This window comes from Pantoea sp. Ap-967 (assembly GCF_011752565.1).
In the GTDB taxonomy this organism is placed as follows: domain Bacteria; phylum Pseudomonadota; class Gammaproteobacteria; order Pseudomonadales; family Pseudomonadaceae; genus Aquipseudomonas.
Window position 1 is genome coordinate 1 of record NZ_VWXK01000032.1, and the last position, 57,671, is coordinate 57,671.

The window sequence follows — 57,671 nt, forward strand, 5'->3', positions numbered from 1 at the left end:
GACTCTTGGTTCCAGGGCATGATCAGATACCTCCTGATCATGCGTATTAGCCTGTAAACCATGTCCCCGGTTTGGAATGTAAACGATGTCTCCGGTTTGTACCCGGGGCAAGCCCGCTCCTACAAGGGCGCCGCGTTTTTTGTAGGAGCGGGCTTGCCCCGCGAAGAGGCCGGCCCAGGTTTCAACTAACGATCAGGCAGCGCCGTAACGCTTGCGCGCCTCAATGGCCAACCCGCTACCAATGCTGCCGAAGATATTCCCTTCCACATGCCGCGCATTGGGCAGCATCGCCGACACGCTGTTGCGCAGCGCTGGAATCCCGCTGGAACCGCCGGTGAAGAACACCGTATCGACCTGGTCGGCGTTCACTCCAGCCTTGGCCAGCAACTCGGTGACGCTGCCACGCACCCGCTCCAGCAAGCCTTCGATGGCTTCTTCGAACAGCACGCGGGTCAGGTCCACCGCAAGGTCACGCTCCACCCGGCCCAGGTCGACACGGCGGCTGGCCTGCTCGGTCAGCTCGATCTTGCTGGCTTCCACTTCCATCGCCAGCCAGTGCCCGGCACGCTCCTCGATCAACTTGAACAGGCGATCGATGCCCAGGGTGTCCTCGATGTCATAGCGCATGCTGCCCAGCGCCAGTTGCGACTTCTGCGAGTACAGGGCGTTGATGGTGTGCCAGGTGGCCAGGTTCAGGTGGTAGCTGGTGGGCATCAGCGCGCCGCTTTTCATCCGGCTGCCGTAGCCGAACAGCGGCATCACGCCCTGCAGGCTCAATTGCTTGTCGAAGTCGGTGCCGCCGATGTGCACGCCGCCGGTGGCGAGGATGTCGCTTTGCCGTTCGGCCACCTGGTGGCGCTCCGGCGACAGGCGGATCAGGGTGAAGTCCGAGGTACCGCCGCCGATGTCGACGATCAGCACCAGCTCTTCACGGCTGATGCCCGACTCGTAGTCGAATGCCGCGGCAATCGGCTCGTACTGGAACGACACGTCCTTGAAGCCGATCTTGCGCGCCACCTCGGCCAGGGTGTCTTCGGCCTCCTGGTCGGCGGCTGGATCTTCGTCGACGAAGAACACCGGGCGGCCCAGGACCACCTGGTCGAATTCACGGCCGGCGGCGGCCTCGCCGCGCTTTTTCAGCTCGCCGATGAACATGCCCAGCAAGTCCTTGAACGGCAGGGCGCTGCCCAGCACGCTGGTGTCGTGCTTGATCAGCTTGGAGCCCAGCAGGCTCTTGAGCGAGCGCATCAGGCGGCCTTCGTAGCCTTCCAGGTACTCGTGCAGCGCCAGGCGGCCATACACCGGGCGACGTTCCTCGATGTTGAAGAACACCACCGACGGCAGGGTGATCTTGCCGTCTTCCAGGGCAATCAGCGACTCGACCCCCGGGCGGTGCCAGCCGACCGTGGAGTTGGAGGTGCCGAAGTCGATGCCCAGGGCGCGGGCCGGCGATACGTCAGACATGGGAAAAGGCTTCCGGAGGCAAAACGGCCGCGCAGTTTATGCCAGTTGGCTACAGAATCAAGACCGATCGTCTGCCTCGGGGCAACCCCAAGCGAACCTTGAAAGGCTATGCTTGACCCTTATCTTCACAAGCAACGCGAAAATTCACACTGGTGATCCATCAATGGACTTCAAAGACTACTACAAGATACTCGGCGTAGAGCCCACGGCGGACGACAAGGCGATCAAGGCCGCGTACCGCAAGCTGGCGCGCAAGTATCACCCTGACGTCAGCAAGGAGCGCGACGCCGAGGACAAATTCAAAGAGGCCAACGAGGCCTACGAAGTGCTGGGCGATGCGCAGAAGCGCGCCGAGTTCGACGAAATCCGCAAGTATGGCGGCCAGCATGGCCGGCCATTCCAGGCCCCGCCGGGTTGGCAGAGCCGCGCCGGCGCAGGCGGGGCGGGCGGCGGTTTCGAAGGCGGCGACTTCTCCGACTTCTTCAGCTCGATTTTCGGCGCCCGTGGCGGCAACCCGTTCGGCGGTGCCCGGCAACAACAACGCAGCGCCGGCAGGCGAGGGCAGGACGTGGAACTGGAACTGGCGATCTTCCTGGAAGAAACCCTGAGCAAGGAATCCAAGCAGATCAGCTTCCAGGTGCCGCAAACCAACGCCGCTGGCCAGCGCACCGGGTTCACCACCAAAACCCTGAACGTGAAGATCCCGGCCGGCGTCACCGACGGCGAGCGCATTCGCCTCAAGGGCCAAGGCGCGCCGGGCGTGGGCGGTGGGGCCAATGGCGACCTGTTCCTGACCGTGCGCATGGCGCCGCACCCGTTGTTCGATGTGGAAGGCCATGACCTGATCATCACCGTGCCGCTGGCGCCGTGGGAGGCTGCCCTGGGCACCAAGGTGGCGGTGCCGACCCTGGACGGCAAGATCAACCTGACCATCCGCCCCGACAGCCAGAGCGGCCAGCGCCTGCGCGTGCCGGGCCGGGGCCTGGCCAACAAGAACGGCGAGCGCGGCAATTTGTATGCGCAGCTCAAAGTGGTGATGCCGACGGCATCCGATGCTGCCACCCGTGAACTGTGGACCCAGCTTTCCGAGAAAGCCGCGTTCGACCCGAGGACACACTGGAGCAAGTGACCATGAGCAGCACCCTGATCGTTCAACTGGACATGCGTACCCTGTGTCAGGAGGCCGATGTGTCGGCCGACTGCGTGATCGAAATTGTCGAGCACGGCATTGTCGAACCTTCCGGGCGAACGCCGGAAGACTGGTTGTTCGACGATCAGGCGCCGCTGGTGACCAAGCGTGCGGCGAAGCTGCACCAGGAATTGGAACTGGAGTGGGAAGGGGTGGCGCTGGCGCTGGAGCTGTTGCAGGAAGTGCAGCAGTTGCGCAGTGAGAACAGTATGTTGCGCCAGCGGTTGGGTAGGTTTACCCAGATGTGAGGGTTGCAGGCCCGGCCTCTTCGCGGGGCAAGCCCGCTCCTACAGGTGTGGGAGCGGGCTTGCCCGCGAAGAATCCAACACAAGACTCAGGTTGGTTCGGCACCCGGATTGAGCACCAATTGCATGAAGGTCAAATCCAGCCAACGCCCGAACTTCACCCCCACCTGCGGCATCTGCCCGGTCACCACGAACCCCAGCCGCTCATGAATGCGCACCGAGGCGGCATTGCCACTTTCGATGGCCGCGACCATCACATGCTTGCCACTCGCCCGGGCACGCTCGATCAGCGCCGCCATCAGCACCGGCCCCAGGCCCTTGCCGCGCTGGTCACCGCGCACATACACCGAGTGCTCCACGGTCAGCCGGAAGCCTTCGAACGGCCGCCAGTCGCCAAACGATGCATAGCCCAGCACCCCCGTTTCATCCACCGCCACCAGAATCGGGTAGCCCTGCTGCGCGCGGGCTTCGAACCACGCCTGGCGGTTGCCCAGGTCCACCGGGGTTTCGTTCCAGATCGCCGTGGTGTTGCGCACGGCGTCGTTGTAGATGTCGAGGATGCCCGGCACGTCGGTGGGCAGGGCGTCGCGGATTTCGTAACTCATGACAGCGTCTCGCAGGGTCGTTGGTTGCAGGTTAAATGGTTACCAGGCCGCGCACACCTTCGGCCTGCATGTTTTCACCACGGCCACGCTGAACGATCTCGCCGCGAGCCATCACCAGGTACTGGTCGGCCAGTTCCTCGGCGAAGTCGTAGAACTGCTCGACCAGTAGAATCGCCATGTCGCCGCGTTCGGCCAGGCGGCGGATCACCGCGCCGATTTCCTTGATCACCGACGGTTGGATGCCCTCGGTGGGCTCGTCGAGAATCAGCAGCCGCGGGCGGCTGGCCAAGGCCCGGCCGATGGCCAGCTGTTGTTGCTGGCCGCCGGACAGGTCGCCGCCACGGCGCTGTTTCATCTGCTCCAGCACCGGGAACAGTTCGTAGATAAAGGCCGGCACTTGCCGGGCTTCGCGGGCGGGGAAGCGCGACAGGCCCATCAGCAGGTTTTCCTCGACGCTCAGGCGCGGGAAGATTTCGCGGCCCTGGGGCACGTAGGCGATGCCGGCGTGAACCCGTTGCTGGGGCTTGAGCGTGGTGATTGGCTTGCCCTCCCATTCGATGCTGCCTTCGCGGACTGGCACCAGGCCCATCAGGCAGCGCAGCAGGGTGGTCTTGCCCACGCCGTTGCGGCCCAGCAGGCAGGTGACTTCGCCGACCTTGGCTTCGAAGGACAGGCCGCGCAGGATGTGGCTGCCGCCGTAGAATTGGTGCAGGGTGTCTATTTTGAGCATGTGCGTGTTCCTGTAAGAGTTGCCTTGCCTGGGCCGGCCCTTTCGCGGGGCAAGCCCGCTCCTACAAGGGGTACGCGTTTTTTGTAGGAGCGGGCTTGCCCCGCGAAGAGGCCGGCACAGGTTTCCTTGCATCAGCGGCCCAGGTACACCTCGACCACCCGCTCATCGGCCTGCACCTGGGCAAGCGACCCCTCGGCCAGCACGCTGCCTTGGTGCAGCACGGTGACATGGTCGGCAATGCTGCCGACAAAGCCCATGTCATGCTCCACCACCATCAGCGAATGCTTGCCCGCCAGCCCCTTGAACAGTTCGGCGGTGAACTCGGTTTCGGCATCGGTCATGCCAGCCACCGGCTCGTCCAGCAACAGCAGCTGCGGCTCTTGCACCAGCAGCATGCCGATCTCCAGGAACTGCTTCTGCCCATGGGACAGCAGGCCGGCCTGGCGCTGGGCCAGCGGCAGCAGGCGCAGGGTGGTCAGCACTTGCTCGATGCGCTGGCGCTGCTCGCCACCCAGGCGTGCGGCCAGGCTGGCCCACACCCCCTTGTCCGCCTTCAAGGCCAGCTCCAGGTTTTCGAACACCGTCAGGGCCTCGAACACCGTGGGCTTCTGGAACTTGCGACCGATGCCGGCCTGGGCAATCTGGTATTCGCTCATGCGGGCCAGGTCCAGGGTGTCGCCAAAGAAGGCACTGCCGGTATCGGGGCGGGTCTTGCCGGTGATCACGTCCATCATCGTGGTCTTGCCAGCGCCGTTGGGGCCGATGATGCAGCGCAGCTCGCCAACGCCGATGTACAGGTTCAGGCCATTGAGCGCCTTGAAGCCGTCGAAGCTGACGCTGATGTCTTCCAGGCTCAGTACCGTGCCGTGGCGGGTGTCCAGCCCGGCCTTGCGGCGCGAGCCCAGGCCGATCGCATCGCGGCCACTGCCCAGTTGGTCGAACACCGGCTCCAGCATGAATTCCGGGTGCACCGGGGGGATGCCTCTCATGGCTGGCTCCTTTTTTTCAACAGGCCGACCACGCCCTTGGGCAGGTACAGGGTGACCAGAATGAACAGCGCGCCAAGGAAGAACAGCCAGAACTCCGGGAAGGCCACGGTGAACCAGCTCTTCATGCCATTGACCAGGCCTGCGCCAAGCAGCGGGCCAATCAACGTGCCGCGCCCGCCCAACGCCACCCATACCGCCGCCTCGATGGAGTTGGTCGGCGACATTTCGCTGGGGTTGATGATGCCCACCTGCGGCACGTACAGCGCCCCGGCCAGGCCGCACAGCACGGCGCTGAGCACCCACACCAGCAGCTTGAAGCCACGTGGGTCGTAGCCGCAGAACATCAGCCGGTTCTCGGCGTCACGCACGGCGGTGAGCAGGCGGCCGAACTTGCTTTGGGTGAGGCGCCAACACAAGTACAGGCTGGCCAGCAGCAGGCCGACGGTGAGCAGGAACAGCACCGCACGGGTGCCCTGGGCTGCGATGTCGAAGCCCAGCAGGGTACGGAAGCTGGTGAAACCGTTGTTGCCGCCAAAACCGGTCTCGTTGCGAAAGAACAGCAGCATGCCGGCGAAGGTCAGGGCCTGGGTCATGATCGAGAAGTACACGCCCTTGATCCGCGAACGGAAGGCGAACCAGCCAAACACCAGCGCCAGCAGCCCGGGCGCCAGCACCACCAGGCACAGGGCCCAGGCGAAGTGCTGGGTGCCGGCCCAGTACCAGGGCAGCTCGGTCCACGACAGGAACGTCATGAACCCCGGCAGGCCGTCGCCGGCCGCCTGGCGCATCAGGTACATGCCCATGGCGTAGCCGCCCAGGGCGAAGAACAGGCCGTGGCCCAGCGACAGCAGCCCGGCATAACCCCAGACCAGGTCCAGGGCGAGGGCGACGATGGCGTAGCACAGCACCTTGCCCACCAGGGTAAGGGTGTAGGCCGACACCTGCAGGGCGTGGCCTGCCGGCAACAGCGAGAGCAGCGCCAGGGCGACCAGCAGCAGGACGACAAGGGTGCCGATGGCCAGCGACAGGCGTGGTCCGGCCTTTTGCGCAGCGGTGACAAGCAGTGGCTGGTTCATCAGTCGATTACCCGTCCCTTGAGGGCGAACAGGCCTTGCGGGCGCTTCTGGATGAACAGAATGACCAACGCAAGGATGAGGATCTTGCCGAGCACGGCGCCGATCTGTGGCTCCAGCAGCTTGTTGGCGATACCAAGGCCAAAGGCCGCCCAGAGGCTGCCGGCCAGTTGCCCGACGCCGCCGAGCACCACCACCAGGAATGAGTCGATGATGTAGCTCTGGCCCAGGTCCGGCCCCACGTTGCCGACCTGGCTCAAGGCCACGCCACCGAGCCCGGCGATGCCCGAGCCGAGGCCGAAGGCAAGCATGTCGACGCGCCCGGTGGAAACCCCGCAGCACGCCGCCATGTTGCGGTTCTGGGTGACGGCACGCACGTTCAGGCCCAGCCGCGTGCGGTTGAGCAGCAGCCAGGTGAGCAGTACCACGGCCAGGGCGAAGCCGATGATCACCAGGCGGTTGTACGGCAGCACCAGGTTGGGCAGCAGCTGGATGCCGCCAGACAACCAGGCCGGGTTGCTGACCTCGACGTTCTGCGCGCCGAACAGCAGGCGGATGGCCTGGATCAGGATCAGGCTGATGCCCCAGGTGGCCAGCAGGGTTTCCAGCGGGCGGCCGTAGAGGTGGCGGATCACCGTGCGCTCCAGCACCATGCCTACCCCGGCGCTGACGGCGAAGGCCACCGGCAGGGCGATCAGCGGGTAGAACTCGATGGCGCCGGGGGCATGGCGCTGCACCAGAACCTGAACCATGTAGGTGCTGTAGGCGCCGAGCATGAGCATTTCGCCGTGGGCCATGTTGATTACCCCGAGCAGGCCGAAGGTGATCGCCAGGCCCAGCGCCGCCAGCAGCAGGATCGAACCCAGCGACAGGCCGCTGAAGGCCTGGCCGAGCAGCTCGCCCACCAGCAGCTTGCGCTTGACCTGGGCCAGGCTGGTTTCGGCGGCGGTGCGCACCCCCGGGTCGCTTTCCGCGCCCGGTTGCAGCAGGGCTTCCAGGCGGGTGCGGGCCAGTGGGTCGCCGGTTTCACCGAGCAGGCGCACGGCGGCCAGGCGTACTGCCGGCTCGCTGGCGCCCAGTTGCAGGTTGGCCAGGGCCAGCGCCAGGGCGGCGTGCACGGCGGCATCCGGTTCGCTGGCGAAGCGCCGGTCGAGGAACGCCATTTGCGCCGGTTGCGCGCTTTTTTGCAGTTGCTGGGCAGCGGCCAGACGCGTGGCGCTGTCGTCGCTGAGCAGCTGGTGGCTGGCCAGGGCGTTGTCGATCAGGCCGCGCAGGCGGTTGTTCAGGCGCACCTTGCGCGTGTCATCGGCGGCGATGCGGCCCTGGCTCAGATTGTTCAGCAGTGGCAGGCGCGCGGCATCGGGTTGCGCCGCCCAGCGTTCGAGCAGTTGGGCTTGCTCGGCGGGCTTGGCGCTGAGGAAGAATTCGCCCTCGCTGCCCTGGGTTGCCAGGGGGATCAGCAGAAGCAGGGTGAGCAGGAATCTGAGCATGCGAGTAATCCTGAAAATCGGCGGTGGATTCATCGCGAGCAAGGCTCGCTCCTACGGGTATCGTGCAGGCCTGTAGGAGCGAGCCTTGCTCGCGATTGGGCCGCACAGCGGCCCCATGCACTCAGTTACCTTTCACTGCATAGTCCGGGCGCTTGTCATTGCCCGGAATGAACGGGCTCCAAGGCTGCGCCCGCAGCGGCTGCTCGGTTTCCCAGACCACGCTGAACTGCCCGTCGTCCTGGATTTCACCGATCATCACCGGCTTGTGCAGGTGGTGGTTGGTCTTGTCCATGGTCAGGGTAAAGCCCGACGGTGCCTTGAAACTCTGCCCGGCCAAGGCCTCGCGAACCTTGTCGACATCGGTGGACTTGGCCTTTTCGGCGGCCTGGGCCCACAGGTGGATGCCCACGTAGGTGGCCTCCATCGGGTCGTTGGTCACCGCCTTGTCGGCGCCCGGCAGGCCCTTGGCCTTGGCGTAGGCTTTCCAGTCGGCGACGAACTTCTGGTTGACCGGGTTATCCACCGACTCGAAATAGTTCCAGGCGGCCAGGTGGCCCACCAGCGGCTTGGTGTCGATGCCGCGCAGTTCCTCTTCACCCACCGAGAAGGCCACCACCGGCACCTCGGTGGCCTTCAGGCCCTGGTTGGCCAGTTCCTTGTAGAACGGCACGTTGGAGTCGCCGTTGACGGTGGAGATCACCGCCGTCTTGCCACCGGCGGAGAACTTCTTGATGTTGGCGACGATGGTCTGGTAGTCGGCATGGCCGAACGGGGTGTACACCTCTTCGATGTCTTTGTCGGCCACGCCCTTGCTGTGCAGGAAAGCGCGCAGGATCTTGTTGGTGGTGCGTGGGTACACGTAGTCGGTGCCCAGCAGGAAGAAGCGCTTGGCGCTGCCGCCGTCTTCGCTCATCAGGTATTCAACGGCGGGGATGGCTTGCTGGTTGGGCGCGGCGCCGGTGTAGAACACGTTCGGCGACATCTCTTCACCTTCGTACTGCACCGGGTAGAACAGCAGGCCGTTCAACTCCTCGAACACCGGCAGCACCGACTTGCGCGACACCGACGTCCAGCAGCCGAACACCACGGCGACCTTGTCCTGGGTCAGCAGCTGGCGGCTTTTTTCGGCGAACAGCGGCCAGTTGGAGGCGGGGTCGACCACCACCGGTTCGAGCATCTTGCCGTTCACACCGCCCTTGGCGTTGATCTCGTCAATGGTCATCAGCGCCATGTCCTTGAGCGAAGTCTCGGAAATCGCCATGGTCCCGGACAGCGAATGCAGGATGCCGACCTTGATGGTTTCGGCGGCCTGGATGCTCCAGCTCAGGCCCATTGCGGCAATGGATGCGCTGAGGGTAAAGGCCTTGATCAGACTGCGACGCTTCATGTGCTCTCTCCGCTGAGTTGTTATGTGTTGGGCAAGCGGGGAGGGGTGTTGCAAGGGGTGTGCCTAGTGGCGAAAGGGGCTTGTTAGAGGGGTTGTGCGAGGTGTTGGGGCGTTTTTGCGGGCCAGGGTGGTGCCTGGGATATGGGTATGCACAGGATTGGGGCTGCGAAGCAGCCCCAATCACAATCAGCCGTTACGCACCGCCGAGCGCGGATGACGGCGGCTACGCACGAACTGGTAGGTCCCCGCCAGCAGCAGGAACCAGATCGGCGTCACCACCAGCGCCGAACGGGTATCGGCTTCCAGGCTCAGCAGCACCAGGATGAAGGCGAAGAACGCCAGGCACACGTAGCACATCAAGCGCCCACCCGGCATCTTGTAGGTCGATGCCTGGTGCAGCGCAGCGCGGTGTTTGCGGTACTTCAGGTACGACAGCAGGATCAGCGTCCAGACGAACATGAACAGCACCGCCGACACCGTGGTCACCAGGGTGAACGCTTCGACCACGTTCGGCACCAGGTAGATCAGCACCGCGCCCAGCAACAGGCAAGCGCAGGAGAAGAACAGGCCGTTGGCCGGCACCGAACGGCCCGACAGCTTCTCGAACGCTCGCGGCGCATCGCCTTCCTGGGCCAGGCCATAGAGCATGCGGCTGGTGGAGAACACGCCGCTGTTGGCCGAGGACGCCGCCGAAGTCAGCACCACGAAGTTGATGATGCTCGCCGCCGCCGGCAGGCCGGCCAGCACGAACAGTTCCACGAACGGGCTCTTGCCCGGCACCACGTCGCGCCAAGGGGTGACCGCCATGATCGCGATCAGCGCCAATACGTAGAACACGATGATCCGCACCGGGATCGAGTTGATCGCCCGTGGCAGGGTGCGCTCGGGGTTCTTCGCTTCGGCGGCGGTGGTGCCCACCAGCTCGATGCCCACGAAGGCGAACACGGCGATCTGGAAACCGGCGAAGAAGCCCATCAGGCCATTGGGGAACATGCCGCCGTCATTCCACAGGTTGGCCAGCTGCGCGGTGCGCCCGCTTGGCGACGTGAAACCGGTGATGACCATGTACAGGCCGGTGGCGACCAGGCCAAGGATGGCCACGATCTTGATCAGGGCGAACCAGAACTCCAGCTCGCCGAACATCTTCACCGTCACCAGGTTCAGCGACAGCAGCACGGCCACGCAGGTCAGCGCCGGTATCCACTGCGGCAGGTCGGGGAACCAGAACTGCGTGTAGGCGGCGATCGCCACCACGTCGGCGATACCGGTGACCACCCAGCAGAACCAGTAGGTCCAGCCGGTGAAGTAACCGGCCCAGGGCCCGAGCAGGTCGGCGGAGAAGTCGATGAACGACTTGTAGTTGAGGTTCGACAGCAGCAATTCGCCCATGGCGCGCATGACGAAGAACAGCATGAAGCCGATGATCATGTAGACGAAGATGATCGACGGCCCCGCCAGGCTGATGGTCTTGCCCGAGCCCATGAACAGGCCGGTGCCGATGGCGCCGCCGATGGCGATCAGCTGGATGTGGCGGTTGGTCAGGTTGCGCTGCAGATGTTGGCCATCTGGCGCGGTGGGAGACGAGTGCTTCATTGTGGGCTGCATTCCCTTGAGAGGTCAGTCTTCTTGTCGGAGGTAGCCGGGTAGGCTAACACGCGCGTGCCAGATCGGGGCGCGACAGATCGACTCGACTTTTGCGGGGCAGTTTTTCTTCCGTGCCGGCCCTTTCGCGGGGCGAGCCCGCTCCTACAAGGCGATGTAGGAGCGGGCTTGCCCCGCGAAAGGGCCGGCACAGGTCACCGCTAGGCGCTGGCCAACACCCGCCGGCGGCGCACCACCAGGCTATCCACCACCCACATCACCACCATCGACACCCCCACCAGCGGGAACATCACGCCCAGCACCAGCATCACCCCCACCGCCGCCTTCCAGCGTGGCAGGTCGTGGCGCAGCGGCGGCACGCCCAGCCCGCCTTCGGGCCTGCGTTTCCACCACATCACCAACCCACTCACCGAGCCCAGCAGGATCATCAGGCACACCAGCAGGATGATGGCCTGGTTCAGCGGCCCGAACATCCTGCCTTCATGCAGCATCACGCCCAGCTCCGTGGCGCGGGCCACCGGGCTGTAGTCCTGCCAGCGCACATCGGCCAGCACCTTGCCGGTGTATTGGTCGACGTGCAGGGTGGCGTCGTTGCGCGGGTCGTCGGCGAACACGGCGATGGTGTACACGCCTTCTGCCGTGGTGGGCGCGGTGATGCTGTAGCCAGGCGCTACACCCCGGGCGGTGGCGATATCCTGCACCTGTTGCAGGCTGACCTGCGGGGCTGCGGGCGCGCTGTCCATCATGTGATGCCCGGCATGCTCGGCATGGGCGCCGGACTGCGGCATCGGTGTATTCTCCAGGGCCCAGGGCACGGTCTGGCGGTGGGCGCTGTTGAGCACGCGGGCTTGTTGATCGGACTTGGGTACGTCATTCCACATGGCGGCCGGGAAGCGGTTCCACAGCTCGGCGTACTGCTTGCCCCACATCCCGGTCCAGGTCATGCCGCTGACCAGCATCAGCAACAGCAGGGCCGAACCCCAGAAGCCTGTAACGGCATGCAGGTCGCGCCAGAACAGGCGGCCACGTGCCGACAGCCGTGGCCACAGCACGCCGGCACCACTGCGCCCGCGCGGCCACCACAGGTACAGGCCCGACACCACCAGCACGATGCCCCAGCCTGCGGCCAGTTCCACCAGGCGATCGCCCAGCGTGCCGACCATCAGTTCGCCGTGCAAGGCGCGGGCGATGGCCTGCAGGTTCTGCTTGCCGTCCTGCTCGCCGAGCACCTTGCCGCTGTAAGGGTCGACGAACACGTTCAGCTCGCGGCCGCCGTCATGCACCACGAACTGTGCGCTGCGTTCGCTATCGATGGGCGGCAGGTACTGGCCGACATGGCCTTTCGGGTAGGCCTGGCGCACCTCGGCCAGCAGCGTGTCGGCGCTTTGCCGATGGTGGCCAGCCTCCACCACCATCAGGTCGCGGTACAGCAGCGGGTCGAGCTGCGGCTTGAACAGGTAGATGATCCCGGTGATCGCCAACAGGATCATGAACGGGGCCACGAACAGCCCCGCGTAGAAGTGCCAACGCCAGGCCAGGTTGTAGAAATTGATGCGTGTTCCTCTCATGGGAACCTCCTGTTTGACCAGCAGGGGGGCGCAACCGAGGTTGCGCCCGTTGTTGTCAGAAGCTGAAATCGACCTTGGTCCAGAAGGTCCGGCCGGGCTCGTTGACCGGCTGGGGGTCGCTGGCTGGGTAGCCGAACCCAGCATTCCCGGCCAGGTTCAGGTGCTCGGCATAGGCCTTGTCGAACAGGTTGTCGACGCCTGCGCTGAGCTTGAGGTTGTGGCTGACCTTGTAGGCGCCGTTAAGCGAGAATACGCCGAAACCGCCGCTTTTTTCGTAGTCCTTGCCCACCACGTTGCCCTGGTTCTCGGCAATGCGGTGCTGCGCCGCCACCAGCCGCCAGAGCGCCCCAGCACTCCAGCTGTCGCGGCTGTAGGTCAGGCCCAGGCGGCTTTCCAGCGGTGGCATCTGCGGCAGGGCCTTGCCATCGCTGCTGTTCTTGCCCCAGGCATAGGCCAGGGTGGCATCGGCCTTCCAGCGGTCGTTGAGCTTGTACGCCGCGCCCAGCTCGCCGCCCATGATGCGGGCGTCGATGTTGCGGGCCTGGGTGGTGCTCATGCCCATCATGGCGCTGCGGTAGTCGAACAGGATGTAGTCGCGGATCTGCCCGACGTAGCCCGAGGCCCAGGCTTCCAGGCGTTCGTCGCGGTACTGCAGGCCGAAGTCGAGCTGGGTGGTTTTCTCCGGCTTGATGCTGTCGAAGGCGTTGACCGAGCCCGCCGGGCCCTGGGTGGGGGAGAACAGCTCCCAGTAGTCGGGGAAGCGCTGGGCGTGGCCCAGGCCGATGTAGGTGGTGGCGGGCAACGCTGCCAGGTCGTGCTCGTAGCGCACGAAGCCGCTGGGCAGGGTATCGGCGCGGGTGTTGCCGTTGGTGGCACTGTCGTCATGGAAATCCCGGGCCGAGGCACGGTCCAGGCGGGCGCCGGTGATCAGCCGGTCGGCACCGCTGGCGTACCAGGTGAGTTCGCCGAAGGCACCGTAGTTGTGGAAGTCGGCGTCCTTGGCCCACGGCTCGTTCTTGTAGGTGTCGACGCCCATGGCGCTGCGCGCGCGGTGCTGGTTGGCCTGCGCATCGAGGCCGCTGATCAGCTGCACATCGGCCCAGCGCCAGGTGGCCTTGAGGCGCCCGCCCAGGGTACGGCGCTCGACGTCGGCGGCCATGGGGTCGGCCATCATGCCGGTGCCCGAAGGCGTGCGCAGGCTGTAGTTGTCCATCACGTGGTCGGCGTAGTTGTAGTAGACCTGCGCCTCGACCTTGTCGAGCACGTCGCCAAGGTTGGATTTTTCAAAGCGCAGGCCCAGGCTTTCACGCTTGAACTGCGAGCCGTCCATGCCACGCCCGGCATAGCGGGCTTCGCCGTCACCTTTGCCGGCGGTGAGTTCCAGCAGGGTGTCCTGGTCGGGCGTCCAGCCCAGGGTCACGTCGCCGTTCCACTTATCCCAGCGCGAGGGCACGGTGTCGCCGTTGCCGTCCTTGTAGTCGTCCGAGCGCGACTGGTTGCCGACGAAGCGGGCATAGGCCTGGCTGTTGCCGGCGGCGGCATCGAGCACCTTGTCGAAGCGGCCGTTGGAGCCGGCCAGCAGGCTGGCGTTGACCCGGCTGCCCAGGGCGCCGAATTTTTCCGGTTCGCGTTCGAAGAGGATGGTGCCGGCCGAGCCGCCCGGGCCCCAGATCACGCTTTGCGGGCCTTTGATCACGGTCAGGCGGTCGTAGGTTTCCGGGGCGATGTAGGAAGTCGGGGCGTCCATGCGGTTGGGACAGGCGCCGAGCATCACGCCACCGTTGGTGAGGATGTTCAGGCGCGAGCCGAACATGCCGCGCAGTACCGGGTCACCGTTGGTGCCGCCTGCGCGGATGGCCGAGAAACCGGGAATGGTCTTCAGGTAATCGGCGCCATCGCTGGCCGGCACCGGCTGGCGCGGGTCCTTGGGGTTGGTGACCACGGTCAGTGGCGAGCTGGGCGCGATGGCGGTGATCACCGTGGGGCTCAGCTCGGCCTCATGGCCTTCGTGGCCGGTGTCGGCGGCCAGGGCCATGGGTGCGAGCAGCGAGCCGCAAAGGGCGGCGAAGGTCCCGTACAAGGCGGGAGAAAAAACAGGGGTGCAGCCGGACATAATGATTCCAGTCGATCAGTCGTGAGTCAGCGCGAAGCCTCCTGGCTCCGTGCGGTAATGGGGTGTCAGACGCTGATCGAAGGGGGCGGCGCGCGGCTGCGCGCACCGGGGAACACAGCCTGTTGGGCATGGCCCTGGCGTGTGGCGGTGGGTATCAGGGCAGGGGGCACAGCGCTGGCGACGCTGAGCGGGCTGAGGGTTTGTGGCAGTGCGGGGCAGTTGAACAGCAGGCTGCAGTAACCGCACTTTTCCCACATCACATGCAACTGGCCATCGTTGCCGTGGCCGTGATGGCTGTCGCCTGCGTGGGCGTGCTCGGCCGGCATGGACATCGGCATGCCCATCGGCATGCCCATGCCGGCGTGGTGCTCCATCGGCATCGATTGGGAAATCAATGGGCCGATGAAGATCATCCACATGGCGAACAGGCTCAGCCAGCCGCCACCGACGCGCCTGCGTTCAGGGCGGGTGGTACGGCCGGGGCTGTTGCGCGGCGGGCTCATGCTGGCGAGCGCCTGTCAGCGGGCGTCAGTGTGTGTGTTCGTGGCCTTGGGGCTGGTCTGCCGGGGCCTGCTTCTGCACGGCGACATCAACGGTGATGTCGCCGGCTTTTTCGAAGTGCAGGGTCAGCGGGAAGCGCTTGCCGTCGGCCAGCAGGCTGCGGTCCTTGGGCTGCATGAGCATCACGTGGTAGGCGCTGGGGGCGAACACCAGGTCTTTGCCGGCGGGCACCGCCACGCTCTGCACCTGCTGCATCTTCATGGCGCCGTTGCTGCCCATGGCGTGTTCGTGCAACTGGGCGTCATCGCTGATCGGGCTGTCGACGCTGAGCAGGCGGTCGTCGGCCTTGCCGTTGTTGTGCACGATGAAATAGGCCGCGACGTTTGGCGCGTTGGGCGGCAACTGCAGCGACCAGGGGTGGGCGATGTGCAGGTCGCCGACGGTGTATTCGTGGGCATTGGCATAGGCGCCGGGCAGCAGCAGGGCGGCCAGTACGAGGGCTTGCTTGAGCATGGTGTGTCTCCGATCGGTTCAGGTTCAGGCGAACAGCATGAAGAACTCAGACCAGGGGCGAGGCACGGGGGTTGAGCGCAGGCCAGAGCTGGCGCGGCGTGGGCTGGTAATTGGGCAGTGGCGGCGGGTGGCCGGCCAAAAGCGTGGGCGGGTTGTGCAGCTGTGGCGGGTAGCCCGGCAAGGCCAGCAGCGGCGCTGCGCCCGAACAGCACCAGCAGTGCTGCATGCTGGAATGCTGGTCGGTTTGTGCGGGCAGGTCGATCTTGGCCAGGGCCTGGACATCGACCTTGGCCTTGCCTGCCATGCTGGAACAGAAAGCCCCCCACAGCAGCTGTTCGGCCGGGCCCTTGGGCGCGGCAGAGGACAGCGGCATGGCCAGCAGGTTGAACAGCACTGCAAGGCAGGCTATCCAGGCGATGTGCCGACGTGGGGGCATGGAGAGATCCGGTCAGGAATCGTGGCGGTATTGTACGGCGGAGTATAGGTAAAAAAGGCGGGGTGCGGTGAAGTGACGCAGGTTGCGGATGTTGGGGCTGCTTGGCAGCCCCATTCGCGAGCTTTGCTCGCTCCTACCAGGCCGGCGGAAATCCCGTAGGAGCGAGCAGAGCTCGCGATGGAAGCAGCGCCAATATCAAGCCTTGTTACGGCCCATCAGACCACGCACGGTTTCCTGCAGGTCTGCCGGCAGCACCACGACCTTGGCATTGTTGCTGCTGGCCAGGTTTTCCATGGCGCCGACATAGCGCTCACCCAGTAGGTACATGGCCGGCACCGTCTCGTTGCCCACGGCCTCTTTCACCAGCGAGATCGCCCGCGCCGATGCCTCGGCCAGGTTGATCTGCGCCTCGGCATCGAGCTTGGCCGACTGCAGGCGGGCCTCGGCTTCGAGAATGGCGGCCTGCTTGGCGCCCTCGGCGCGGGTCACGTCGGCCTTGCGCTCACGCTCGGCGGCGGCCTGGCGCTCCATGGCCAGCTGCATGTTCTGCGACGGCTTGATGTCGTGGATTTCCACCGAGCGCACGGTCACGCCCCAGTCTTCGGTCTGCTCGGACATGGCCTCGCGCAGGCGCGCCTTGATCTGCTCGCGGCTGGACAAGGCTTCGTCCAGGTCCATGGCGCCAACGATGGCGCGCAGCGAGGTCATGGTCAGGCTGGTGACCGCAAACGAGAAGTTCTGCACACCGTAGGAGGCTTTCTGCGGGTCGACCACCTTGGCGAAGCACAGCGCGTTGGCGACGATCACGGCGTTGTCGCGGGTGATGATTTCCTGCTCCTGCACATCGAGGATGATGTCCTTGGTGGGCAGGCGGTAGGCAACCACGTCCATGTACGGGATGACGATGTTCAGGCCCGGCTTGAGGGTGCTCTGGTAGCGGCCCAGGCGCTCGACGATCCATTCCTCGCCCTGGGGCACGATGCGCACGCCCTTGAACACGGTGATCAAAACGAACAGGGCGATGGCGCCGACGACGATGAGGCTGGTCATGATGCTAACTTCCTTTTTAGAGGGGCCGATTCAGGCCCGGACGACCCGGGCGATGTTGCCTTCGATGGCGACGAGCCGCACACGCTCGCCGGCGGGGATGTCGCTGTCGGCGATACAGGTCCATTCCTCGTTGCCGAGCAATGGCTTCTGGAAGCGTACACGGCCTTTCTGGAACTGCGAGACGCTGCCGGTCAGCAAGCCGACTTCACCGATCACGCTGTCGGCCGTCCAGCGCACGTCCGGTTGCTTGCGCTTGAATAGCTTGAACCAGAGCAGGGTGGTGGCCGAGGAAAACAGCACCCACAGCAATACCTGCATGTCCAGCTGCAGGCTGGGGGCGGCGAGGGCGATGAGCGACACCAGCACGGCGCCGATGCCGAACCAGATGATGAAGAACGTGGGCAGGACCAATTCGAGCAGGATCAAGCCGATGCCAAACACCAGCCAGATCCACCATTGCATTTCCATATGACTGACGCCTTGCGCGGGTGGGGCCTTAAGTTTAAGGCAGCCAGCCGGCACAAGGCCACTTCACGGATTGTGGGAAAAATCTGAGAGCGCGGTAAGCAGTTGCGTGGCCTGCGTGAATACCCGGTCTACGCTTGGCAGTACTGGGCGTTTCAGTACCAGTACCGGCACCCCGCGCTCGCGCGCCACTTGCAGCTTTGGCTCGGTCGCCACGCTGCCGCTGTTCTTGCTTACCAGCACGTCGATGTTGCGCCGCTCGAACAGCGCCCGCTCGTCTTCGAGGTGAAATGGCCCGCGTGCGCCAATCACTTCGCAGCGCTCATTGGCGGGGCATGCCTGCAGCGCCCGCAAGGTCCAGAACTGCTCCGGGGGAATCTGGGCCAAATGTTGCAGCGGCTCGCGGCCAAGGGTGAACAAGGGGCGGCGGAACGGCTTTAGCGCCTCGATCAGCCCGGCCCAGTCCTCCACCTCACGCCAGTCGTCACCCGCTTGCGCCTGCCAGGCCGGTCGGCGCAGGGCCCAGCAGGGAATGCCGACAGCTTGCGCGGCAGTGGCTGCGTTGCGGCTGATCTGCGCAGCATAGGGGTGGGTGGCGTCGATCAAGAGGCTGATAGCGGCCTCACGCAAGTAGGCGGCCAAGCCCTCGGCACCGCCATAACCGCCAACCCGCACCTGGCACGTCAGGTCTTGCGGTACGCGGCCGATGCCGGCCAGGCTGTAGACATGGTGCGGGCCAAGCTGGCGGGCAATGGCCAAGGCTTCGGTGACGCCCCCGAGCAGTAGAATACGCCCGTTCATTGCACACCTGCCTTGCCGACGATACCGCCCTGGCGGTCGATGGCGAACACTTCCACCTGTACCTGGGCGGGCACCACGCTGCGGGCGAAGGCCAGGGCGTGGGCACACACCGCGTCGCCCAGGGCAATGCCGGCGGCGTGCGCCAGGGCCAGGGCCTGCTGGCTGGTGTTGGCGGCGATGATCGCTGCTTGCAGCTCGGCATCGGCGCCGATGTCGGCGGCCCAGCCGGCCAGTTGCGGCAGGTCGATGCTTGAATGGCGGCTGTGCAGGTCCATGTGCCCGGCGGCCAGCTTGCTGATCTTGCCGAAGCCGCCGCACAGGCTCAGGCGTGGTACGGGCACCTTGCGCAGGTGCTTGAGCACGGCGCCAACGAAGTCGCCCATTTCGATCAGGGCGATTTCCGGCAGGCCATAGACCCGGCGCATGGTGTCTTCGCTGGCGTTGCCAGTGCAGGCGGCGATATGCCGGTAGCCATTGGTGTGGGCAACGTCGATGCCCTGGTGGATCGAGGCGATGTACGCCGCGCAGGAAAACGGCCGAACGATGCCGCTGGTGCCAAGAATCGACAGCCCGCCGAGAATGCCCAGGCGCGGGTTCATGGTCTTGAGGGCCAGCGCCTGGCCGCCCTGCACGTTAACCGTGACTTCGAAGCCACCTGGGTAGCGGCAGGCCGCCGCCAGTTGCACCAGGTGCTCGCTGATCATCCGCCGGGGCACCGGGTTTATTGCCGGCTCGCCCACCCCCAGCACCAGCCCCGGGCGGGTCACGGTGCCTACGCCATCGCCCGCGACGAAGCGGATGCCGGGTTCGGCCAGCAGGCGCACCTGGCTGTAGAGCAGGGCGCCGTGGGTGACATCCGGGTCGTCGCCGGCGTCCTTGAGCGTACCGGCTTCGGCACGCTCGCCCACCAGGCGGCAGAACTCCAGGCGCATCTGCACCACTTTGCCCTTGGGCAAGGTGATGTCCACTGCGTCGTCGCGCTGGCCGGTGAGCAGCAGCTTGGCTGCCGCCAGGCTGGTGGCGGTGGCGCAGCTGCCGGTGGTCAGGCCGCTGCGCAGGGGGGCGGGCTGCTCGCGGGTTTCTTCACGCATCGAGGGGCTTCACCAGGTCGAGCAGGGTGATCGGCAGGGCCTGGCGCCAGGTGTCGAAGGCACCCAGGGGCTGGGCCTGGGCGACATGGATGCGGGTCAGCTCGCCGCCATGGCGTTCGCGAAAATGCGCCAGGGCCAGTTCGCTTTGCAGAGTGACGGCGTTGGCCACCAGGCGCCCGCCGGGGCGCAGGCGTTCCCAGCACAGCGCCAGTACGCCGTCGCGGGTGACGCCGCCGCCGATGAAAATTGCATCCGGCCGCTCCAGCTCGGCCAGGGCCTCGGGTGCCTTGCCGCGCACCAGTTGCAGGCCCGGCACGCCAAGGGCATCGCGGTTGTGTTCGATGAAGCCCTGGCGGCCTGCGTCGGCCTCGATGGCCAGGGTGCGGCAGGCCGGGTGGGCGCGCATCCACTCGATGCCGATCGAGCCACAGCCGGCGCCGACGTCCCACAACAGCTCGCCGGGCTGTGGTGCCAGGCGGGCCAGGGTGATGGCGCGCACGTCGCGCTTGGTCAGCTGGCCGTCATGGCGAAAGGCGCTGTCTGGCAGCCCGGGCACCCGCGACAGGCGCGCGGCGTCAGGGTTGGCCAGGCATTCGATGGCGACCAGGTTGAGCGCGGCGATCTGCGTGTGCGGCCAATCATCGGCGGTGCCGGCCAGGTGCTGTTCTGCTGCGCCGCCAAGGTGTTCCAGCACGTGCAGGCGGCTGGGCCCGAAACCGCGCTCGCGCAGCAGGGCGGCGATGGCCGCGGGGCTGTCGCCGTCGTTGCTCAACACCAGCAGGCGCTGGCCACTGAACAGGTGGGCGTTGAGCACCGCCAGGGGCCGGGCCACCACCGACAGCACCTGCACGTCCTGCAGCGGCCAGCCCAGGCGGGCGGCGGCCAGGGCGCAGGAGGAGGGCATCGGCAGCACCTGCAGTTCCTCGGCCGGCAGTTGCCGCGCCAGGCTTGCGCCTACGCCGTAGAACATCGGGTCGCCACTGGCCAGCACGCACACCGGCTCGCCACGCAGGGCCAGCACCGGGGCGAGGGAGAACGGGGTGGGCCAGTCTTGCCGCTCGCCGCTGATGCAGCGCGGCAGCAAGGCCAGCTGGCGCGGGCTGCCAATGATCCGCGAGGCGCCCATGAGCGCGCGCCGGGCCTGTTTGCCCAGGCCGCTGAAGCCGTCTTCGCCGATGCCTACTACTGTCAGCCAGGGGGTCATGTGTTTCGTTCCGCTCGTTTGGGGCCGCTTCGCGCCCCATCGCGGGCAAGCCCGCTCCTACAGGCACAGGGGGGCTGTGGGAGCGGGCTTGCCCGCGAAAAAGGCGGCGCGGTACTGAAATTGTGCTCGATCGCAGCTGAAGCTCGACCACCGGCTTTTCATGCCGCCGGACAAAGCAGGCATAATACCGCGCCTTCTACACTCAAGCGCATCTTCAGCGATTGCCGGACACCCCCTTGACCCCAGCCACCCCCCCCAACGTAACGCCTCGCCCCTCGGCCTGCCCGGGGTTGTGGCGTATCGTCGGTGCCCGCGACGGCGGCATTTGCCGCATCAAGCTGGCCGGCGGCCTGCTGCTGGCCGAACAAGCCGAGGCGGTGGCCGCGGCGGCTGAGCGCTATGCAGGCGGGGTGATCGAGGCCACCAACCGCGCCAACCTGCAGATCCGCGGCATTGGCAGTGACCACGCCGGGCTGGTCGACGCCTTGCTTGCCGCCGGCCTCGGCCCACGCGACGCAGCCAGCGATGATGTGCGCAACCTGATGCTCAGCCCCTTGGCCGGGCACGACCGGCACATGCTGCTGGACGTGCGCCCCTTGGCCGGGCAGATCCTCGACCTGTTGCAAGGCACGCCGCGCCTGCATGAGCTGTCGGCCAAGTTCGCCTTGCAGCTCGATGGCGGCGAAGGTGTCGCCATGCTTGAGCACCCCCACGACCTGTGGCTTTCGCCCCTGCGCCTGGAGCAGCGCGACTGGTTGGCGTTCGGCCTGGCCAGTTGCCCGGCCGACGGCCAGGCCCTGGGCGCCGTGCCGGTGGAGCAGGGCCTGGCGCTGGTGCGCGCGGTGCTTCACCGGTTCCTCGACCTGGCCAGCGCCGAGCAGTCGCGCATGCGCCAGTTGCTGCAGCACGGTACGGCCGAGGCGTTTATCGACGGCCTTGGCCTGGACGTGCGCCGCGATGCCGCCGTGCGCCAGTGGCGGCGGCAGGCCGCCGACCTGCCGTGGCTTGGGGTGGTGCCTCAGCGGCACGGCGTGGCGTTGGGCGTGGCGCCGCCGCTCGGCAGGTTGACGCCCGCCATGTTGCGAGGGGTGGCACACGTGGCCCGCCAGTGGGGCGATGGCAGCGTGCGCCTGAGCCCCTGGCAAAGCTTGATGCTCACCAACATTGCCCCGGCCGCGGTTGAGCCCGCGCGTGCCGAACTGGCGGCGCTGGGCCTGTTGTGCGGGCCCGATGAGCCGCTGGCCCGGCTGGTTGCCTGCACCGGCAGCCAAGGCTGCGCCAAGGGCCTGGCCGACACCAAGGCCGACGCCGTCACCCTGGCGGGCCTGTTGCCGGGCGGTGCCGTTGCCAGCGTGCACCTGGCCGGCTGCCCCCGTTCCTGCGCCGTGGCCCATGTTGCCCCGGCCACCCTGATGGCCCGCTCGCCGGGCCGTTATGACCTGTATTTGCGCGACGCGCGCCTGCCGGGCCTTGGCGCCCTGCGCGCCGCCGACCTCACCTTGAATGAAGCAGGCGCCATGCTCGCCCTGCCGACGGAGCACCTTGATGATTGATTACATCCGCGATGGTCAGGAGATCTATCGCAATTCCTTCCGGATCATCCGTGAGGAAGCCCGGCTCGAGCGGATTCCCGCAGACCTGGAAAAACTCGCCGTGCGCGTGATCCATGCCTGCGGCATGGTCGAGGCGATCGACGGCCTGCAGTTCTCCGAAGGCGCAGGCTCAGCCGGCCGCGAGGCACTGGCCAAGGGCGCACCGATTCTGTGCGACGCGCACATGGTCGCCGAAGGCATCACCCGGGCACGCCTGCCCGCAAACAACCCCGTGATCTGCACCCTGCGCGACCCCAGCGTGCCGGGCCTGGCCAAAGATGCCGGCAATACCCGCTCTGCCGTGGCCCTGGAGCTGTGGCGGCCGCACCTGGAAGGCAGCGTGGTGGTGATCGGCAATGCCCCCACCGCGTTGTTCTACTTGCTGGAAATGCTCGACGCCGGTGCGCCGAAGCCTGCGCTGATCCTGGGTTTCCCGGTCGGCTTCGTCGGCGCCGCCGAGTCCAAGGCAATGCTCGCGGCCGACAGCCGTGGCGTGCCGTTCGTGATCATGCAAGGCCGCCTGGGCGGCAGCGCGATGGCCGCTGCCGCGGTCAACGCCCTGGCCACGGAGGTGGAATGATGGCGCCGCGCGGACGTCTGCTGGGCCTGGGTGTTGGCCCCGGCGACCCTGAACTGATTACCCTCAAGGCCCTGCGCCTGCTGCGCGAAGCGCCGGTGGTGGCGTACTTCGTGGCCAAGGGCAAGCGCGGCAACGCCTTCGGCATCATCGAAGCGCACCTGCACCCTGAGCAGACCCTGCTGCCGCTGGTATACCCGGTAACTACCGAAGTGCTCCCCGCGCCGTTGTCCTACGAGCAAGTCATCAGCGACTTCTACGACGAAGCCGCGGTGCAGGTTGCCGAGCACCTGGACGCCGGGCGCGATGTGGCGGTGATCTGCGAAGGTGACCCGTTCTTCTACGGCTCCTACATGTACCTGCACGACCGCCTTGCCCAGCAGCATGAAGCCGAAGTGATTCCCGGCGTCTGCTCGATGCTGGGTGGCGCCTCGGTGCTGGGCGCGCCGCTGGTGTACCGCAACCAGAGCCTGTCGGTGCTGTCGGGCGTATTGCCAGCCGAAGATCTCAAGCGCCGCCTGGCCGACGCTGACGCGGCGGTGATCATGAAGCTTGGCCGCAACTTCCCCAAGGTGCGCCAGGTACTGGCCGAGCTGGGCCTGGAGAGCCGTGCGCTGTATGTCGAGCGGGCAACCATGGCCAACCAGAAGATCGTGCCGCTGGATCAGGTGGATCCGCAGTCCTCGCCGTACTTCTCGCTGATTATCGTACCGGGGGAAAAATGGCAGGGCTGAATGGGCAACAGGCGGCGGCCATCGTCATTCTCGGGGCGGGTAGCCTGGCGACGGCGCGGCGTATCCAGCAGCGTTATCCACAGGCGGCTATCCACGGCCTGCGTGGCCGCGTGGAGGGCGCCGACAGCCAGTACGACAGTTTCGCCGATACCCTGCGCGCGCTGTACCGCCAGGGCACGCCGATCATCGCCCTGTGCGCGGCGGGCATCGTTATCCGTTGCCTGGCCAGCGTGCTGGACGAGAAGGGCGCCGAGCCGCCGGTGCTAGCCGTGGCGGAAGATGGCAGCGCGGTGGTGCCGTTGTTGGGTGGCCTGAGCGGAGTCAACGGCATGGCCCGCGAGCTTGGCGAGGCGCTGGGCGTGGCGGCGGCGATCACCACCAGTGGCGAGCTGCGCTTTGGCACCTGCCTGCTCAACCCGCCCGAGGGCTATGCCCTGGCGGACCTGGAGCAGGGCAAGCGCTTCGTCTCCGACCTGCTGGCCGGTGAACCCGTGCGTATCGAAGGTGATGCGCCATGGCTTGCGCAAGCACAACTGCCCGCCAGCGACGGTGCCCAGCGCACCATCCATGTGGGGTGTGAGGCGCGTGCGGCCAGCCGCAGCGAACTGCTGATCCACCCGCGTGCCGTGGTAGTTGCCCTGGCCGCTGGCGCCCCGGGCCTGGCTGAGCAGGTGCGGGGTGCCTTGCGCGCTGCCGGTATTGCCGAGCCTTCGCTGGCGTGCCTGCTGGTCGCAGAGCAGGCGATGGCCGAGCCTTCCCTGCAGGACGCGGCTGCTGAGCTGGGCGTGGCGCTGCGTTTTGCAGCCATGTCCGGCACCCTGGCCGACATGGCCGCCCAGGCCTTGCCCGGTGCCCGCCTGAGCGAGCAACAGGGCCTGGTGGTCGCGGTGGCGCCCGCCCCGCTCGACGTCGCTGGCGTGGGCCGCAAGCGTGGCCGGCTGGCGGTGATCGGCCTGGGCCCTGGCGCTGCCGAGCTGATGGTGCCGGCGGTAAAGGCCGAGCTTTCCCGTGCCCAGGACATCCTCGGCTACGAAACCTACGTGCGCATGGCCGGGCCGTTTCGCCACGACCAGGTGCAGCACTGCACCGACAACCGCGAAGAAATGCAGCGTGCGCGGCACGCCTTCGAACTGGCCGCCCAAGGGCGTTCGGTGGTGGTGGTGTCGTCGGGTGACCCGGGTGTGTTCGCCATGGCTGCGGCAGTGCTCGAAGCCTTGCACGCCTCCACCGATCCGGCCTGGCATCGGGTTGACCTTGAGATCCTGCCGGGTGTCTCGGCATCGCTGGCCACCGCCGCGCAAGCAGGCGCACCGCTGGGGCACGACTTCTGCGTGATGTCGCTGTCGGACAACCTCAAGCCCTGGTCGATCATCGAGAAACGCCTGGACCTGGCCGCCGAGGCCGACCTGGTGCTGGCGTTCTACAACCCGATTTCCAAGTCCAGGCCACACCAGTTGGGCTTGGCCCTGGACGTCGTGCGCCGCCACCGCAAGGGTGACACGCCGGTGGTACTGGGCCGGGACATCGGCAGGCCGGGGCAGACGCTCAAGGTCGTTACCCTGGCCGAGCTGCAGCCGGGCATGGTCGACATGCGCACCATGGTATTGGTCGGTTCTTCCACCACCTGCACTTTCGAGCGCTTGGCCGGTGGCTGCTGGGCCTACACCCCGCGCTGGTACCCCGCGCCACGCTGAGCGGAAGGCCTTCCTGCCAGACGGGGCAGGGTCATGGGAATAGGGTGAGTGCGCCTCGACCATCAAGGCGGGGCGCACACCTGAGGAACTATTCCATGACAACTGTAATTCCAGGCTCTGGCAACCAATCGGCTGCAGTGATCGAGCAATCGCTGCTGGCGTTCGGGCTGGGCATCGACCCGGCAATTCGCAGCGACATCAAGAATGCCTACCAGTACGCCTCCCTGGTGGCATCCCGGCGTTTCCCCAATGAAGGGCAGACTGAACAGTGGTTCGCCCAGTTCATCGATGTCATGCGCGATTGCGGCTGGGTAGCGCTCAAGCGCACCTACGAGCGTGAGCGGGCGCAAACCCAATCGCTGAAACTGGGCGCTATCGCCTTCAAGGGCATGAAGGTGGTGGGCCAGGCCGTGCTGAGCAACCCCCTGACCGATGCACTGGCGCAACTGGCCGCCGATGCCCTGGAAGGCCTTGGCCAGGTCACCGAGGCCCAGGACATACTCCTGCGCAACCTCAAGGAGAAGAAAACCGGCACGGTGGGCCTGGGTGCCTGCATCCAGAACGAAGCCGGTGAAGTGATCCTGGCCATGAGCGCAATCGACAGCACCCCCTTTGCCGACCACGAGCTGAACACCGTGGTGTTCGAATGGAAAAGCACCGCGATTGAGCTTTACACGGGCAGCGCCGTGTTCGCCTTCAATAGCGACCTGTACGGTTCGGTGCGGGCGGATATCCGCAACAAACTGCAGGACCGTGCCGTGCGTAACGTTCTGGATTACGACATCTGATAGCGCAGGAGGATGCCTTGGCATCCTCTTTTTCCATGTGTCGTGGCCAGGAGACCGGATGATGGATGAAGGTAAATATGCACTGTGGCTGGTAGGCGGTGCCGCATTGCTGATCGACAGCGCCCTGACGTTGCAGCAGCGCCAGGATGTGCTCGACAGCGTGCTTTATGCACAGCTGAGCGCGAACAAGAAAGAACCCGAGCCAAGCCGCGATCATGAACGCTGGTTCGGGGCGCATATCAGCAGCATGGAGTCCCTGGGCTGGATTCGCCTGCACAGGGAGCACCAGCGCGAAACCCTTGATAGCCAGCCACCTGCGCCGATGGCGCCCATGCAGCGCTGGTTGTTGGCTCAGGACGCAACGCTGGCCGGCGAGCTGAAGGCGCTGGCGGCTGCCTTGGAGGGTGCCGCCGCACGCCGGCACCTGGCGAAGTTCGTGCAACTGCCGCAGGGCGTCGCCAATGAGCTGGGGGTGGTATCTGGCGCTGCCGGGCTCACCTTGTGCAGTGCCTGTGTGGCTCCGGCGTCGGCGGCCCAGTCGGGCCAATTGCAGCTGCGCGCCTGGGTGGGCCGGGTGAATGAGGAACAGTTCGCCCTGCAGCGCGCAAACCTGCGTGCACTGATCGACAGCAAAGCGGTGGAACACTACATCACCTACGCAGGCAAGCTGCAGTCGGGAGGTACCGATGGACAAGCATGAAGCCGCGGTAGTGGGTGGCAGCCTGGTGTCGTTCCTGCCAGGGGTAACGGCGCAGCAGCGCCAGTCGGTGCAATTGGCAATGCTGATGGCTGAGCGGGTAACCCGTAGCGATCACGAGCAAGGGCTGGTCCAGGACTGGTACAGCCACTACCGGCGCCGGTTGCAGTACCTGGGCTGGGATGCGCAGATACCGGAGCAGGTGCACTGGCCAAGCCCTGAGCGCAGGCTGATTGCCGAAAAAGCCTTGCAGGCGGTGAATCAGGTGGCCGGGGAACGCCATTCCAGCAGCCTTTCTCTGGCGTTGTCGGCACTGCTGAACAGCGATGCACCCTTGCTGCACCTGGAGCAACGCAGCCGTGAGCTGGGGCACTTCCAGTTACTGCCCTGCGCCCCCTCCAAGGCCGGCTATGTGGACATGGTGGTGTATCACGAGGCAGGCGATCGCACGCTGTTCAGCAATGGCTTCCTCAGCCGGGTGCTGGATAGAACGCGCGTTCGCGCCGAGCTGGTGCGTTTCAATGTGCGGCTGTTCCAGCAGGAGTTCGAAGCCAGGACGCGCAAGAACGTCGAGCACGTCATGCAGCGGGAAATCCTCAAGCTTGAGCTCTAGGGCAGCAGGTAGCCCCTGATACCGGTGAAGATGATCTGCGCCGCCAGGGCGCAGACGAACAGCCCCATCAGGCGGCTGACGATCTGCAGGCCCTGGTCACCCAGGAGCTTTTCGATGCCGTGGGACAGGTACAGCACCAGGCCCACGGTGAAGCTGGCCAGGGCGATGCTGACGATGGCCAGCAGCTTGTCGTCCCAGTGCGGCTGGCTCACCCCCATCACCAGCAGTGCGCCGATGGTGCCGGGGCCGACGGTGAGGGGGATGGTCAGCGGCACGATGGTCACGTCCTGCTGCACGTTGTCGGCCTGTACCGCCGGCTTGCCCTGGGCCATGCCCAGGGCCGAGATGAACAGCACGCTGCCGGCGCCGATGCGAAAGGCGTCGGCGGTGATGCCGAAAATGCCGAAAATCGCCCGTCCGAACAGGTACAACAGCACGCTGGCCACCAGCGCGGCGAAGGCCACCTTCCAGGCCAGCTGCTTGCGCTCCCTGCTGGAGTGGCCGCGGGTCAGGCTGATGAAGCACGACAGCACGAAGAACGGGCTGTAGAGCACGAGCATCTTCAGGTAGACACTGAACAACTCATGGAGCATGGGGGCGGTCCGGTCAGTGAGGGTGCGGGGAGTGTATCAGCAGCTTGGGGGGCTAGCCTGTGCGGGCCTCTTCGCGGGGCAAGCCCGCTCCTACAGGTGGCATGTAATACCCGGTAGGAGCGGGCTTGCCCCGCGAACACCGGCGAAGCCGGTGCCATGCGCCGCGGCTCAGGTGGTATGCGCGGTATCGGCCTTGGCTTCACGCTGGTTGGCCCAATACTGCACCAGCTCGCGCAATTGCGACAGTTCCACCGGCTTGGCCATGTGCCCGTCCATGCCCGCCAGGCGCGCGCGTTCCTTGTGCTCGGCCAGAATATGCGCGGTCAACGCCACCACCGGGGTGCGCTGGCGCTGGTTGTCGGTTTCCCAGGCGCGCAGCTGCTGGGTGGCCGAAAACCCATCCAGCACCGGCATCTCACAGTCCATCAGCACCAGGTCGTAACGCTGGGCCTTCATCGCCTGCAAGGCTTCTTCCCCATTGCTGGCGGTGTCCGGCTCCAGGTTCAGCTTGCCCAGCATGCCGCGAATCACCTTGGTGGAGATGCTGTTGTCCTCGGCCACCAGCACGCGGAAGTCGGTGGGCAACTCCAGCGAACCCTGGGGGCCTGGCAGCGGCGCTGGCACCGCTTGTTCGCGGCCGCGCTGGGCCAGCTCCTCAGCCAAGGTGGTCTTGAGCGTGTAGCCGGCCACGGGCTTGGCGAGGATGCGCTTGACCCCGGCATTGCGGGCGATGACCTTGCTGGGTGCGTTGCTGATCCCGGTGAGCATCACCACCAGGATGTCGTGGTTCAGGCTTGGGTCTTCCTTGATCTTGGCGGCCAATTGCATGCCCGTCATGCCCGGCATGTTCTGGTCGAGCAGCACCGCGTCGAAATAGTCGCGCAGGTGCGCCTTGGTGCGCAGCAGGGCCAGTGCTTCCTTGCCCGACGGCACCGCACTGACGTTCATGCCCCAGGCGCTGCACTGTTGCACCAGTACCTTGCGGCAGGTGTCGTTGTCGTCCACCACCAGCACCCGGGCATCGCGCAGCGGCCCGTCGAGGTCGGCCGGTGGTTGCTCCAGGCGCGAAGGGTCCAGCGGCAGAGTCAGCCACAGGGTGTTGCCCATGCTGGTGCTGCTCTTGATGCCGAATTCACCGTGCATCAGGCCGATCAACTGCTTGGCGATGATCAGCCCGAGGTGGCCGCCGAGCTTGTTGCTGGAGAGGAAGTGGTGGCTGTGCAGTTCGGCCTGCAGCAGGGCATCGCGCTCGGCGGCAGGCAGCGGTTCGCCGCTGTCCTGCACGGCGATGCGCAGGCGCGGCACTTCGCCACGCTGGTCCAGGGCCACCACCAGCAGGATTTCGCCCTGGTCGGTGTTTTTCAGGGCGTTTTCCAGCAGGCTCGACAGGGCCTGGCGCAGGCGCGTGGGGTCGCCGCTGATTACCCGGGGCACCTGCGGCTGGGTGAAGCTGATCAGCTCGATGTTCTGCTGCTCGGCCTTGGCCCGGAAGATGTTCAGGCAGTCCTCGATCAGGGCGTTGAGGTCGAACTGCACGTCGTCCAGCTCGATTTGCCGCGATTCCAGCTTGGAGATGTCGAGGATCTCGTTGATCAGCGTCAGCAGCTCGTTGCCGGCGCTGTGGATGGTCTGCACGTAGTCACGCTGCTTGACCGACAGTGGTGTGCCCAGCAACAGCTCGGTCATGCCCAGTACGCCGTTCATCGGGGTGCGGATTTCGTGGCTGATCTTGGCCAGGAACTCGGCCTTGGCGTTGATCTCGGCGTCGCTGGCAGCCAGGGCGCGGCTGGCGCTGAAGCGCTCCTCGCTCATGCGCCGCAGGCGTTCGCTGACGGCGAGGTTGAGCAGCAGGCCGCTGGCCACCGTCATGCCCAGCAGAATGCACAGCAGCCAGGGCGTGGCGGTGCGGGTCAGCCCGAGCAAGGCCGGCAGCAGCACCAGGCCGCCCAGGTTGAACACCAGCATGGCAAGGCTGAACAGCCGCGCCGGGGCAAAGCCCTTGTACCCGTGGTAACTGCTGACCAGCAGCATGCTGACGCTGCCCACGGCCAGCAGGGCATAGGTCATCAGGTTCAGCGGCAGGGTGTCGACGAACAGCAGGACCAGCCCGCTGACCGCCGCCACCAGCATTTCGCCCTGCAACAGGCGGTTGAGCCTTGGGGCGTTGCAATCGGCGAAGAACAATTGGGTGAAATACAGCCCCGCCAACCCTGCCATGACCAGGGTCAGGTAGGCCGCCGGGGTTTGCGCGCTGTGCCACAGGTGCCACCAGGGCCCGCTGAGGTTGAGCAGGATCAGGCCGCTGAGCAGCATCAGGGCGTGGTACAGCGCAAGGAACAGGGTGGTGCTGGAACGGGTGTAGATGAAGCGGATCAGGTTATGCAGGATCAGCATCACCAGGCCGCCAAACAGCATGCCGAACAGCAGTGGCTGGCCGTGGTCGGAGGCCGCTACCGCGGCAGGCTCCAGGCTGATGGCCGGGCGCAGTTGGTGTTCCGAAACCAGGCGCAGGTAGATGTCCAGCGGTTGCTGGCTGTTGGGCAAGGGCAGGATGTGGTCGCTGCCACGCAGCGTGGGGCTGGCATTGCTGACCTGGCGCCCATGGTGCAACTGGCGCAGCAGGCGGTCGCCATCGAGGGCGTAGAGGTCCAGGCGCGACAGGTCCGGGGCGAAGATACGCAGCAGTTGTTCCTGCTCGCCCGGTTCCAGGCGGTAATGCAGCCACAGAGCCTGTTCGGCCGGTGCGGCGTCCAGCTCACCGAGGGTGGTGGGGCTGAACTGGCTGCGATAGCGGTCCGAGCGCACGTCGCTCAACTGCAGGTTGGCCTGTTCATCGAGCAGCGCAGACCATCCCCCGCCCTGTTCGGCCGCAACCGGTAACAGGCAGAGCAATGTCAGCAAGCTGACGATCAGAGCTGTGGCAATCCGAAGCCGACGCACTACGAGATCCCTTCCTAGCCGATGTGCCGGGTACTAACTATGCGCGGCGCGCCAAGTCGAAGGCAAGGCCCCCATGGGGCCCTGTCGACGAGCCGGATGCCGCAGGCGCAAGGCGCTGCGGCTACCCGGTACCGCTTATTGCTGGTGCTCACCGCGCTCGCGGGCGATGGCCCGGTAGCCGATGTCGGTACGGTAGAAGCTGGCGTTCCAGCTCACTTCCTTGGCCAGGCGGTAGGCCTGCTGCTGGGCGTCGGCAACGCTGGCGCCCATGGCGGTGGCGCAGAGTACGCGGCCGCCGTTGGTGACGACCTGGCCGTCCTTGAGCGAGGTGCCAGCGTGGAACACCTTGCCTTCGATCTTGGCAGCGGCGTCCAGGCCGTTGATTACCTCACCCTTGGCGTAGTCGCCTGGGTAGCCACCGGCAGCCAGCACCACACCCAGGCTCGGGCGCGGGTCCCATTGGGCCTCGACCTTGTCCAGGGCCTTGGCGAAGGCGGCTTCGACCAGCAGCACCAGGCTCGATTCCAGGCGCAGCATCACAGGTTGGGTTTCAGGGTCGCCGAAGCGGCAGTTGAACTCGATGACCTTGGGGTTGCCCGCCTTGTCGATCATCAGGCCGGCATACAGGAAACCGGTGTAGACGTTGCCTTCCTCGGCCATGCCGCGCACGGTTGGCCAGATCACCTGGTCCATCACGCGCTGGTGCACGTCTGCGGTAACGACCGGCGCTGGAGAGTAGGCACCCATGCCGCCAGTGTTCGGGCCAGTGTCCTGGTCGCCGACGCGCTTGTGGTCCTGGCTGGTAGCCATGGGCAGCACGTTGTGGCCGTCGACCATGACGATGAAGCTGGCTTCCTCGCCGTCGAGGAATTCCTCGATGACCACGCGCGAACCGGCCTCGCCGAAGGCGTTGCCGGCCAGCATGTCACGCACGGCGGCTTCGGCTTCTTCCAGGGTCATGGCGACGATCACGCCCTTGCCGGCGGCCAGGCCGTCGGCCTTGATCACGATCGGCGCGCCTTTTTCCTTCAGGTAGGCCAGGGCCGGCTCGATCTCGGTGAAGTTCTGGTAGTCGGCGGTCGGGATCTTGTGGCGCGCCAGGAAGTCCTTGGTGAAGGCCTTGGAGCCTTCCAGCTGGGCCGCGCCCTTGGTTGGGCCAAAGCAGTCCAGGCCACGGCTGCGGAACAGGTCGACGACACCGATGACCAGCGGCGCTTCCGGGCCGACGATGGTCAGGTCGACGTTCTTCTCAGCGAAGTCGGCCAGTTGCTCCAGGGCGCACACGTCGATGGCGACGTTTTCGCACTTGGCTTCGGTGGCGGTGCCGGCGTTGCCTGGGGCAACGAAGACTTTCTCGACCCGTGGGTCCTGGGCGACTTTCCAGGCCAGGGCGTGCTCACGGCCACCGCTGCCGATGATCAAAACTTTCATGTCAAAACCTCGATTCAGGTGATCCCAGAGGCTGTCGCAGAACCTTGTAGGAGCGGGCTTGTCCCGCGAATGCGGCGGTGAATGCACCATCGTATTCGCGGGGCAAGCCCGCTCCTACAGGATCGCGGCTCGCCTCGGGATCCGCGTAATTAGTGGCGGAAGTGGCGCATACCGGTGAACACCATGGCGATGCCCGCTTCATCAGCGGCAGCAATCACCTCGGCATCACGCATCGAGCCACCCGGCTGGATCACGGCGCTGATACCCACTTTAGCCGCATTGTCGATACCGTCACGGAACGGGAAGAACGCGTCCGAGGCCATCACCGCACCCTGCACCTGCAGGCCAGCATGTTCAGCCTTGATGGCGGCGATGCGCGCGGAGTTGACGCGGCTCATCTGGCCGGCGCCGACGCCGATGGTCTGGCGCTGCTTGGCGTAGACGATGGCGTTGGACTTGACGAACTTGGCCACTTTCCAGGCGAACACCAGGTCGTGGATCTCTTGCTCGGTTGGGGCGCGCTTGGTGACGATCTTCAGGTCATCGGCGGTGATCATGCCGATATCGCGGCTCTGCACCAGCAGGCCACCGTTGACGCGCTTGAAGTCCCAACCGGCGGCGCGCTCAGCAGGCCACTCGCCACATTCCAGCAGGCGCACGTTCTGCTTGGCCGCCACCACGTCGCGGGCTGCCTGGGAGATTTTCGGCGCGATGATCACTTCGACGAACTGGCGCTCGACGATCGCCTGGGCGGTGGCACCGTCCAGCTCGCGGTTGAAGGCGATGATGCCGCCGAACGCCGACTCGGTGTCGGTGGCGTAGGCCAGGTCGTAGGCCTTGCGGATACCGCCTTCTTCTTCCGGAACCACGGCCACGCCGCACGGGTTGGCGTGCTTGACGATTACGCAGGCCGGCTTGACGAAGCTCTTCACGCATTCCAGCGCGGCGTCGGTGTCGGCCACGTTGTTGAACGACAGCTCCTTGCCCTGCAGCTGCACGGCGGTGGAAATGCTCGCTTCGCCTTTTTTCGCTTCAACGTAGAACGCCGCGCTCTGGTGCGGGTTCTCGCCGTAGCGCATTTCCTGGGCCTTGACGAACTGGCTGTTGAAGGTGCGCGGGAATTCGCTGCGCGCTTCTGTGCTCAGGGTGTCCTTGGCCTGGTCGATGGTGCCCATGTAGTTGGCGATCATGCCGTCGTAGGCGGCAGTGTGCTCGAACGCCTTGAGCATCAGGTCGAAGCGCTGGGCGTAGGTCAGGCCACCGGCCTTCAGGCCTTCGAGGACGCTGGCGTAGTCGCTGGCGTTGACCACGATGGCCACGTCCTTGTGGTTCTTGGCCGCCGAGCGGACCATGGTCGGGCCGCCGATGTCGATGTTCTCGATGGCGGTCGGCAGGTCGCAGCCCGGCTTGGAAATGGTGGCTTCGAACGGGTACAGGTTGACTGCAACCAGGTCGATCGGCTTGATGCCGTGCTCGTTCATGATGGCGTCGTCGGTGCCGCGACGGCCAAGGATGCCGCCGTGGATTTTCGGGTGCAGGGTCTTGACCCGGCCATCCATCATTTCGGCAAAGCCAGTGTAATCGGCCACTTCCACCGCGTTCACACCGTTGTCCTTGAGCAGCTTGTAGGTGCCGCCGGTGGACAGGATCTCGACACCGAGCTGTTGCAGCTCACGGGCGAATTCGAGGATACCGGTCTTGTCGGAGACGCTGATCAGGGCGCGGCGGACTGGCAGGCGGGTAGTCTGGTCGGTCATTTCGGGTTCCAATAACGCGGTGGAGTCAGCAAAAAAGGCGTCTCTTCGCAGAGGCCGCCTTTTCTGATTGGGATTCTGGCTTACAACAGGTCGTACTGCTTGAGCTTCTTGCGCAGGGTGCCACGGTTGAGCCCGAGCATCTCGCTGGCCTTGGTCTGGTTGCCCTTCACGTAGTTCATCACGCATTCGAGCAGGGGCGCCTCGACTTCGGAGAGCACCAGGTTGTACACGTCGGTGACGGTAGCGCCTTCCAGGTGTGCGAAGTAGTTGTGCAGCGCCTTCTCGACGCTGTCGCGAAGGGTCTGGCCCTCTTCGCTTGGCGTGTTGAGGTGCTGTTTGAGGTTGGCGTTGTCGCTCACGGGCGTTGTTCCACTCACTAATGTCTCTGTCATCATCGTCATGCGGCCACCCCCTGTCCGTCCTCTGTCTCAAGGCTCTGTCGACGTTCGCTGAAATACGCACGAACGTTGGCGCACTGCGCTTGTGTGTCTTCCAAAGCGTTGAACCGGGAGCGGAACTCCTTGCCGCCGGGTCGTGTTGCCAGGTACCAGCCTACGTGCTTGCGGGCGATTCGCACGCCCATCACATCGCCATAGAAGGCATGCAGCGCGGCCAGGTGCTCCAGCAGGATGCGTTCCACTTCGTCCAACTGCGGGGCCGGCAAATGCTGGCCAGTCCCCAAAAAATGTTCGATCTCGCGAAAGATCCACGGCCGCCCCTGGGCAGCCCGGCCAATCAGCAGGCCGTCGACCCCGGTGGCATCCAGGACCGCCCGGGCCTTCTCTGGCGAGGTGATGTCGCCATTGGCGAACACCGGAATCGACACCGCCTGCTTGATGGCAGCGATGGTGTCGTACTCGGCGTCACCTGTGTACAGGTCGGCGCGTGTCCGGCCATGCACCGCCAGCGCCTGGATGCCGGCCTGTTCGGCGATTTTCGCCACGTTCAGGCCATTCTTGTTCGCCCGGTCCCAGCCGGTGCGGATCTTCAGGGTCACCGGCACGTCCACCGCGCCGACCACGGCATGGAGGATTTCGGCGACCAAGGCTTCATCTCTCAATAAAGCAGAGCCAGCCGCCTTGTTGCAGACTTTTTTTGCCGGGCAGCCCATGTTGATGTCGATGATCTGGGCACCTGCCTCGACGTTGGCCCGGGCCGCGGCTGCCATCATCTGCGCATCACCCCCGGCGATCTGTACCGAGCGTGGCTCGGGATCGCCTTCATGGATGCGGCGCAGGCTGGACTTGCGGCTGTTCCACAGGCTCATGTCGCTGCTGACCATTTCCGACACCACCATGCCGGCGCCCAGGCGCTTGCAGAGCGTTCGGAAAGGCTGGTCCGTGACTCCGGCCATGGGCGCCAGGATCAGGTTGTTGCGTAGTGTGTATGGGCCGATGCGTACCGCCGACATAGGTGTTCCCTGTTGTGGGGCCGAATCATTGGAGTTCGAAAAAGGGTTGGCATGATACCCGCTCTCGGTGACCGGATAAAGAAGGATTTGGATAAATTCTGAACAGTTGCGGCCTTATGCCCAAGGGTTCGCGACGGCTGGTTGGCGCCGAAAACTCGGCACCATTGCGCAGGGGTCACTCCGGGGAGCGGAAGCTGAGGCTGTAGTTCACGGCCTTGGGGCCCGGGTCGAGGATGTCCAGGGCGATATGGATCGGTGTCTGGCTGGGCATTTCGCCGCGCCCGGCCAGTTCACCCGACAGGTATTCGCTGGGCTTGAAGCGGCGGCTGGCGATCAGCTGGCCATTGAGGTCGGCAAAGCGCAGCTCCAGCAGCGGGAACGGCTGGGCGAACGGTGCGCGGTTGTAGATGATCGCATCGACGATCAGCGCACCCTTGAAGTCCGGGTGGCTGCGCACCACCAGGTTGCTGCTCTTGATCCGGCCGATATCGACACGGGTCGGCACTTCGCAGCCGAGCATCGGGCACAGTTGCAGGAAGATTGGCCGGTACTGGTCCTGGCGGGCCATCTCGTCGAAGTGGAACCACACGTACTGGAAGGCCAGCAGGCCAGCGGCGAGCAGGCTCAGCAAGCCCCACAGCAGGCGCTTGCCCCAGTTCGGCCGGGGTTTCTCCCAGCCCAGTTGCAACGGGTCGTCCACGACGTCGACCAGTGGTTCCTTGCGCGAAGGGCGCTCGGGCCGGGTCGAGAGGCCTGGCTCCAGGCGCTCGCCAGGCATCGGCTCGTCCGGGTCGTCGTCACGCGCCGACAGGTGCAGGCCGGTGTCGTCGTCATCACGGGCGCTGAGGCCTTTTTCGTGGATGATGTCCTCATCGATGGCGCCGAATCGCGCCACGGGTTCGGGCTCCGGCTCGGCCGCCTGTTGCACGGGTGGCTCGTCGTCGAGGTCGAGGCTGGCACCGAGCGTGGGCTCGGTCCGGTCGCCGGGCTCGGCGCCCAGTGGCTGTTCGTCGAGCAGCACCGGGGCCGGTTCATCGGCCGGGTGTGGCGCGTGGGCTTCATCGGTGGCGGTGCCGAACGGTTCGTGGCCGTGCTCGTCGGCCACCGGCTCGTCACGCCGGGCCTGCAGGGCATCGGTGCCGGCATTCGGGCGCTGTTCGGCAGGTTGGCCACGGCGTTCCAGGCGGGCCAGTTCCTGGTCCAGGTCCAGCTCGTCCCAGGCCTGGGGGGTGGTCCAGTCAGCATTTGGCAGCGGCGCAGGTTCGCGCACCACAGGTTCCGGCGCTGCCACGGGTTCTACCACCGGCGCGGGCGCGGGTGTCGGTACGGGCGGTGCTGGCACCGCGCCGGCGTTGGCGCGGTTCTGTTCCAGCAACTGCTTGGCCGCATTGAACACCTGCAGGCAGTGGCCGCAGCGCACAACCCCGCGGGCCACGCTCAACTGGTGATGGGTGACGCGAAAGCTGGTCTGGCAATGCGGGCACTGGGTGACGAAACTGTCGGTCATGCGGCGATCCGGGAGCTGTGCAGAGAACTATTCTAGGCCCGCTTAGCGGCGCCGACCACTGATGCGCACCCAGCCGTCGCGCACGACGATCGGGTCCAGCGCGAAGTCGGCAGCATAGGCGGCCGCCACTTCTTCACCCTGTTCGGCAAGGATGCCCGACAGGGCCAGCAGGCCACCCGGGCGAACCAGGCCGGACAGCTGTGGTGCCAGGGCGACCAAGGGGCCGGCGAGGATGTTGGCGACCAGCACATCGGCCTGCATCGCCGGCATGTGCTCGGGCAGGTACAGGGCCAGTTTTTCGTCGGCGATGCCGTTGCGCTGGGCGTTGTCGCGGGAGGCTTCGATGGCCTGCACGTCGATGTCGGTCCCGACTGCTTCACGGGCGCCCAGCAGCAGCGCTGCGATGGCGAGGATGCCCGAGCCGCAACCGAAGTCCAGGACTTGGGTGCCTTGCAGTTGCTGGCCATCGAGCCATTCCAGGCACAGCGCGGTGGTTGGGTGGGTGCCGGTGCCGAAGGCCAGGCCTGGGTCGAGCAGCAGGTTGACCGCGTCCTTTTCCGGGGCGTCGTGCCAGCTGGGTACGATCCACAGGCGCTGGCCAAAGCGCATTGGCTGGAAACCGTCCATCCAGCTGCGTTCCCAGTCCTGGTCCTCGATCACTTCGGCCTGGTGCTCGGGCAGTTCGGCGCCGGTCAGCAGTTGCAGGTGGGCGAATACCGCCTCGGGCACGGCATCGGCTTCGAACAGGGCCAGCAGGTGGGTGTGCGACCACAGCGGGGTGGTGTTGAGGTCGGGTTCGAAGATCGGCTGGTCTTCAGCATCCATGAACGTGACCGATACGGCGCCGACTTCGAGCAGGGCGTCTTCGTAGGTTTCGGCTTGTTCCGGGCTGATGGCCAGGCGTACTTGCAGCCAAGGCATGGCGGGCACCTTTGGTAAATCTGACAGAGGGCAGCCCGAGGCTGCGCGAAGGCTGGGAGTTTACGCGAGTACGAGGGGTTTGTAGAGGTGTGGCGGCGGGCCGCGCCGCCTGCATCGCGAGCTGCGCTCGCTCCTACCAGGAATGGTGCAGGGCTGAATGAAAAACCCCGGCACAGGGCCGGGGTTTTGGTGCATCACGCTAACGCGATCACTCCTGGTTGGCCAGTTTGTGTTCGAGGTAGTGGATGTTCACGCCGCCTTTGCAGAAACCTTCATCACGCACCAGGTCGCGGTGCAGCGGGATGTTGGTCTTGATGCCGTCGACGACGATCTCGTCCAGGGCATTGCGCATGCGCGCCATGGCTTCGTCGCGGTCCTTGCCGTAGGTGATCAGCTTGCCGATCAGCGAGTCGTAGTTCGGCGGAACCGAGTAGCCGCTGTACAGGTGCGAATCGACGCGCACGCCGTTGCCGCCCGGGGCGTGGAAGTGCTTGACCTTGCCTGGGCTCGGAATGAACTTCTTCGGGTCTTCGGCGTTGATCCGGCACTCCAGCGAGTGGCCACGAATGACCACGTCTTCCTGGCGGAACGACAGCTTGTTGCCAGCGGCGATGCTCAGCATCTCCTTGACGATGTCGATACCGGTGACCATCTCCGACACCGGGTGCTCAACCTGCACACGGGTGTTCATCTCGATGAAGTAGAAACGGCCGTTCTCGTACAGGAACTCGAAGGTACCGGCACCGCGGTAGCCGATTTCGACGCAGGCGTCGACGCAACGCTTGAAGACTTCCTGGCGGGCCTTCTCGTCGATACCCGGGGCCGGTGCTTCTTCCAGCACCTTCTGGTGACGGCGCTGCAGCGAGCAGTCGCGGTCGCCCAGGTGGATGGCGTTGCCCTGGCCGTCGGACAGTACCTGAACTTCCACGTGACGTGGGTTGGTCAGGAACTTCTCCAGGTAGACCATCGGGTTGCCGAAGGCAGCACCCGCTTCGGTACGGGTGAGCTTGGCCGAGGCGATCAGGTCCTCTTCCTTGTGCACCACGCGCATGCCGCGACCACCACCGCCACCGGCGGCCTTGATGATCACCGGGTAGCCGACGTCACGGGCGATCGCCAGGGCGACCTCTTCGTCTTCCGGCAGCGGGCCATCGGAGCCTGGCACGGTCGGTACGCCCGACTTGATCATGGCGTCCTTGGCCGAAACCTTGTCGCCCATCAGGCGAATGGTGTCGGCTTTCGGGCCGATGAAGGCGAAACCGGACTTTTCCACCTGCTCGGCGAAATCGGCGTTTTCCGCGAGGAAGCCGTAACCCGGGTGGATCGCGGTGGCGCCGGTGACTTCGGCGGCAGCGATGATCGCCGGGATGTGCAGGTAGGAATCCTTGGACGATGCAGGGCCGATGCAGACCGACTCGTCTGCCAGGCCCAGGTGCATCAGTTCACGGTCGGCGGTGGAGTGCACGGCGACGGTCTTGATACCCAGCTCTTTGCAGGCACGCAGGATCCGCAGGGCAATTTCCCCGCGGTTGGCGATCAGGACTTTTTCGAGCTTCCCAGACATCGTTGGCTCTCCGCGATTCAAACGATGGTGAACAGCGGCTGGTCGAACTCAACCGGCTGACCGTCTTCCACCAGGATGGCGTCGATGACGCCGCCGACATCGGCTTCGATGTGGTTCATCATCTTCATGGCTTCGACGATGCACAGGGTGTCGCCTTTCTTCACCGACTGGCCCACTTCAGCGAAGTTCGGCGAGGTCGGCGAAGGCTTGCGGTAGAAGGTACCGACCATCGGCGAGCGAATCACGGTGCCTTTGAGCGCTGGGGCGGCAGCGGCGGCTTCAGCGGCAGGGGCTGCAGCGGCGGCGGCGGCGGCCGGGGCAGCTACAGGTGCGGCAGCCATTGGCGCGGGTGCGTAGAACTGCTGGGCAGCCGGGGTTTTGCTGTGACGGCTGATGCGGACCGACTCTTCGCCTTCCTTGATCTCCAGTTCGTCGATGCCAGACTCTTCCAGCAGCTCGATCAGTTTCTTGACTTTACGGATATCCATTAATCATCAACTCCCAAAGGTTCGGTCAGGGGGCGAAATTTAAAAACGTATCTGAACGTTTCTCTGTAACCCCGGCCCACTGAGGCCAGGGTTTTCGTTATCAGGGCTGTGCGTTGGCAGCCAGTTGTTCCAGCGCGGACTCCAGGGCCAGGCGGTAACCGCTGGCGCCCAGGCCGCAGATCACGCCTACGGCAACATCGGAAAAGTAGGAGTGGTGGCGGAACGGTTCGCGTTTGTGCACGTTGGACAAGTGCACTTCGATGAATGGGATGCTCACCGCGAGCAATGCGTCACGTAATGCGACGCTTGTGTGGGTGAAAGCAGCCGGATTGATCAGGATGAAGTCCACACCCTCGTTGCGTGCAGCGTGAATACGCTCGATCAGCTCGTACTCGGCATTGCTCTGCAGGTACTGCAGATGGTGGCCGGCTTCGCGGGCACGCTGCTCCAGGTCCTGGTTGATCTGGGCCAGGGTCTTGGCGCCGTAGTGGCCAGGTTCCCGGGTGCCAAGCAGGTTCAGGTTGGGGCCGTGGAGCACCAGTAGGGTTGCCATCTGCGATTCCTTGGATTTGTAGGGCAATTCGACACAGCGCGGCGAGTGTGCCGCAAAGCGACGGCAAGTGTCCAGTTCCCGGCAATAGCCGGCACGATGTCCGAGGTTCGCGCGAAGTATGTGACCAAATAATTAAATTTGGTCACTCATTTGGAGAAAATTCCCGGCACGCGGGAAGTTATAGACCGAGTTTGCCGCGAACGCGTGTCAGAATTTGCGCGAATTCGCCGGCGTTTATTTCGCCAATCACCCGATCGGTGGTCATTTCGCTGCCGTTCGCTGCAAAGAACAGCAGCGCAGGCGGGCCGAACAGGCGATAGCGGTCGAGCAGGGCGCGCTGCTCGGCGCTGCTTTCGGTGATGTCGAAGCGCAGTAGCGTGAAGGCGGCCAGTTGTGGCTGCACCTGGGACGCATTGAGCACTTCATGTTCGATCACCTTGCAGCTGATGCACCAGTCGGCATACCAGTCCAGCAGCACCGGCTGGCCGGCGGCCTTGGCTTCGGCCAGGGCCGCATCCAGCGCGGCGGGGGTGGTCAGGGTGCGCCAGGCACCTTGCTTGGCGGTAGCCGCGGCAGGGACGGCGTTCAGCGCCGGGGGTAACGGCCGCAGTGGGTCGCCCTGGCCGCTGAGGGCGCCGTACCAGCAGGCCAGCGCGTACACCAGCAAGGCCAGGCCCAGCAGCTGTGCCAGGCGCTGGCGCGGGGCCTTGACCACGAATTCCAGGGCGCCGAGGAACAGCGCCACGCCAGCGGCGAGCAAGCCCACCAGCAGCAAGGTCGCAGGCCCCGGCAGCACGCGGCTGAGCAGGCCGATGGCCAAGCCCAGCAGCAGCACGCCGATGGCATTTTTCACGGTATTGAGCCAAGGCCCGCTCTTGGGCAGCCAGGCGGCCCCACCGGTGGCGATCAGCAGCAGTGGGGCGCCCATGCCCAGGCCCAGGGCGAACAGCTTGAGCGCGCCACCCAGGGCATCGCCGCTGGCGCTGATGTACAGCAAGGCTCCGGCCAGCGGCGCCGAGACGCAGGGCGATACCAGCAGGCTGGAGAGCACGCCGAGCACCGCTGCGCCGAGCAGCGAGCCCCCCTTGGTGTGGTTGGCCACGGTGTTCAGGCGGTTGCTCAGGGCCTGTGGCAGCTTGAGCTCGAACAGGCCAAACATGGCCAGGGCGAACACCACGAAGAACAGCGCGAAGGGCACCAGCACCCAGGCCGATTGCAGGCGTGCCTGCAGGTTCAGGCCGGCGCCGAACAGGCCCATCAATGCCCCCAGCACGGCAAAGCTGGCGGCCATCGGCAGCACGTAGGCCAGCGACAGGGCCAGGCCCCGCAGGCCGCCCACCTGGCCGCGCATCACCACGCCGGAAAGAATCGGCAGCATGGGCAGCACGCAGGGGGTGAAGGTCAGGCCAACCCCGGCGAGGAAGAACAGCAACAGCGACTTCCAATTCCAACCCGGTTCGCCACTGGCGGGCGGCTGCGCGGCGCCTTCGCCATCGATGTTCAGCCGTTCGGTTTGCGGTGGGTAGCACAGGCCCTTGTCGGCGCAGCCCTGGTAGCCCACCTGCAGGGTGAAGGCGCGGGCATCGGTGCGGGGGATCTCGATGTCGAGCACGCCGTGGTACACCTCGACGTCACCGAAGAATTCGTCGTGCTTGGCTTCGCCCTTGGGAATGTTCGGCGGCCCGAGGGTGATGTCGGCGGGCTCGGTTTGGAAGTGCAAACGATGGCGGTACAGGTAGTAGCCGTCGGTGGCGACGAAGCGCAGCTTGATGGTCTGGGCGTCGGCTTGAATCAGGTTGAGCTTGAAGGCTTCGTGCACCGGCAGGAAGTCGGCGTTGTTGGCCAACGAAGCGGCGCCGAGGGTGGCGCTGGGGCGGTTGTCGAGCAGGCCCGAGGCGAAGGCAGGGCTGGCCAGCAGCAGGAACAGCAGGAAAAACAGGCGGCGCATGGCGGACTCGCGAGGTGGAACGTGCCGGCATGATAACGGAGTTGGCGGTGGTTGAAAGGGGGGGGCGACACAGGGATCGCAGGTGACGGTGGCCCCGGTAGGAGCGAGCGCAGCTCGCGATGGGCTGCAAAGCAGCCCCGGCGTGATTAGCTGCGAAGCTGGAAACCTTGGGGCCGCTGCGCGCCCCATCGCGAGCTGCGCTCGCTCCTACCAGGAGCAGGAGCGTTTAAACCCTGAAAGCCAGCACGGCCTTGCTCAATTCACTGCCCAGGCTCAGCAGCTGTTCACCTTGCTCGCGTCCTTCACCAATGCGCTGCAGGTTGTCTTCCCCCAGCTCGTGAATCCGTTCGCTGTGGTCGCGAATCTCGCTCACCGCGCCGCTTTGCTGCGCGGTGACATCGGCAATGCGCACCGCGGTATCGGCAATGGTGCGGATTGCGCTGACGATTTCATCCAGTGCGCCGTCGGCGGCCTGGGCCTGGTTGGCGGTGGCCTCGGCGTGTTCAAGCTGCGCGCGCATGCCCGCCACCGACCCTCGGGCGGCCTGTTGCAGGCGGTCGATCAGCGCCTGGATCTCCCCGGTGGCGCCGGTGGTGCGCTGGGCCAGCGAACGTACCTCATCGGCCACCACGGCAAAGCCACGGCCCATTTCACCGGCGCGGGCGGCCTCGATGGCGGCGTTGAGCGCCAGCAGGTTGGTTTGCTCGGCAATCGAGCGAATCACTGTCAGCACGCCACCGATGGTGGCCGACTCCTCGGCCAGCTGTTCGATCATGCGCGCGTTGCCCTGCACCTCGTCGACCAGTGCGCGCAACCCGGACAGGCTCTGGCCGATCACCGTCTGCCCTTGCTCCACCGCGCGGCCGGCATCGCGGCTGGCATCGGCGGCGGAACTGGCGTCACCGGCCACTTGCTGAATGGTCGCCTCAAGCTCGCCCAAGGCATCGCGGATCTGCCCGGTGTCGCCGGCCTGGCGTTCGGCGCCGTCGTGCAGGGCCGCGCTCATGCCGGCCAGGGCGTGGCTGCTGCCGGCCACCTGCTCGGCGTTGTGGCGAATGGTGCCGACCAGCTCCACCAAGTACTGGCGCAGGCGGTTCAGCGACTCCTGGATGTCGCGCAGCTCGCGGTTGGTCTTGCCCAGGGCGATGGGCGCGGCGAAGTCGCCTTCGGCCCAGCGCGACAGGGCCGGGACAAGGCCGGTGAGGGTGCGTGCCAGGCGCCGCTGCAAGGTGTCGATCAGCAGGGCGATGAGCAGGATCAGGCCGATCATCAACCCTTGGATGATGCGCACTTCACCGGCGATTTTCGCGTGCTGGCTGCGCACGGCTGGCTCCAGCCCGGCGATGGCCTGTTGCACCGCGGCCAGGCGTTGGTTGGTGCTGGCGGCAAGGGCGGTGCGCCGCTCGATCAGCTCGCGGGTGCGCTGCAGCTCGGCGGGGTAGCGGCCCAGCAGGCTCTGCAGTTCGCGCTTGAGGCCGACGGCGACATCCTCCTGCTGCTCGCTGGCCTGGGTTTGCAGGCCCATCATGGCGGCGAAGTCATCGGCGTTGGATTCGGCGGCGCGGGTCACGCCCAGCAGTGGCAGGGCGTCGATGGCCTGGGCCTGGGTACGAATCAACTGCAGCTCGCGCTCCACTTCATCGGCCAGTTCCGCACGGCCGCTGCTCACCAGTTTGTCGCGGGCAAGCGACAGCCGGCCCAGGTGCACGCTGGCGTCGAACAGCGGCAGCAGGTAGCGGTTGGCCTCGCTGCTGCCGCTGTCGCGGGCATAGCCGGCCAGTTGCTCAAGGTTGGCGCCCAGCTCACGCTCGGCTTGCTGCAGCAGGGCCTGCGGGTCGCCCGCCAGCTTGCCGGCGGCGAGCAGTTCGTTGGCGGTGAAGGCCTGCAGGGTGTCCAGGCTCGGGCGCAACTGGTCGGCAAGCTCAGCCGGCCAGTCGGCCAGGGACGCTTCGAGCTGGGTATTGGCCTCGATGGCGGCCGCATGGCGCAGGGCGTCGCCGCTGCCCAGGTAGGCGCGCACATTGCGCGCGCTCTGGTTCTGGAATTGCTGCGACAGGCCCAGGTAGCGTTCCATCAGTTGATAGGGCCGCTCCAGGGCACGTTGCGACCACCACAGGGTTGCGCCCAGGGCGATGCACACGGTCACCAGCAACAGCGTGTTGAAATTGGTCAGCCACTTCAGGCGCATAGCCGCGAACTTCCTGCGGGGGAGTGGAGAGGTAGGTGCCTGAAGTTATTGCGGTTTTGTGACCGGGTGATGACGACAAGGGACTGGCGCCATAAAAAAGTGGCACTGTGCCTGTACGGGCCCATTCGCGGGGCAAGCCCGCTCCTACAGGCGATTGCATGCCCTTGTAGGAGCGGGCTCGCCCCGCGAAAGGGCCGGCCCAGGCAGCAAAAATCTAGGGCTCGACGCGCACCACGCAATTACGCCCGGCATGCTTGGCCCGGTACAGCGCCTCATCTGCCGTACTGGCCATGCTCAACGCATCCAGCCCTTCCTCCAGTTGCACCACGCCGGCGCTGAAGGTGCACTGCAAGTCACCCACCTGCGCCGGGTAGAGGATCTCGGCAAAGCGCCGGCGAATTTCGTCCAGCACTTTGTGCGCCGACTCCACCGCCGTGTTGGGCATGACGATGGCGAACTCCTCGCCACCGTAGCGGCCAATGAAATCGCTCTTGCGCAGCCGCTGCTTGAGAAACAGCGCCAGGCTCTTGATTACCCGGTCGCCCATGGGGTGGCCGTGGCGGTCGTTGATTTTCTTGAAATGGTCGATATCGAGCATGGCAAAGCTCAGCGGCTGGCCTTCGCGGCGGGCGCGGAAGCTGCAGTCTTCGAGCAGTTGCAGGATATGGGTGTGGTTGTACAGCCCGGTCAGGCTGTCACGCACCATGCGCGCTTTCAGGTGACGGGCACGGGCGGCGCGGTTGCGCACGGTGGTGATCAGGTGCCGCGAGCGGATCGGCTTGGTCAGGAAGTCGTCGCCGCCTTCGCTCATGGCGTCGAGCTGCTTGTCCAGGTCGTCTTCGGCCGACAGGTAGATGATCGGCACGCTGACGTAGCGGTCGTTGTGGCGGATCACCTTGGCCAGCTCCGGCCCCGAGCAGGCCGGCATGTACAGGTCGAGAATGATCAGGTCGGGCTGGAAGTCGGCCAGCTCGGCCATGGTGCAGATCGGGTCGTTGAGGCTGCGGGTGAGCATGCCGGCACCGCGCAGCACCCGCTCGGTGTGCAGGGCCTGGGTGCGCGAGTCGTCGATAATCAGCACACGCAGCGGTTCCTGTTGCGCGGTGCAGGTGATGCTTTCGAGTTTTTCCAGCAGGCTGGAGGCTTCGAGGGTGCCGGTAAGGAAGGCCTGGCTGCCGGCCCGCACGGCGGCCAGGCGGGTTGGCGTGTCGGCCTCCTGGTGGCTGAAGAACAACAGCGCAATGGGTGTTTCGCGGCCCTGTTGCACCTGCGCGGCCAGCGGCAGGCCGCCACCGGGGCCGTCGAAGTCGACATCCAGGACGATGGCCGCTGGCAACTGCTCGTCCAATGCGGCCAGCAGCGCGCCGCCACTGGGCAGCGGCTGCGCGTTCAGGCCAAAGAACTCCAGTTGCTGGGCCAGGCGCTCGGCGCGCTCGTGGTCGCGCAACAGCAGGTACACCGGCTTGCGCGCAGGCGGTGCCTGCGAGCCCGGCGGATCGCCCCGGCGCCTGCGTGTGCGCGACAGGCGCTGCAACAGCTGTTCGAACTCCTGCTTGAGGCGTTCCTGGCTCGGCTCCGCGGCTTGGGTCATGTCCTGGCTACTTATTAGTGGGCTATGCAGGTTCAATGATGGCTCTATGCTAGCACTGCTTTTTCATGGCGTGCGTGCCCCGGGTCAACAAAAGCTTGTGAACGATTATTCAGTTACTGACTCATTGGTCGCTTATGCGTAAGGCGGTGTCTGCTTTATAGTGCTTTGACGCGGGCTTGCCGTGGCACCCTGGCCCTGGCCTGTGGTCCAAGCCCCTGAACCGTCGTGACTGATTAAGGACAAAGCCATGCTGGACTGGAAAAATCGCGAGGCCAAAGCCGAGCCCCGCGAGCGTGTCGATGGCCGCGGCGCTGCCGCCCGTAGCTACTTTAGCGGCCTGTGGAGCCGTGCCCTGGGAACCCTGATCGGGTTGTACCTGCTGGTGTGCATTGGCCTTGGCTGGTACTGGAGCGAAGAGCCGGCGTTGTTCCCGGTGCAGCAGAACGCCCAGGCCGCCGCCGAGCGCAATGGCCAGCAGATGGTTGTCGGCTACACCACCATCGAAACCCTCAAGACCGTGGCCAGCACCCTGCTGGACAAACCGGGCGGCTACATTTCCAACGACCGCTTCCCACCGGGCCTGTGGATGGACAACATGCCGAGCTGGGAATACGGCGTGCTGGTGCAGGTGCGTGACCTGTCCCGCGCCCTGCGCAAGGACTTCGCCCGCTCGCAGTCGCAGTCCACCGAAGACGCCGACCTGGCCAAGGCCGAGCCGCGTTTCAACTTCGACAACAAGAGCTGGATCCTGCCGTCTAGCGAGTCGGAGTTCGAGGAAGGCATCAAGTCGCTGAGCCGCTACCAGACCCGCCTGGCCGCCGGCGACAAGGGCGCGATCTTCTACACCCGTGCCGACAACCTGAACAACTGGCTGGGTGATGTGGCCACCCGCCTGGGCTCGCTGTCCCAGCGCCTGTCGGCCAGCGTTGGCCGGGTCAAGCTCAACACCAACCTGAAGACCGAGTCGGTGGTTGCCGGCCAGGCGCCGCAGGTGGATGAGGAAGTGGTCGAAACCCCATGGATGCAGATCGACAACGTGTTCTACGAGGCCCGTGGCCAGGCCTGGGCACTGTCGCACCTGCTGCGCGCCATCGAGGTCGACTTCGCCGATGTGCTGGCGAAGAAGAACGCCACGGTCAGCGTGCGGCAGATCATCCGTGAGCTGGAAGCCTCGCAGGAGCCGCTGTGGAGCCCGATGGTGCTCAACGGCAGCGGCTTTGGCATGTGGGCCAACCACTCGCTGGTCATGGCCAACTACATTTCCCGCGCCAACGCCGCGGTGATCGACCTGCGCCAGCTGCTGTCGCAGGGTTGAGCATGGCCATCAGCCCCGACGAGGCCGCCCACCGGGCGGCTTCCGACCGTGAACTGGTCGCCTGGGTGGACGAACACGACCAGCTGCTGGGCGCCTTGCCCAGGGCCGAGCTGCGTGAGCGTGGCCTGATTGGCCGTTGCACGTTCATCCTCCTGTTCAACAGTGCCGGGCAGTTGTGCGTGCACCGCCGTACCCTGAGCAAGGCGCTGTACCCGGGGTACTGGGATGTGGCGGCAGGCGGCATGGTGACGGCCGGGGAAGCCTATGCCGATTCGGCGGCGCGGGAGCTGGCCGAGGAGCTGGGCATCGAGGGTGTGCAACTGCGCTTTCATGAGCGGTTCTACTTCGACCAGCCAGACAACCACTTGTGGTGCGCGGTGTACTCGGCGGTGTCGGATGCGCCGCTGCGCTTGCAGCCGGAGGAGGTGATGGAGGCGCGGTTTGTCAGCCTTGAGCAGGCCGAAACGGAAAGCCAGACCAAACCCTATTGCCCGGATTCGTTGGCGGCGTTGCAGCGCTACAAGGCCAGCTTGAAGTAATGGCATGGCCGGGCCGGCCCTTGCGCGGGGCAAGCCCGCGCCTACAGCCAGAGGGCCCGTTGGGGCTGCATGAACCCTGTGGCGGCGGGCTTGCCGGCCAAGGGTCGCAAATCATTCGCAAAATGCCGCAATCCTGTACTTAGCAACAGCCTGATTTATCGTTACACTGCGCGCCCTTTTCGGGCTGTCGCGGGACGTTGCGGCAGTAGCGCCGCCCCTGCCAGAGTGGGGCTTCGCGGTCGGTCTCCCTGTGTGAGCTCGACCAGTTTTTGTCCTCAGCACAGAGGATCAAAAGTGGCCAAGAAAGCTTCTTCCTTCTCCGCCCTGGGCGGTCTCGTTTATTCCACCGATGCCGGTCGGCATTGCCCCGACTGTGGCCAGCCGGTGGATGCCTGCACCTGCAAGCAGCAGGTCATTCCCGAAGGCGATGGCATTGCCCGTGTACGCCGTGAAAGCAAAGGCCGTGGCGGCAAGACCGTGACCACCGTCACCGGCGTGCCGTTGCCCCTCGACCAGCTCAAGGAGCTGGCCACCACCCTCAAGCGCCGCTGTGGAACCGGTGGCGCGTTGAAGGACGGTGTCATCGAAATCCAGGGCGACCATGTCGAGCTGCTGATCGGTGAGCTGACCAAACAGGGCTTCAAGGCGAAAAAGTCCGGCGGCTGATGCGCCTGCGCGATTTTTTGCCCAACGCTTTCTAAACTCGTTTCCGTGGCCAGGGTCTACCCCAGGGCACGGACGAATCGTCATTTTCGGCTTTTACACTGCGCCCGCCTCCTTGCGGGGCAGTGTCTTCGACTTATCTATAGGGGACTTGAATGTCCGTACGACGCACACGCAAAGACGATGGTAGCCAATGGACCGTGGCCGACAGCCGCAGTGTTTACGGCATCCGCCATTGGGGCGCTGGTTATTTCGCCATCAATGAAGCCGGGCGCGTCGAAGTGCGCCCCAACGGCCCCGGCAGCGCGCCGATCGACCTGTACGAGCAGGTCGACGAGTTGCGCCAGAGCGGCCTGTCGCTGCCATTGCTGGTACGTTTCCCCGACATCCTGCAAGACCGCGTACGCCAGCTGACCGGCGCTTTCGACGCCAACATCGCGCGGCTTGAATACCAGAGCCAGTACACCGCGCTGTACCCGATCAAGGTCAACCAGCAGGAAGCGGTGGTGGAAAACATCATCGCCACCCAGAACGTCTCCATTGGCCTGGAAGCCGGCTCCAAGCCGGAACTGCTGGCGGTGCTGGCGCTGGCGCCCAAGGGCGGCACCATCGTCTGCAATGGCTACAAGGACCGCGAGTTCATTCGCCTGGCGCTGATGGGCCAGAAGCTTGGCCACAACGTGTTCATCGTCATCGAGAAAGAGTCGGAAGTGGCCCTGGTGATCGAAGAAGCTGCCGAGCTCAAGGTCAAGCCGCAGGTGGGCCTGCGCGTGCGCCTGTCGTCGCTGGCATCGAGCAAGTGGGCCGACACGGGCGGTGAAAAGTCCAAGTTCGGTTTGTCTGCCGCCCAGTTGATCTCGGTGGTGCAGCGCTTCCGCGATGCCGGCCTGGACCAGGGCATTCGCCTGCTGCACTTCCACATGGGCTCGCAGATCGCCAACCTGGCCGACTACCAGCACGGTTTCAAGGAAGCCATTCGCTACTACGGTGAATTGCGTGCGCTGGGCCTGCCGGTGGATCACATCGACGTCGGCGGCGGCCTGGGCGTGGACTACGACGGCACCCACTCGCGCAACGCCAGTTCCATCAACTACGACATGGACGACTATGCCGGCGTGGTGGTGGGCATGCTCAAGGAGTTCTGCGACGCCCAGGGCCTGCCGCACCCGCACATCTTCTCGGAAAGCGGCCGTTCGCTGACGGCGCACCACGCCATGCTGGTGATCCAGGTCACCGACGTGGAGAAGCACAACGACGACGTGCCAACCATCGAGAACAAGGAAGCCCTGCCGGAAACCGTGCAATGGCTGGTCGACCTGCTTGGCCCGACCGACATCGAGATGGTGACCGAAACCTACTGGCGCGCCACCCATTACCTGGGCGACGTGGCGGCGCAGTATGCCGATGGCAAGATCAGCCTGGCCGAGAAGGCCCTGGCCGAGCAGTGCTACTTCGCCGTGTGCCGCCGCATGCACAATTCGCTCAAGGCCCGCCAGCGTTCGCACCGCCAGGTGCTGGACGAGCTCAACGACAAGCTGGCCGACAAGTACATCTGCAACTTCTCGGTGTTCCAGAGCCTGCCTGACACCTGGGCCATCGGCCAGGTACTGCCGATCATCCCGCTGCACCGCCTGGACGAGGAACCGATGCGCCGTGCGGTGCTGCAGGACCTGACCTGCGACTCCGACGGCAAGATCAACCAGTACGTCGACGAGCAGAGCATCGAAACCAGCATGCCGGTGCATGCGGTGAACGAGGGTGAGGACTACCTGCTGGGCGTGTTCCTGGTGGGTGCCTACCAGGAAATCCTTGGCGACATGCACAACCTGTTCGGTGACACCGATTCGGTGAACATCTACCAGAACGCCGATGGCAGCGTGTACCACGCCGGTATCGAGACCCACGACACCATCGAGGACATGCTGCGCTATGTGCACTTGTCGCCGGAGGAGTTGATGACTCACTACCGCGACAAGGTGGCCAGCGCCAAGATCAGTGCGCGCGAGCGTACGCAGTTCCTGGATGCCTTGCGCCTGGGGCTGACGCGGTCTTCTTACCTGTCTTCGTGACTGGAGCGCGCCGCTCGTGCGGCGCATCGCGAGCTTTGCTCGCTCCTACGAACAATACGTAAGCCCCTGTAGGAGCGAGCATAGCTCGCGATGCGCCGCATAAGCGGCGCTCATTCACCCAACCCACAACCCTCTCTGCTGCAACCGCCACCCCACCCACCCCAGGGTCACCGCCCGCAGCGCCATGAACCCGAGGAACGCCAACCACAACCCATGGTTGCCGAACCCGCTCATCAGCAGCCCCAATGGCAGCGCGATCACTACCGACAGCAGCATCGCGTTGCGCATCTCCCGCGCCCTTGTCGCACCAATGAACAGCCCATCGAGCAGGTAGCTCCAGACCGCAATCAACGGCAGCAGCGCCAAGTACGGAAGGTACGGATAGGCTGCTGCGCGCACGCTGGCGATATCGGTCTGCAGGTCGATGAACAGGTGCCCGCCCAGCAGGAACGTCCCGGCAAAGCCCAGGCTGGTGAACAACGACCAGCCGCAGGCCACCACCAGCGAGCGGCGCAAGGTGGTTCGGTCGCCTGCGCCGATGGCATGCCCGCACAATGCTTCCACTGCATGCGCCAGGCCGTCCAGGGCATAGGCGGTCAGCAGCAGGCCATTGAGCAGCAGGGCGTTGGCCGCCACCGTGGCTTCGCCCAGGCGTGCGCCCTGCACGGTGATCAGCAAGAACACTACCTGCAGCGCCAGGCTGCGCAGGAAGATGTCGCGGTTCACCGCCAGCAAGGGCCGCCACGCCTGCCAGCGCTTCAGCGCAGCCCAGGCGACCTGCCCGGGGTAGGCACGCAGGGCCGGGCGGGTGAGGGCCAGCCCAAGCAGGGCGGCGCTCCACTCGGCAATCACCGAGGCCCGGGCCGAGCCCAGCACGCCCCAGTTCAGGCCCAGCACGAACCACAGGTTCAGGGCGATGTTCAGCAGGTTGGTGGTCAGCAGGATCGCCAAGGGCGCCCGGGCATTCTGTGTGCCGAGGAACCAGCCCACCAGGGCGTAGCTGGCCAGCGCGGCCGGCAGGCCGAGCAGGCGCGTGTGGAAGAAGTCCTGGGTGGATTGCTGCAACGCCGCGCTCGGTTGCATCGCGTGCAGTGCCAACTGGCTGAAGGGCAGCGCCAGCACGCCGATCAACAGCGCGAAGGCCACCGCCAGCAGCAGCCCCTGCACCAGCACCTGGCGCAGGGCGGCACCGTCGGCGCGCCCGGCGGCCTGGGCGGCGAAACCGGTGGAGCCCATGCGCAGGAAACCCATCAGGCCGACCATGAAGGTGAACAACGTGGCGCCCACGGCCACCGCGCCGAGCTGGTGGGCGTGGGGCAGGTGGCCGATCACGGTGCTGTCGACCAGGGCCACCAGCGGCACCGAGATGTTGGAGAGGATCATCGGCGCCGCCAGTGCCCAGACCTTGCGGTGGGTGGGGCGGTGTTGCCAGTCGGTGGACAGTTGAGACATCGGGGTTCCTGAGGTTGAGGGCCCCTTTGCGCCCCTTCGCGGGGCAAGCCCGCTCCTACAGGATAGCGTTGCCTTGATGGCCGGCGCTGTACCTGTAGGAGCGGGCATGCCCCGCGAAGGGACGCGAAGCGGCCCCAATATTCGACCCGGCGCATTGTAACGGCCAGGCAACCAATCCGCGCGAACCTGGTCTGAGCAGGCTATAGTTGCTGCCCTCACGTACACGCTGCCGAAGAGTTCCCACTCCATGTTCAACAAAGGATTGTTGCTGGCCTGCGCGCTGGCCCTGCTCAGTGCCTGTGATTCCTCGACCCCGGGCAAGCCCGTCCCCGCTGAAAAGCCCGCCGCCAGTGCCCCGGCCGAGGCGCCGGCGCCCAAGCGTGAAGACCCGGCGGTCCTCGCCAAACGCTACGAGGGCCGTGAACTCAGCGTGCTGGATATCTCGGAAGTGCAACTCGACGGCGCCAGCACCCTGTCGATCAGCTTCTCCGTGCCACTGGACGCCAAGCAGGATTTCGCCGCCAAGGTGCACCTGGTCGACACCGTGAAGGGCAAGCTCGATGGTGCCTGGGAGCTTTCCGATAACCAGATGGAACTGCGCCTGCGCCACCTGGAGCCGAAGCGCAAGCTGGTGCTCACCGTCGACAAGGGCCTGCTGGCCGTCAATGGCAAGCAGCTCGACAGCGAGTCGGTGAGCCGCCTGGAAACCCGCGACATGCAGCCCACCGTCGGCTTCGCCAGCCGCGGTTCGCTGCTGCCTACGCGCCTGGCCGAAGGCCTGCCGGTGATCGCGCTGAACGTGCCCAAGGTCGATGTCGAGTTCTTCCGGGTCAAGCCCGAGATGCTGTCGACCTTCCTCGCCAGCTGGGGGCGCAACAGCAGCCTGTACTACTACCAGTCCAAGGATACCTTGGACATGGCCGAGCTGGTCTACAGCGGCCGCTTCGACCTCAACCCGGCGCGCAACACCCGTGAAACCGTGCTGCTGCCGATCGCCGGGATCAAGCCGCTGCAGGAACCTGGCGTGTACCTGGCGGTGATGCGGGCCTCGGGCACCTACGACTATTCGCAACCGGCCACGCTGTTCACCCTCAGCGACATTGGCGTGTCCGCCCACCGTTATCGCGACCGCCTGGACGTGTTCGCCCAGGCCCTGGAAGGCGGCAAGGCGCTCAAGGACGTCAACCTTGAGCTGCACGACGACAAAGGCAAGCTGCTGGCCCAGGCCAAGACCGACGGCGCCGGCCACGCCCAGCTGCCGATCACCGCCAAGGCCGACACCCTGATCGCGACCCAGGGCGTGCATACCACGCTGTTGCGCCTGAACACCGCCGCCCTGGACCTGGCCGAATTCGATATCACCGGGCCCCAGGCCAACCCGCTGCAGTTCTTTATTTTCGGCCCCCGCGACCTGTATCGCCCGGGCGAAACCGTGCTGCTCAACGGCCTGCTGCGCGACCAGGATGGCAAGCCGGTGAAGGCCCAGCCGGTCAGCGTGGAAGTGCGCCGCCCCGACGAGCAGGTCAGCCGCAAGTTCGTTTGGGAGGCCGATGCCAACGGCCTCTACCAGTACCAGCTGCAGCTGGCAGGCGAGGCCCCGACCGGCCGTTGGCAACTGCTGCTCGACCTGGGTGGCGGGCGCAAGCAGGTGTATGAATTCCTCGTCGAGGACTTCCTGCCCGAGCGCCTGGCGCTGGAACTCAAAGGCAGCGACACGCCCCTGGCACCGGACGAAGATGCGCAGATCCAGGTCAATGGCCGCTACCTCTACGGCGCGCCGGCGGCGGGCAACCGCCTGAGCGGCCAGGCCTACGTGCGCCCGTTGCGCGAAGCGGTGCCGGCCCTGCCGGGCTACCAGTTCGGTTCGGTCACCGAGGGTGAGCTGAACCAGGACCTGGAGCTGGACGAAGTTACCCTCGACCAGGCCGGCAAGGCCGTGGTCGATATCGAAAGCCGTTGGGCCGAAGCCCGTTCGCCACTGCAACTGACCGTGCAGGCCAGCTTGCAGGAGTCGGGCGGCCGGCCGATTACCCGCCGCCTGGAGCAGCCGATCTGGCCGGCCGAACGGCTGCCGGGCCTGCGCGGCCTGTTCGACGGCGAGGAAACCAACAGCAACGGCCCGGTGGAGTTCGAGTTCCTGGTCGCCGACCGTGAAGGCCACAAGCTGGCCGCCAACGACCTCAAGGTGCGGCTGATCCGCGAACGCCGCGATTACTACTGGAACTACTCGCAAAGCGACGGCTGGAGCTACAACTACAACGAGAAGTTCCTGACCCAAAGCGAGGAAACCGTCAACGTCAAGGCGGGCTCCACCGCCAAACTCAACTTCCAGGTGGAGTGGGGGCCATACCGCGTCGAGGTCGAAGACCCTGAAACCGGCCTGGTGTCGAGCGAGCGCTTCTGGGCAGGCTACCGCGCCCAGGACAACGCCGAGGGCGGCGCCGTGCGCCCGGACCAGGTGAAGCTGGCGCTGGACAAACCCGCCTACGCCGATGGCGCCACCGCCAAGGTCACCGTGACCCCGCCGGCGGCAGGCAGCGGCTACCTGATGATCGAATCCAGTGACGGCCCGCTGTGGTGGCAGGAAATCGAGGTGCCCGCCGAGGGCAAAACCTTCGATGTGCAGCTGGACAAGCAGTGGGCCCGCCACGACCTGTACATCAGCGCCCTGGTGATTCGCCCCGGCGAGCGCAAGGCCAACGCCACGCCCAAGCGCGCCGTGGGCGTGCTGCACCTGCCGCTGGCACGTGCCGAGCGCAAGCTGGCGGTAAGCCTGCAGGCACCTGAAAAGATGCGTCCCAAACAGCCGTTGACGGTGAAGATCAAGGCCGCCAATGCCGATGGCAGCGTGCCCAAGCAGGTGCATGTGCTGTTGTCCGCCGTGGACGTGGGCATCCTCAATATCACCGACTTCAAGACCCCCGACCCGTTCGCCAGCCTGTTCGGCCGCAAGGCCTATGGCGCCGACCAGCTGGACATCTACGGGCAACTGATCGAAGCCGGCCAGGGCCGCCTGGCCAGCCTGGCGTTCGGCGGTGACGCGGCGATGGCCAAGGGTGGCAAGCGGCCAAACACTACCGTGACCATCGTTGCCCAGCAGAGCCTGCCGGTGACCTTGAACGACCAGGGTGAAGGCGAGGCGACCGTCGATATTCCCGACTTCAATGGCGAGCTGCGGTTGATGGCCCAGGCCTGGACCGACGAGCACTTCGGCATGGCCGAGGGCAAGACGGTGGTGGCCGCGCCGCTGATCGCCGAGTTGTCGGCGCCGCGTTTCCTGGCCGGCGGCGACCGCACCAGCCTGGCGCTGGACCTGGCCAACCTGTCGGGCCGCGCCCAGCAACTGACCGTGGACATCACCACCGAGGGCCAACTGAGCCTGACGGCCAGTGCCCAGCAAGCGGTGAGCCTGGCCGAGGGCCAGCGCAGCACCCTGATGATTCCGGTGCAGGCCCAGGGCGGCCTGGGCCAGGGCAAGGTGCATGTGCGGGTCAATGGCCTGCAGTTGCCGGGTGAGCCTGGCAACAGCTTCGAGCGTGAATGGACCCTGGGCGTGCGCCCGGCTTACCCTGCGCTGCTCAAGCATTACCGCGTGGCCCTCAAGGACCAGCCGTGGACCTTGCCGGAAAGCGACCTGGCCGCCTTCGAACCGGCGGGCCTGGAGGCGAGCCTGGCGCTGTCGAGCCGGCCGCCGCTGAACCTGGCCGAGCAGATCCGCGCCCTGGCGGCCTACCCCTACGGTTGCCTGGAGCAGACCACCAGTGGCCTGTACCCCTCGCTGTATGCCGATGCCGACAGCCTCAAGCGCCTGGGCATCAAGGGTGAGCCGGCCGAGGTGCGCAAGCGCAAGATCGAGATGGGCATTGAGCACCTGCTGGGCATGCAGCGCTACAACGGCAGCTTTGGCCTGTGGAGCTCGGACAGCGAAGAGGAATATTGGCTGACCGCCTACGTCACCGACTTCCTCCTGCGTGCCCGCGAGCAGGGCTATGGCGTGCCGGCCGAGGCCTTGAAGAAGGCCAACGAGCGCCTGCTGCGCTACCTGCAGGAGCGCAACCTGATCGAAGTCGACTACAGCCAGAACGCCGAGCACACCCGCTTTGCCGTGCAGGCGTACGCGGCACTGGTGTTGTCGCGCAGCCAGCAGGCCCCGTTGGCCGCCCTGCGCAGCCTGTTCGAGCGCCGCGCCGATGCCCGTTCCGGCCTGCCGCTGGTGCAGCTGGCGGTGGCGTTGGATGCCATGGGCGACAAGCCGCGGGCCGAACAGGCGCTGCAGGCGGGCCTGGGCATCAGCCGCAGCAAGGGGTGGATGGCCGACTACGGCAGCAGCCTGCGCGACCAGGCGCTGATCCTGGCACTGCTGCAGGAAAGCAAACTGGCCAGCAACCAGGTTGACCAGCGCCTGTTCGCCCTGTCGGACGAGCTGGCGGCCAACCGCTGGCTGTCGACCCAGGAGCGCAATGCCCTGTTCCTGGCTGGCCGTGGCCTGCTGGGCAAACCGGAAGCGCCGTGGAAGGCGCGCCTGGACAGCGCCGGTGAAGTGCGCGAGTTCAACAATGCAGACGCGGGCATGAAGCTCGAAGGGCCATTGCTGGCATCGCCGCTGAGCGTGCAGAACGAAGGCAGCGACACCCTCTACCAGCAGCTGACCCTTTCGGGTTACCCGCGCCAGGCGCCGGCTGCTGGAGGCAACGGCATGGAGATTCGCCGTGACTACCTGGGCATGAACGGCGAGCCGCTGGACCTGCACAACCTGCGCAGTGGCGACCTGGTGCTGGTGCACCTGGCGCTCAAGGCCAGCGACCGGGTGCCGGACGCCCTGGTGGTCGACCTGCTGCCGGCGGGCCTTGAGCTGGAAAACCAGAACCTGGCGCAAAGCGCCGCCAGCCTGGACAACGCCAGCAGCGCGGTGAAGCAGTGGCGCGAGTCGATGCAGAACGCCAGCGTGGTGCACCAGGAGTACCGTGACGACCGCTACGTGGCGGCGCTCAAGCTCGACGGCTATGGCACCACGCACCTGCTGTACCTGGCACGGGCGGTGACCCCAGGCACCTACCGCGTGCCGCCACCGCAGGTGGAGTCGATGTACCGGCCGAACCTGCAGGCGGTGGGGGATGGGCAGGGGGAGATGACGGTGAAAGCCCGCTGAAGGCTTGTGAAGCGGCGGTCTTCCCTACAATTTGGAAGGCCGCCGCGCCCCTTGTAGGAGCGGGCTTGCCCGCGAACACGGGCGAAGCCCGTGCCATCCACCGCGTCGCCTGCTTCGCGGCTAAAGCCGCTCCTACAGGGGCGCGCAGCGCTTACGAGAACTCAGTGCATCACCCAGCTCATCACCCACAGCCCCAGCACCAGCCAGATGATCCCCAGGATGATCGAGGCGCGCATGAAGGCGCGGATGGCCGAGTACAGCAGCATCAGGCCAACGATCAGCGCCAGGATGCTGACCAGCGAGGTATCCATGCCCAGCGTGCGCGCCAGGCCATCGATGAAATTACCCCCGGCGTTGGCCAGCAGGTTGAACAGGCCGCTC

48 protein-coding genes (1 of these 48 running past the window's edge) are annotated in these 57,671 nt (G+C 65.7%); 14 read left to right on the forward strand and 34 right to left on the reverse strand.

The genetic code is table 11. The features are described 5' to 3' along the window. Positions 1–192: 192 nt before the first annotated feature. Complete coding sequence (locus F3J45_RS24590) at positions 193–1,464, reverse strand: Hsp70 family protein (RefSeq protein WP_167069326.1); 1,272 nt, start codon at positions 1,462–1,464, stop codon at positions 193–195. Between the two features lie 163 nt (positions 1,465–1,627). Between F3J45_RS24590 and cbpA the strand changes: the two genes are divergently transcribed. Next, on the forward strand, positions 1,628–2,593 hold the full coding sequence (cbpA, locus tag F3J45_RS24595; protein ID WP_167069328.1) for a curved DNA-binding protein: 966 nt from the start codon (positions 1,628–1,630) through the stop codon (positions 2,591–2,593). 2 nt (positions 2,594–2,595) lie between these two features. Beyond that, positions 2,596–2,901 (forward strand): chaperone modulator CbpM, encoded by a 306-nt coding sequence (locus F3J45_RS24600; RefSeq protein WP_167069330.1) that lies wholly within the window; start codon positions 2,596–2,598, stop codon positions 2,899–2,901. A gap of 86 nt (positions 2,902–2,987) precedes the next feature. Here the strand turns inward: F3J45_RS24600 and F3J45_RS24605 are convergent, their stop codons facing one another. The 17 genes from F3J45_RS24605 to cbiE form a co-directional block, all read right to left on the reverse strand. Next, positions 2,988–3,503 (reverse strand): GNAT family N-acetyltransferase, encoded by a 516-nt coding sequence (locus F3J45_RS24605; protein WP_167069332.1) that lies wholly within the window; start codon positions 3,501–3,503, stop codon positions 2,988–2,990. A gap of 31 nt (positions 3,504–3,534) precedes the next feature. Next, positions 3,535–4,233: an urea ABC transporter ATP-binding subunit UrtE gene (gene urtE / locus F3J45_RS24610; RefSeq protein ID WP_167069334.1), complete on the reverse strand. Its 699-nt coding sequence runs from the start codon at positions 4,231–4,233 to the stop codon at positions 3,535–3,537. Between the two features lie 131 nt (positions 4,234–4,364). Continuing rightward, positions 4,365–5,189 carry an urea ABC transporter ATP-binding protein UrtD gene (gene urtD, locus F3J45_RS24615; RefSeq protein WP_205299682.1) on the reverse strand — a complete coding sequence of 275 codons (825 nt, stop codon included), beginning with the start codon at positions 5,187–5,189 and terminating at the stop codon, positions 4,365–4,367. Positions 5,190–5,218: 29 nt separating this feature from the next. Next, positions 5,219–6,298, reverse strand: a complete 1,080-nt coding sequence (gene urtC / locus F3J45_RS24620; RefSeq protein ID WP_167069338.1) for an urea ABC transporter permease subunit UrtC — start codon at positions 6,296–6,298, stop codon at positions 5,219–5,221. Further along, entirely contained in the window at positions 6,298–7,785 is a 1,488-nt protein-coding gene (gene urtB, locus F3J45_RS24625; protein WP_167069340.1) for an urea ABC transporter permease subunit UrtB, read from the reverse strand. Before urtB ends, urtC begins: the two co-directional genes overlap by 1 nt. A gap of 121 nt (positions 7,786–7,906) precedes the next feature. Then, on the reverse strand, positions 7,907–9,172 hold the full coding sequence (gene urtA / locus F3J45_RS24630; protein WP_167069341.1) for an urea ABC transporter substrate-binding protein: 1,266 nt from the start codon (positions 9,170–9,172) through the stop codon (positions 7,907–7,909). A gap of 186 nt (positions 9,173–9,358) precedes the next feature. After that, positions 9,359–10,765, reverse strand: a complete 1,407-nt coding sequence (gene cycA, locus F3J45_RS24635) for a D-serine/D-alanine/glycine transporter (protein ID WP_167069343.1) — start codon at positions 10,763–10,765, stop codon at positions 9,359–9,361. 209 nt (positions 10,766–10,974) lie between these two features. Next, positions 10,975–12,342 (reverse strand): PepSY domain-containing protein, encoded by a 1,368-nt coding sequence (locus tag F3J45_RS24640; RefSeq protein WP_167069345.1) that lies wholly within the window; start codon positions 12,340–12,342, stop codon positions 10,975–10,977. 55 nt (positions 12,343–12,397) lie between these two features. After that, the gene (locus F3J45_RS24645; RefSeq protein ID WP_205300667.1) at positions 12,398–14,377 is read right to left on the reverse strand and encodes a TonB-dependent copper receptor; all 1,980 of its coding nucleotides are present in this window, start codon (positions 14,375–14,377) and stop codon (positions 12,398–12,400) included. A 143-nt stretch (positions 14,378–14,520) separates the two neighbouring features. Further along, the gene (locus F3J45_RS24650; protein ID WP_167069349.1) at positions 14,521–14,958 is read right to left on the reverse strand and encodes a DUF2946 domain-containing protein; all 438 of its coding nucleotides are present in this window, start codon (positions 14,956–14,958) and stop codon (positions 14,521–14,523) included. Positions 14,959–14,983: 25 nt separating this feature from the next. Further along, positions 14,984–15,469, reverse strand: coding sequence for a copper chaperone PCu(A)C (locus F3J45_RS24655; protein WP_167069351.1), 486 nt, complete (start codon positions 15,467–15,469; stop codon positions 14,984–14,986). A 46-nt stretch (positions 15,470–15,515) separates the two neighbouring features. Beyond that, positions 15,516–15,905: a DUF2946 domain-containing protein gene (locus F3J45_RS24660; protein WP_167069353.1), complete on the reverse strand. Its 390-nt coding sequence runs from the start codon at positions 15,903–15,905 to the stop codon at positions 15,516–15,518. A 195-nt stretch (positions 15,906–16,100) separates the two neighbouring features. Beyond that, entirely contained in the window at positions 16,101–16,955 is an 855-nt protein-coding gene (locus F3J45_RS24665; protein ID WP_167069355.1) for an SPFH domain-containing protein, read from the reverse strand. Positions 16,956–16,985: 30 nt separating this feature from the next. Next, the gene (locus F3J45_RS24670; protein WP_167069357.1) at positions 16,986–17,423 is read right to left on the reverse strand and encodes an NfeD family protein; all 438 of its coding nucleotides are present in this window, start codon (positions 17,421–17,423) and stop codon (positions 16,986–16,988) included. A gap of 63 nt (positions 17,424–17,486) precedes the next feature. After that, the gene (locus tag F3J45_RS24675; protein ID WP_167069359.1) at positions 17,487–18,221 is read right to left on the reverse strand and encodes a cobalt-precorrin-6A reductase; all 735 of its coding nucleotides are present in this window, start codon (positions 18,219–18,221) and stop codon (positions 17,487–17,489) included. Then, positions 18,218–19,312, reverse strand: a complete 1,095-nt coding sequence (locus F3J45_RS24680) for a cobalt-precorrin-5B (C(1))-methyltransferase (RefSeq protein WP_167069361.1) — start codon at positions 19,310–19,312, stop codon at positions 18,218–18,220. Before F3J45_RS24680 ends, F3J45_RS24675 begins: the two co-directional genes overlap by 4 nt. Continuing rightward, complete coding sequence (gene cbiE, locus F3J45_RS24685; RefSeq protein ID WP_167069363.1) at positions 19,305–20,516, reverse strand: precorrin-6y C5,15-methyltransferase (decarboxylating) subunit CbiE; 1,212 nt, start codon at positions 20,514–20,516, stop codon at positions 19,305–19,307. Before cbiE ends, F3J45_RS24680 begins: the two co-directional genes overlap by 8 nt. Before the next feature lie 236 nt (positions 20,517–20,752). On the opposite strand from cbiE, the gene cobG reads away from it, so the two are divergent. From cobG to F3J45_RS24720, 7 genes are all read left to right on the forward strand, one after another. Then, complete coding sequence (gene cobG / locus F3J45_RS24690; protein ID WP_205300665.1) at positions 20,753–22,069, forward strand: precorrin-3B synthase; 1,317 nt, start codon at positions 20,753–20,755, stop codon at positions 22,067–22,069. After that, positions 22,062–22,688 carry a precorrin-8X methylmutase gene (locus F3J45_RS24695; RefSeq protein WP_167069367.1) on the forward strand — a complete coding sequence of 209 codons (627 nt, stop codon included), beginning with the start codon at positions 22,062–22,064 and terminating at the stop codon, positions 22,686–22,688. The genes cobG and F3J45_RS24695 overlap by 8 nt, the downstream gene beginning before the upstream one ends. Then, positions 22,685–23,419 carry a precorrin-2 C(20)-methyltransferase gene (locus tag F3J45_RS24700; protein WP_205300666.1) on the forward strand — a complete coding sequence of 245 codons (735 nt, stop codon included), beginning with the start codon at positions 22,685–22,687 and terminating at the stop codon, positions 23,417–23,419. The genes F3J45_RS24695 and F3J45_RS24700 overlap by 4 nt, the downstream gene beginning before the upstream one ends. Beyond that, positions 23,407–25,113, forward strand: a complete 1,707-nt coding sequence (gene cobJ, locus F3J45_RS24705; RefSeq protein WP_167069369.1) for a precorrin-3B C(17)-methyltransferase — start codon at positions 23,407–23,409, stop codon at positions 25,111–25,113. The genes F3J45_RS24700 and cobJ overlap by 13 nt, the downstream gene beginning before the upstream one ends. A 95-nt stretch (positions 25,114–25,208) precedes the next feature. Next, positions 25,209–25,901 carry a hypothetical protein gene (locus tag F3J45_RS24710; RefSeq protein WP_167069371.1) on the forward strand — a complete coding sequence of 231 codons (693 nt, stop codon included), beginning with the start codon at positions 25,209–25,211 and terminating at the stop codon, positions 25,899–25,901. 61 nt (positions 25,902–25,962) lie between these two features. Continuing rightward, entirely contained in the window at positions 25,963–26,601 is a 639-nt protein-coding gene (locus F3J45_RS24715) for a hypothetical protein (protein WP_167069373.1), read from the forward strand. Beyond that, the gene (locus F3J45_RS24720; RefSeq protein WP_167069375.1) at positions 26,588–27,211 is read left to right on the forward strand and encodes a hypothetical protein; all 624 of its coding nucleotides are present in this window, start codon (positions 26,588–26,590) and stop codon (positions 27,209–27,211) included. Before F3J45_RS24715 ends, F3J45_RS24720 begins: the two co-directional genes overlap by 14 nt. On the opposite strand, the gene F3J45_RS24725 is transcribed toward F3J45_RS24720, so the two are convergent. The 14 genes from F3J45_RS24725 to F3J45_RS24790 form a co-directional block, all read right to left on the reverse strand. Beyond that, positions 27,208–27,804 (reverse strand): MarC family protein, encoded by a 597-nt coding sequence (locus tag F3J45_RS24725; protein WP_167069377.1) that lies wholly within the window; start codon positions 27,802–27,804, stop codon positions 27,208–27,210. The two genes, F3J45_RS24720 and F3J45_RS24725, sit on opposite strands and share 4 nt — an antisense overlap. A 168-nt stretch (positions 27,805–27,972) precedes the next feature. Beyond that, complete coding sequence (locus tag F3J45_RS24730; protein WP_167069379.1) at positions 27,973–30,744, reverse strand: hybrid sensor histidine kinase/response regulator; 2,772 nt, start codon at positions 30,742–30,744, stop codon at positions 27,973–27,975. A gap of 135 nt (positions 30,745–30,879) precedes the next feature. Further along, the gene (gene purD / locus F3J45_RS24735; RefSeq protein WP_167069381.1) at positions 30,880–32,175 is read right to left on the reverse strand and encodes a phosphoribosylamine--glycine ligase; all 1,296 of its coding nucleotides are present in this window, start codon (positions 32,173–32,175) and stop codon (positions 30,880–30,882) included. A gap of 149 nt (positions 32,176–32,324) precedes the next feature. Then, positions 32,325–33,932: a bifunctional phosphoribosylaminoimidazolecarboxamide formyltransferase/IMP cyclohydrolase gene (purH, locus tag F3J45_RS24740; protein WP_167069383.1), complete on the reverse strand. Its 1,608-nt coding sequence runs from the start codon at positions 33,930–33,932 to the stop codon at positions 32,325–32,327. 80 nt (positions 33,933–34,012) lie between these two features. Next, positions 34,013–34,333, reverse strand: coding sequence for a DNA-binding transcriptional regulator Fis (gene fis, locus F3J45_RS24745; RefSeq protein WP_011535876.1), 321 nt, complete (start codon positions 34,331–34,333; stop codon positions 34,013–34,015). Beyond that, positions 34,330–35,343, reverse strand: a complete 1,014-nt coding sequence (gene dusB, locus F3J45_RS24750; RefSeq protein WP_167069385.1) for a tRNA dihydrouridine synthase DusB — start codon at positions 35,341–35,343, stop codon at positions 34,330–34,332. The genes fis and dusB overlap by 4 nt, the downstream gene beginning before the upstream one ends. 175 nt (positions 35,344–35,518) lie before the next feature. Next, positions 35,519–36,850 (reverse strand): DUF3426 domain-containing protein, encoded by a 1,332-nt coding sequence (locus F3J45_RS24755; protein WP_167069387.1) that lies wholly within the window; start codon positions 36,848–36,850, stop codon positions 35,519–35,521. Positions 36,851–36,892: 42 nt separating this feature from the next. Then, positions 36,893–37,771: a 50S ribosomal protein L11 methyltransferase gene (gene prmA, locus F3J45_RS24760; RefSeq protein ID WP_167069389.1), complete on the reverse strand. Its 879-nt coding sequence runs from the start codon at positions 37,769–37,771 to the stop codon at positions 36,893–36,895. Between the two features lie 208 nt (positions 37,772–37,979). Next, positions 37,980–39,335, reverse strand: coding sequence for an acetyl-CoA carboxylase biotin carboxylase subunit (gene accC, locus F3J45_RS24765; protein ID WP_079229861.1), 1,356 nt, complete (start codon positions 39,333–39,335; stop codon positions 37,980–37,982). A gap of 17 nt (positions 39,336–39,352) precedes the next feature. Further along, a complete protein-coding gene (gene accB, locus F3J45_RS24770; RefSeq protein WP_167069391.1) occupies positions 39,353–39,823 on the reverse strand; it encodes an acetyl-CoA carboxylase biotin carboxyl carrier protein in 471 nt (156 codons plus the stop codon). A gap of 100 nt (positions 39,824–39,923) precedes the next feature. Next, positions 39,924–40,376: a type II 3-dehydroquinate dehydratase gene (gene aroQ / locus F3J45_RS24775; protein ID WP_167069393.1), complete on the reverse strand. Its 453-nt coding sequence runs from the start codon at positions 40,374–40,376 to the stop codon at positions 39,924–39,926. Between the two features lie 178 nt (positions 40,377–40,554). After that, a complete protein-coding gene (locus tag F3J45_RS24780; RefSeq protein ID WP_167069395.1) occupies positions 40,555–42,324 on the reverse strand; it encodes a protein-disulfide reductase DsbD in 1,770 nt (589 codons plus the stop codon). Between the two features lie 226 nt (positions 42,325–42,550). After that, entirely contained in the window at positions 42,551–44,512 is a 1,962-nt protein-coding gene (locus F3J45_RS24785; protein WP_167069397.1) for a methyl-accepting chemotaxis protein, read from the reverse strand. A 214-nt stretch (positions 44,513–44,726) separates the two neighbouring features. Next, entirely contained in the window at positions 44,727–46,103 is a 1,377-nt protein-coding gene (locus F3J45_RS24790; RefSeq protein WP_167069399.1) for a diguanylate cyclase, read from the reverse strand. A 247-nt stretch (positions 46,104–46,350) separates the two neighbouring features. Here F3J45_RS24790 and F3J45_RS24795 point away from each other — a divergent pair, with 247 nt between their 5' ends. From F3J45_RS24795 to speA, 4 genes are all read left to right on the forward strand, one after another. After that, the gene (locus F3J45_RS24795; protein WP_167069401.1) at positions 46,351–47,418 is read left to right on the forward strand and encodes a DUF2333 family protein; all 1,068 of its coding nucleotides are present in this window, start codon (positions 46,351–46,353) and stop codon (positions 47,416–47,418) included. A gap of 2 nt (positions 47,419–47,420) precedes the next feature. Continuing rightward, on the forward strand, positions 47,421–47,957 hold the full coding sequence (locus tag F3J45_RS24800) for an NUDIX hydrolase (protein WP_167069403.1): 537 nt from the start codon (positions 47,421–47,423) through the stop codon (positions 47,955–47,957). A gap of 294 nt (positions 47,958–48,251) precedes the next feature. Further along, complete coding sequence (locus F3J45_RS30410) at positions 48,252–48,623, forward strand: translation initiation factor Sui1 (protein ID WP_167069406.1); 372 nt, start codon at positions 48,252–48,254, stop codon at positions 48,621–48,623. A 152-nt stretch (positions 48,624–48,775) separates the two neighbouring features. After that, complete coding sequence (speA, locus tag F3J45_RS24810) at positions 48,776–50,689, forward strand: arginine decarboxylase (protein ID WP_167069408.1); 1,914 nt, start codon at positions 48,776–48,778, stop codon at positions 50,687–50,689. Between the two features lie 114 nt (positions 50,690–50,803). On the opposite strand, the gene F3J45_RS24815 is transcribed toward speA, so the two are convergent. Continuing rightward, a complete protein-coding gene (locus F3J45_RS24815) occupies positions 50,804–52,141 on the reverse strand; it encodes an MATE family efflux transporter (RefSeq protein ID WP_167069410.1) in 1,338 nt (445 codons plus the stop codon). 247 nt (positions 52,142–52,388) lie between these two features. Here F3J45_RS24815 and F3J45_RS24820 point away from each other — a divergent pair, with 247 nt between their 5' ends. After that, the gene (locus tag F3J45_RS24820) at positions 52,389–57,290 is read left to right on the forward strand and encodes an alpha-2-macroglobulin (protein WP_167069412.1); all 4,902 of its coding nucleotides are present in this window, start codon (positions 52,389–52,391) and stop codon (positions 57,288–57,290) included. A 161-nt stretch (positions 57,291–57,451) separates the two neighbouring features. Here F3J45_RS24820 and F3J45_RS24825 read toward each other — a convergent pair whose 3' ends face one another. Continuing rightward, positions 57,452–57,671: the 3' portion of a hypothetical protein gene (locus F3J45_RS24825; RefSeq protein WP_167069414.1), read on the reverse strand. The gene runs 74 nt beyond the window's last position; only the last 220 of its 294 coding nucleotides appear in the window; the start codon falls outside the window, past its right edge; its stop codon occupies positions 57,452–57,454.

Coding starts and splice junctions, on each gene's coding strand:
- accB (WP_167069391.1), bottom strand. CDS start 39,823: ATGGATATCCGTAAAGTCAAGAAACTGATCGAGCTGCTGGAAGAGTCT.
- dusB (WP_167069385.1), bottom strand. CDS start 35,343: ATGTCGGCGGTACGCATCGGCCCATACACACTACGCAACAACCTGATC.
- F3J45_RS24815 (WP_167069410.1), bottom strand. CDS start 52,141: ATGTCTCAACTGTCCACCGACTGGCAACACCGCCCCACCCACCGCAAG.
- F3J45_RS24600 (WP_167069330.1), top strand. CDS start 2,596: ATGAGCAGCACCCTGATCGTTCAACTGGACATGCGTACCCTGTGTCAG.
- F3J45_RS24640 (WP_167069345.1), bottom strand. CDS start 12,342: ATGAGAGGAACACGCATCAATTTCTACAACCTGGCCTGGCGTTGGCAC.
- F3J45_RS24675 (WP_167069359.1), bottom strand. CDS start 18,221: ATGAACGGGCGTATTCTACTGCTCGGGGGCGTCACCGAAGCCTTGGCC.
- F3J45_RS24695 (WP_167069367.1), top strand. CDS start 22,062: ATGATTGATTACATCCGCGATGGTCAGGAGATCTATCGCAATTCCTTC.
- F3J45_RS24665 (WP_167069355.1), bottom strand. CDS start 16,955: ATGACCAGCCTCATCGTCGTCGGCGCCATCGCCCTGTTCGTTTTGATC.
- purH (WP_167069383.1), bottom strand. CDS start 33,932: ATGACCGACCAGACTACCCGCCTGCCAGTCCGCCGCGCCCTGATCAGC.
- accC (WP_079229861.1), bottom strand. CDS start 39,335: ATGTCTGGGAAGCTCGAAAAAGTCCTGATCGCCAACCGCGGGGAAATT.
- F3J45_RS24710 (WP_167069371.1), top strand. CDS start 25,209: ATGACAACTGTAATTCCAGGCTCTGGCAACCAATCGGCTGCAGTGATC.
- F3J45_RS24720 (WP_167069375.1), top strand. CDS start 26,588: ATGGACAAGCATGAAGCCGCGGTAGTGGGTGGCAGCCTGGTGTCGTTC.
- F3J45_RS24700 (WP_205300666.1), top strand. CDS start 22,685: ATGATGGCGCCGCGCGGACGTCTGCTGGGCCTGGGTGTTGGCCCCGGC.
- F3J45_RS24795 (WP_167069401.1), top strand. CDS start 46,351: ATGCTGGACTGGAAAAATCGCGAGGCCAAAGCCGAGCCCCGCGAGCGT.
- F3J45_RS24800 (WP_167069403.1), top strand. CDS start 47,421: ATGGCCATCAGCCCCGACGAGGCCGCCCACCGGGCGGCTTCCGACCGT.
- cycA (WP_167069343.1), bottom strand. CDS start 10,765: ATGAAGCACTCGTCTCCCACCGCGCCAGATGGCCAACATCTGCAGCGC.
- F3J45_RS24780 (WP_167069395.1), bottom strand. CDS start 42,324: ATGCGCCGCCTGTTTTTCCTGCTGTTCCTGCTGCTGGCCAGCCCTGCC.
- F3J45_RS24820 (WP_167069412.1), top strand. CDS start 52,389: ATGTTCAACAAAGGATTGTTGCTGGCCTGCGCGCTGGCCCTGCTCAGT.
- urtA (WP_167069341.1), bottom strand. CDS start 9,172: ATGAAGCGTCGCAGTCTGATCAAGGCCTTTACCCTCAGCGCATCCATT.
- urtD (WP_205299682.1), bottom strand. CDS start 5,189: ATGCTGGAGCCGGTGTTCGACCAACTGGGCAGTGGCCGCGATGCGATC.
- prmA (WP_167069389.1), bottom strand. CDS start 37,771: ATGCCTTGGCTGCAAGTACGCCTGGCCATCAGCCCGGAACAAGCCGAA.
- F3J45_RS24785 (WP_167069397.1), bottom strand. CDS start 44,512: ATGCGCCTGAAGTGGCTGACCAATTTCAACACGCTGTTGCTGGTGACC.
- F3J45_RS24755 (WP_167069387.1), bottom strand. CDS start 36,850: ATGACCGACAGTTTCGTCACCCAGTGCCCGCATTGCCAGACCAGCTTT.
- F3J45_RS24725 (WP_167069377.1), bottom strand. CDS start 27,804: ATGCTCCATGAGTTGTTCAGTGTCTACCTGAAGATGCTCGTGCTCTAC.
- cbiE (WP_167069363.1), bottom strand. CDS start 20,516: ATGACCCCCTGGCTGACAGTAGTAGGCATCGGCGAAGACGGCTTCAGC.
- cobJ (WP_167069369.1), top strand. CDS start 23,407: ATGGCAGGGCTGAATGGGCAACAGGCGGCGGCCATCGTCATTCTCGGG.
- urtC (WP_167069338.1), bottom strand. CDS start 6,298: ATGAACCAGCCACTGCTTGTCACCGCTGCGCAAAAGGCCGGACCACGC.
- F3J45_RS24660 (WP_167069353.1), bottom strand. CDS start 15,905: ATGCCCCCACGTCGGCACATCGCCTGGATAGCCTGCCTTGCAGTGCTG.
- F3J45_RS24655 (WP_167069351.1), bottom strand. CDS start 15,469: ATGCTCAAGCAAGCCCTCGTACTGGCCGCCCTGCTGCTGCCCGGCGCC.
- F3J45_RS24650 (WP_167069349.1), bottom strand. CDS start 14,958: ATGAGCCCGCCGCGCAACAGCCCCGGCCGTACCACCCGCCCTGAACGC.
- F3J45_RS24670 (WP_167069357.1), bottom strand. CDS start 17,423: ATGGAAATGCAATGGTGGATCTGGCTGGTGTTTGGCATCGGCTTGATC.
- speA (WP_167069408.1), top strand. CDS start 48,776: ATGTCCGTACGACGCACACGCAAAGACGATGGTAGCCAATGGACCGTG.
- aroQ (WP_167069393.1), bottom strand. CDS start 40,376: ATGGCAACCCTACTGGTGCTCCACGGCCCCAACCTGAACCTGCTTGGC.
- urtB (WP_167069340.1), bottom strand. CDS start 7,785: ATGCTCAGATTCCTGCTCACCCTGCTTCTGCTGATCCCCCTGGCAACC.
- fis (WP_011535876.1), bottom strand. CDS start 34,333: ATGACGATGATGACAGAGACATTAGTGAGTGGAACAACGCCCGTGAGC.
- F3J45_RS24645 (WP_205300667.1), bottom strand. CDS start 14,377: ATGGCCCTGGCCGCCGACACCGGCCACGAAGGCCATGAGGCCGAGCTG.
- F3J45_RS24680 (WP_167069361.1), bottom strand. CDS start 19,312: ATGCGTGAAGAAACCCGCGAGCAGCCCGCCCCCCTGCGCAGCGGCCTG.
- purD (WP_167069381.1), bottom strand. CDS start 32,175: ATGAAAGTTTTGATCATCGGCAGCGGTGGCCGTGAGCACGCCCTGGCC.
- F3J45_RS24790 (WP_167069399.1), bottom strand. CDS start 46,103: ATGACCCAAGCCGCGGAGCCGAGCCAGGAACGCCTCAAGCAGGAGTTC.
- F3J45_RS24605 (WP_167069332.1), bottom strand. CDS start 3,503: ATGAGTTACGAAATCCGCGACGCCCTGCCCACCGACGTGCCGGGCATC.
- F3J45_RS24590 (WP_167069326.1), bottom strand. CDS start 1,464: ATGTCTGACGTATCGCCGGCCCGCGCCCTGGGCATCGACTTCGGCACC.
- urtE (WP_167069334.1), bottom strand. CDS start 4,233: ATGCTCAAAATAGACACCCTGCACCAATTCTACGGCGGCAGCCACATC.
- F3J45_RS24715 (WP_167069373.1), top strand. CDS start 25,963: ATGGATGAAGGTAAATATGCACTGTGGCTGGTAGGCGGTGCCGCATTG.
- cbpA (WP_167069328.1), top strand. CDS start 1,628: ATGGACTTCAAAGACTACTACAAGATACTCGGCGTAGAGCCCACGGCG.